The organism is Allomuricauda sp. CP2A, assembly GCF_001683915.1.
Taxonomy (GTDB): Bacteria; Bacteroidota; Bacteroidia; order Flavobacteriales; family Flavobacteriaceae; genus Flagellimonas.
Map to the genome: position 1 here is coordinate 1 of NZ_LXTT01000139.1, position 57,083 is coordinate 57,083.

60 protein-coding genes (1 of these 60 running past the window's edge) are annotated in these 57,083 nt (G+C 43.2%); 26 read left to right on the plus strand and 34 right to left on the minus strand.

The genetic code is table 11. The features are described from left to right. From A7D14_RS16215 to A7D14_RS16225, 3 genes are all read left to right on the plus strand, one after another. The coding region (locus A7D14_RS16215; RefSeq protein WP_141673429.1) for an ATP-binding protein at window positions 1-273 on the plus strand (273 nt) is incomplete at its 5' end. A 5-nt stretch (window positions 274-278) separates the two neighbouring features. After that, window positions 279-875 (plus strand): response regulator, encoded by a 597-nt coding sequence (locus A7D14_RS16220; protein WP_067037007.1) that lies wholly within the window; start codon window positions 279-281, stop codon window positions 873-875. Continuing rightward, window positions 875-1,480, plus strand: coding sequence for a hypothetical protein (locus A7D14_RS16225; protein WP_067037009.1), 606 nt, complete (start codon window positions 875-877; stop codon window positions 1,478-1,480). The genes A7D14_RS16220 and A7D14_RS16225 overlap by 1 nt, the downstream gene beginning before the upstream one ends. Window positions 1,481-1,665: 185 nt before the next feature. On the opposite strand, the gene A7D14_RS16230 is transcribed toward A7D14_RS16225, so the two are convergent. Together A7D14_RS16230 and A7D14_RS16235 are read right to left on the minus strand one after the other, a co-directional pair. Further along, window positions 1,666-2,463 carry a universal stress protein gene (locus A7D14_RS16230; protein WP_067037011.1) on the minus strand — a complete coding sequence of 266 codons (798 nt, stop codon included), beginning with the start codon at window positions 2,461-2,463 and terminating at the stop codon, window positions 1,666-1,668. Window positions 2,464-2,602: 139 nt separating this feature from the next. Then, on the minus strand, window positions 2,603-3,973 hold the full coding sequence (locus A7D14_RS16235; RefSeq protein WP_067037160.1) for an aldehyde dehydrogenase: 1,371 nt from the start codon (window positions 3,971-3,973) through the stop codon (window positions 2,603-2,605). A gap of 53 nt (window positions 3,974-4,026) precedes the next feature. Between A7D14_RS16235 and A7D14_RS16240 the strand changes: the two genes are divergently transcribed. Continuing rightward, on the plus strand, window positions 4,027-4,218 hold the full coding sequence (locus A7D14_RS16240; protein WP_067037013.1) for a hypothetical protein: 192 nt from the start codon (window positions 4,027-4,029) through the stop codon (window positions 4,216-4,218). A gap of 75 nt (window positions 4,219-4,293) precedes the next feature. Here A7D14_RS16240 and A7D14_RS16245 read toward each other — a convergent pair whose 3' ends face one another. Continuing rightward, window positions 4,294-5,088 (minus strand): hypothetical protein, encoded by a 795-nt coding sequence (locus A7D14_RS16245; protein WP_067037015.1) that lies wholly within the window; start codon window positions 5,086-5,088, stop codon window positions 4,294-4,296. A gap of 330 nt (window positions 5,089-5,418) precedes the next feature. Between A7D14_RS16245 and A7D14_RS16250 the strand changes: the two genes are divergently transcribed. Continuing rightward, a complete protein-coding gene (locus A7D14_RS16250) occupies window positions 5,419-5,895 on the plus strand; it encodes a hypothetical protein (RefSeq protein WP_141673430.1) in 477 nt (158 codons plus the stop codon). Between the two features lie 9 nt (window positions 5,896-5,904). Here A7D14_RS16250 and A7D14_RS16255 read toward each other — a convergent pair whose 3' ends face one another. From A7D14_RS16255 to A7D14_RS16265, 3 genes are all read right to left on the minus strand, one after another. Further along, complete coding sequence (locus A7D14_RS16255; protein WP_067037019.1) at window positions 5,905-6,555, minus strand: class I SAM-dependent methyltransferase; 651 nt, start codon at window positions 6,553-6,555, stop codon at window positions 5,905-5,907. A gap of 5 nt (window positions 6,556-6,560) precedes the next feature. Continuing rightward, entirely contained in the window at window positions 6,561-9,815 is a 3,255-nt protein-coding gene (locus tag A7D14_RS16260) for a WD40/YVTN/BNR-like repeat-containing protein (protein ID WP_067037162.1), read from the minus strand. Between the two features lie 102 nt (window positions 9,816-9,917). Continuing rightward, on the minus strand, window positions 9,918-10,328 hold the full coding sequence (locus A7D14_RS16265) for a DUF3052 domain-containing protein (RefSeq protein WP_067037021.1): 411 nt from the start codon (window positions 10,326-10,328) through the stop codon (window positions 9,918-9,920). Between the two features lie 112 nt (window positions 10,329-10,440). On the opposite strand from A7D14_RS16265, the gene A7D14_RS16270 reads away from it, so the two are divergent. Together A7D14_RS16270 and A7D14_RS20125 are read left to right on the plus strand one after the other, a co-directional pair. Next, complete coding sequence (locus tag A7D14_RS16270) at window positions 10,441-11,076, plus strand: GntR family transcriptional regulator (protein ID WP_067037023.1); 636 nt, start codon at window positions 10,441-10,443, stop codon at window positions 11,074-11,076. A gap of 51 nt (window positions 11,077-11,127) precedes the next feature. Then, window positions 11,128-11,283, plus strand: coding sequence for a hypothetical protein (locus tag A7D14_RS20125; RefSeq protein WP_176712438.1), 156 nt, complete (start codon window positions 11,128-11,130; stop codon window positions 11,281-11,283). Here A7D14_RS20125 and A7D14_RS16275 read toward each other — a convergent pair. The 11 genes from A7D14_RS16275 to A7D14_RS16325 are packed head-to-tail and all read right to left on the minus strand — an operon-like array spanning window position 11,280 to window position 21,634. Beyond that, window positions 11,280-12,362 (minus strand): amidohydrolase family protein, encoded by a 1,083-nt coding sequence (locus tag A7D14_RS16275; RefSeq protein ID WP_067037164.1) that lies wholly within the window; start codon window positions 12,360-12,362, stop codon window positions 11,280-11,282. The two genes, A7D14_RS20125 and A7D14_RS16275, sit on opposite strands and share 4 nt — an antisense overlap. A gap of 7 nt (window positions 12,363-12,369) precedes the next feature. After that, entirely contained in the window at window positions 12,370-12,960 is a 591-nt protein-coding gene (locus tag A7D14_RS16280) for an NTP transferase domain-containing protein (RefSeq protein ID WP_067037025.1), read from the minus strand. A gap of 3 nt (window positions 12,961-12,963) precedes the next feature. Next, entirely contained in the window at window positions 12,964-13,962 is a 999-nt protein-coding gene (locus tag A7D14_RS16285) for an XdhC family protein (protein ID WP_067037027.1), read from the minus strand. Next, window positions 13,959-15,161 (minus strand): molybdopterin molybdotransferase MoeA, encoded by a 1,203-nt coding sequence (locus A7D14_RS16290; RefSeq protein ID WP_067037029.1) that lies wholly within the window; start codon window positions 15,159-15,161, stop codon window positions 13,959-13,961. Before A7D14_RS16290 ends, A7D14_RS16285 begins: the two co-directional genes overlap by 4 nt. Further along, window positions 15,158-15,940: a sulfite exporter TauE/SafE family protein gene (locus A7D14_RS16295; protein ID WP_067037031.1), complete on the minus strand. Its 783-nt coding sequence runs from the start codon at window positions 15,938-15,940 to the stop codon at window positions 15,158-15,160. Before A7D14_RS16295 ends, A7D14_RS16290 begins: the two co-directional genes overlap by 4 nt. Next, entirely contained in the window at window positions 15,931-16,995 is a 1,065-nt protein-coding gene (locus tag A7D14_RS16300; protein WP_067037033.1) for a HesA/MoeB/ThiF family protein, read from the minus strand. Before A7D14_RS16300 ends, A7D14_RS16295 begins: the two co-directional genes overlap by 10 nt. A gap of 3 nt (window positions 16,996-16,998) precedes the next feature. After that, complete coding sequence (locus tag A7D14_RS16305; RefSeq protein WP_067037035.1) at window positions 16,999-17,592, minus strand: NTP transferase domain-containing protein; 594 nt, start codon at window positions 17,590-17,592, stop codon at window positions 16,999-17,001. Window positions 17,593-17,614: 22 nt separating this feature from the next. Further along, window positions 17,615-18,601, minus strand: coding sequence for a GTP 3',8-cyclase MoaA (moaA, locus tag A7D14_RS16310; protein WP_083158137.1), 987 nt, complete (start codon window positions 18,599-18,601; stop codon window positions 17,615-17,617). 47 nt (window positions 18,602-18,648) lie between these two features. Continuing rightward, a complete protein-coding gene (locus tag A7D14_RS16315) occupies window positions 18,649-18,903 on the minus strand; it encodes a MoaD/ThiS family protein (RefSeq protein ID WP_067037039.1) in 255 nt (84 codons plus the stop codon). A gap of 4 nt (window positions 18,904-18,907) precedes the next feature. Continuing rightward, the gene (locus A7D14_RS16320; RefSeq protein ID WP_067037041.1) at window positions 18,908-21,145 is read right to left on the minus strand and encodes a xanthine dehydrogenase family protein molybdopterin-binding subunit; all 2,238 of its coding nucleotides are present in this window, start codon (window positions 21,143-21,145) and stop codon (window positions 18,908-18,910) included. 27 nt (window positions 21,146-21,172) lie between these two features. Further along, window positions 21,173-21,634 carry a (2Fe-2S)-binding protein gene (locus A7D14_RS16325; protein WP_067037043.1) on the minus strand — a complete coding sequence of 154 codons (462 nt, stop codon included), beginning with the start codon at window positions 21,632-21,634 and terminating at the stop codon, window positions 21,173-21,175. A 182-nt stretch (window positions 21,635-21,816) separates the two neighbouring features. On the opposite strand from A7D14_RS16325, the gene A7D14_RS16330 reads away from it, so the two are divergent. Next, entirely contained in the window at window positions 21,817-22,905 is a 1,089-nt protein-coding gene (locus A7D14_RS16330; RefSeq protein ID WP_067037045.1) for a vWA domain-containing protein, read from the plus strand. A gap of 72 nt (window positions 22,906-22,977) precedes the next feature. Continuing rightward, window positions 22,978-23,925, plus strand: a complete 948-nt coding sequence (locus A7D14_RS16335; RefSeq protein WP_067037048.1) for a DUF1080 domain-containing protein — start codon at window positions 22,978-22,980, stop codon at window positions 23,923-23,925. A 180-nt stretch (window positions 23,926-24,105) separates the two neighbouring features. On the opposite strand, the gene A7D14_RS16340 is transcribed toward A7D14_RS16335, so the two are convergent. Beyond that, on the minus strand, window positions 24,106-24,714 hold the full coding sequence (locus A7D14_RS16340; RefSeq protein WP_067037050.1) for a DUF1080 domain-containing protein: 609 nt from the start codon (window positions 24,712-24,714) through the stop codon (window positions 24,106-24,108). Between the two features lie 153 nt (window positions 24,715-24,867). Between A7D14_RS16340 and A7D14_RS20130 the strand changes: the two genes are divergently transcribed. Then, entirely contained in the window at window positions 24,868-25,035 is a 168-nt protein-coding gene (locus A7D14_RS20130) for a hypothetical protein (RefSeq protein ID WP_176712440.1), read from the plus strand. On the opposite strand, the gene A7D14_RS16345 is transcribed toward A7D14_RS20130, so the two are convergent. Beyond that, on the minus strand, window positions 25,032-26,477 hold the full coding sequence (locus A7D14_RS16345; protein WP_067037052.1) for a M14 family zinc carboxypeptidase: 1,446 nt from the start codon (window positions 26,475-26,477) through the stop codon (window positions 25,032-25,034). The two genes, A7D14_RS20130 and A7D14_RS16345, sit on opposite strands and share 4 nt — an antisense overlap. Before the next feature lie 4 nt (window positions 26,478-26,481). Further along, window positions 26,482-27,099 (minus strand): peptidoglycan recognition family protein, encoded by a 618-nt coding sequence (locus tag A7D14_RS16350; protein ID WP_255307478.1) that lies wholly within the window; start codon window positions 27,097-27,099, stop codon window positions 26,482-26,484. Window positions 27,100-27,237: 138 nt separating this feature from the next. Between A7D14_RS16350 and A7D14_RS16355 the strand changes: the two genes are divergently transcribed. Beyond that, window positions 27,238-28,176, plus strand: a complete 939-nt coding sequence (locus tag A7D14_RS16355) for a PmoA family protein (RefSeq protein WP_067037054.1) — start codon at window positions 27,238-27,240, stop codon at window positions 28,174-28,176. Between the two features lies 1 nt (window position 28,177). Here the strand turns inward: A7D14_RS16355 and A7D14_RS16360 are convergent, their stop codons facing one another. Together A7D14_RS16360 and A7D14_RS16365 are read right to left on the minus strand one after the other, a co-directional pair. Continuing rightward, on the minus strand, window positions 28,178-28,582 hold the full coding sequence (locus A7D14_RS16360) for a 3D domain-containing protein (RefSeq protein WP_067037056.1): 405 nt from the start codon (window positions 28,580-28,582) through the stop codon (window positions 28,178-28,180). Window positions 28,583-28,628: 46 nt separating this feature from the next. Next, a complete protein-coding gene (locus A7D14_RS16365; protein WP_067037057.1) occupies window positions 28,629-29,501 on the minus strand; it encodes a pirin family protein in 873 nt (290 codons plus the stop codon). A 44-nt stretch (window positions 29,502-29,545) separates the two neighbouring features. Between A7D14_RS16365 and A7D14_RS16370 the strand changes: the two genes are divergently transcribed. Beyond that, complete coding sequence (locus A7D14_RS16370; protein WP_067037059.1) at window positions 29,546-30,883, plus strand: serine hydrolase domain-containing protein; 1,338 nt, start codon at window positions 29,546-29,548, stop codon at window positions 30,881-30,883. A 407-nt stretch (window positions 30,884-31,290) separates the two neighbouring features. On the opposite strand, the gene A7D14_RS16375 is transcribed toward A7D14_RS16370, so the two are convergent. Then, window positions 31,291-32,133, minus strand: coding sequence for a 1,4-dihydroxy-2-naphthoyl-CoA synthase (locus tag A7D14_RS16375; RefSeq protein ID WP_067037169.1), 843 nt, complete (start codon window positions 32,131-32,133; stop codon window positions 31,291-31,293). Window positions 32,134-32,454: 321 nt separating this feature from the next. On the opposite strand from A7D14_RS16375, the gene A7D14_RS16380 reads away from it, so the two are divergent. From A7D14_RS16380 to A7D14_RS16405, 6 genes are all read left to right on the plus strand, one after another. Beyond that, complete coding sequence (locus A7D14_RS16380) at window positions 32,455-33,162, plus strand: helix-turn-helix domain-containing protein (protein ID WP_255307479.1); 708 nt, start codon at window positions 32,455-32,457, stop codon at window positions 33,160-33,162. A 91-nt stretch (window positions 33,163-33,253) separates the two neighbouring features. Continuing rightward, window positions 33,254-33,808, plus strand: a complete 555-nt coding sequence (locus A7D14_RS16385) for a cupin domain-containing protein (protein ID WP_067037063.1) — start codon at window positions 33,254-33,256, stop codon at window positions 33,806-33,808. A 168-nt stretch (window positions 33,809-33,976) separates the two neighbouring features. After that, entirely contained in the window at window positions 33,977-36,844 is a 2,868-nt protein-coding gene (locus A7D14_RS16390; protein WP_067037065.1) for a glycosyl hydrolase 115 family protein, read from the plus strand. Window positions 36,845-36,873: 29 nt separating this feature from the next. Further along, window positions 36,874-37,473 carry a hypothetical protein gene (locus A7D14_RS16395; RefSeq protein ID WP_067037067.1) on the plus strand — a complete coding sequence of 200 codons (600 nt, stop codon included), beginning with the start codon at window positions 36,874-36,876 and terminating at the stop codon, window positions 37,471-37,473. A 72-nt stretch (window positions 37,474-37,545) separates the two neighbouring features. Continuing rightward, window positions 37,546-38,097 (plus strand): antibiotic biosynthesis monooxygenase, encoded by a 552-nt coding sequence (locus tag A7D14_RS16400; protein ID WP_067037069.1) that lies wholly within the window; start codon window positions 37,546-37,548, stop codon window positions 38,095-38,097. A gap of 174 nt (window positions 38,098-38,271) precedes the next feature. Continuing rightward, on the plus strand, window positions 38,272-39,798 hold the full coding sequence (locus A7D14_RS16405) for a carbon-nitrogen hydrolase family protein (RefSeq protein WP_067037071.1): 1,527 nt from the start codon (window positions 38,272-38,274) through the stop codon (window positions 39,796-39,798). A gap of 2 nt (window positions 39,799-39,800) precedes the next feature. Here A7D14_RS16405 and A7D14_RS16410 read toward each other — a convergent pair whose 3' ends face one another. Continuing rightward, a complete protein-coding gene (locus A7D14_RS16410; protein ID WP_067037073.1) occupies window positions 39,801-41,036 on the minus strand; it encodes a glycosyltransferase in 1,236 nt (411 codons plus the stop codon). Between the two features lie 123 nt (window positions 41,037-41,159). Beyond that, the gene (locus A7D14_RS16415) at window positions 41,160-42,671 is read right to left on the minus strand and encodes a DEAD/DEAH box helicase (RefSeq protein ID WP_067037075.1); all 1,512 of its coding nucleotides are present in this window, start codon (window positions 42,669-42,671) and stop codon (window positions 41,160-41,162) included. Between the two features lie 243 nt (window positions 42,672-42,914). Here A7D14_RS16415 and A7D14_RS16420 point away from each other — a divergent pair, with 243 nt between their 5' ends. After that, entirely contained in the window at window positions 42,915-43,778 is an 864-nt protein-coding gene (locus A7D14_RS16420; protein ID WP_036384789.1) for an RNA polymerase sigma factor RpoD/SigA, read from the plus strand. Window positions 43,779-44,399: 621 nt separating this feature from the next. Here the strand turns inward: A7D14_RS16420 and A7D14_RS16430 are convergent. Both A7D14_RS16430 and A7D14_RS16435 read right to left on the minus strand, forming a co-directional pair. Beyond that, window positions 44,400-44,759, minus strand: a complete 360-nt coding sequence (locus tag A7D14_RS16430; protein WP_067037079.1) for a hypothetical protein — start codon at window positions 44,757-44,759, stop codon at window positions 44,400-44,402. A gap of 16 nt (window positions 44,760-44,775) precedes the next feature. Beyond that, window positions 44,776-45,555: a hypothetical protein gene (locus A7D14_RS16435; protein ID WP_067037084.1), complete on the minus strand. Its 780-nt coding sequence runs from the start codon at window positions 45,553-45,555 to the stop codon at window positions 44,776-44,778. 126 nt (window positions 45,556-45,681) lie between these two features. Here A7D14_RS16435 and A7D14_RS16440 point away from each other — a divergent pair, with 126 nt between their 5' ends. Then, window positions 45,682-46,965: a dipeptidase gene (locus A7D14_RS16440; protein ID WP_067037086.1), complete on the plus strand. Its 1,284-nt coding sequence runs from the start codon at window positions 45,682-45,684 to the stop codon at window positions 46,963-46,965. Here A7D14_RS16440 and A7D14_RS16445 read toward each other — a convergent pair. Then, window positions 46,962-47,378 (minus strand): acyl-CoA thioesterase, encoded by a 417-nt coding sequence (locus A7D14_RS16445; protein ID WP_067037088.1) that lies wholly within the window; start codon window positions 47,376-47,378, stop codon window positions 46,962-46,964. The genes A7D14_RS16440 and A7D14_RS16445 overlap by 4 nt on opposite strands. A 157-nt stretch (window positions 47,379-47,535) precedes the next feature. Beyond that, a complete protein-coding gene (locus A7D14_RS16450; RefSeq protein ID WP_067037090.1) occupies window positions 47,536-48,435 on the minus strand; it encodes a DUF72 domain-containing protein in 900 nt (299 codons plus the stop codon). Window positions 48,436-48,559: 124 nt separating this feature from the next. On the opposite strand from A7D14_RS16450, the gene A7D14_RS16455 reads away from it, so the two are divergent. Together A7D14_RS16455 and A7D14_RS16460 are read left to right on the plus strand one after the other, a co-directional pair. After that, window positions 48,560-49,375: a hypothetical protein gene (locus tag A7D14_RS16455; RefSeq protein WP_067037091.1), complete on the plus strand. Its 816-nt coding sequence runs from the start codon at window positions 48,560-48,562 to the stop codon at window positions 49,373-49,375. A gap of 165 nt (window positions 49,376-49,540) precedes the next feature. Next, on the plus strand, window positions 49,541-49,807 hold the full coding sequence (locus tag A7D14_RS16460; RefSeq protein ID WP_067037092.1) for a hypothetical protein: 267 nt from the start codon (window positions 49,541-49,543) through the stop codon (window positions 49,805-49,807). Window positions 49,808-49,820: 13 nt separating this feature from the next. Here the strand turns inward: A7D14_RS16460 and A7D14_RS16465 are convergent, their stop codons facing one another. After that, window positions 49,821-50,585, minus strand: a complete 765-nt coding sequence (locus A7D14_RS16465) for a DUF1080 domain-containing protein (protein WP_067037093.1) — start codon at window positions 50,583-50,585, stop codon at window positions 49,821-49,823. Between the two features lie 362 nt (window positions 50,586-50,947). Between A7D14_RS16465 and A7D14_RS16470 the strand changes: the two genes are divergently transcribed. Next, the gene (locus A7D14_RS16470; RefSeq protein ID WP_067037094.1) at window positions 50,948-51,364 is read left to right on the plus strand and encodes a glyoxalase; all 417 of its coding nucleotides are present in this window, start codon (window positions 50,948-50,950) and stop codon (window positions 51,362-51,364) included. Here the strand turns inward: A7D14_RS16470 and A7D14_RS16475 are convergent. Then, window positions 51,353-52,030, minus strand: coding sequence for a DUF2461 domain-containing protein (locus A7D14_RS16475; RefSeq protein WP_067037098.1), 678 nt, complete (start codon window positions 52,028-52,030; stop codon window positions 51,353-51,355). The two genes, A7D14_RS16470 and A7D14_RS16475, sit on opposite strands and share 12 nt — an antisense overlap. Window positions 52,031-52,127: 97 nt before the next feature. Between A7D14_RS16475 and epsC the strand changes: the two genes are divergently transcribed. Both epsC and cysM read left to right on the plus strand, forming a co-directional pair. Continuing rightward, entirely contained in the window at window positions 52,128-52,916 is a 789-nt protein-coding gene (epsC, locus tag A7D14_RS16480) for a serine O-acetyltransferase EpsC (RefSeq protein WP_067037099.1), read from the plus strand. After that, window positions 52,909-53,793: a cysteine synthase CysM gene (gene cysM / locus A7D14_RS16485; RefSeq protein WP_067037100.1), complete on the plus strand. Its 885-nt coding sequence runs from the start codon at window positions 52,909-52,911 to the stop codon at window positions 53,791-53,793. Before epsC ends, cysM begins: the two co-directional genes overlap by 8 nt. A gap of 2 nt (window positions 53,794-53,795) precedes the next feature. On the opposite strand, the gene A7D14_RS16490 is transcribed toward cysM, so the two are convergent. Then, window positions 53,796-54,593, minus strand: a complete 798-nt coding sequence (locus A7D14_RS16490; protein WP_067037101.1) for an alpha/beta hydrolase — start codon at window positions 54,591-54,593, stop codon at window positions 53,796-53,798. Next, window positions 54,580-55,455 (minus strand): alpha/beta hydrolase, encoded by an 876-nt coding sequence (locus A7D14_RS16495; protein ID WP_067037102.1) that lies wholly within the window; start codon window positions 55,453-55,455, stop codon window positions 54,580-54,582. The genes A7D14_RS16490 and A7D14_RS16495 overlap by 14 nt, the downstream gene beginning before the upstream one ends. Before the next feature lie 239 nt (window positions 55,456-55,694). Between A7D14_RS16495 and A7D14_RS16500 the strand changes: the two genes are divergently transcribed. Next, the gene (locus tag A7D14_RS16500) at window positions 55,695-56,177 is read left to right on the plus strand and encodes a hypothetical protein (RefSeq protein WP_067037104.1); all 483 of its coding nucleotides are present in this window, start codon (window positions 55,695-55,697) and stop codon (window positions 56,175-56,177) included. Between the two features lie 12 nt (window positions 56,178-56,189). On the opposite strand, the gene A7D14_RS16505 is transcribed toward A7D14_RS16500, so the two are convergent. Further along, a protein-coding gene (locus A7D14_RS16505) for a magnesium chelatase (RefSeq protein WP_067037106.1) crosses the window boundary here: on the minus strand, window positions 56,190-57,083 show its 3' portion. Its footprint extends 576 nt past the window's final position; only the last 894 of its 1,470 coding nucleotides appear in the window; its start codon lies off the right edge, out of view; the stop codon is at window positions 56,190-56,192.

A 57,083-nucleotide genomic window follows, 5' to 3' on the forward strand; every position in this document is an offset into this window, starting at 1 on the left:
AAAAAAAATAAACTTATTAAGTGTAGTACTATAACTACTAAGGATGATGTAACAATTCTTTTTTCTGATAATGGCATAGGAATTAAAGAAGAAGATAAGTTTAGGATTTTTGACATTTTCTTTACAAAGACAGCAGAAGATGGCGGAGCTGGGATGGGACTTTACATGGTTAAGACTAGAATAGAGGCCATGCAAGGAGAAATTGAAGTAGTTGAAAATGAACTTAAACCTACTGGAGCAACTTTTAAGATAAAATTGCCCTTTAAAAAATAAAATCAATGGAAGTGACAATTGTTGTAATTGATGATAACAAAGATATAGAAGAGCATGCATTGCTTTTTAGCCTTGAGGACAAATATGGTAAAGTTGAGTTTTTTGATAAGCCTTCGGAAGGTTTGAATTTCATTAAAACAAACTTGGACATAAATCAAATTGTTCTACTTGATATTGAATTTTCAGGGAGTGATCGAGAAGATGGTCACAAATTACTAGAAGAAATTAACAAAACATCAGCCTTGATTCCTGTTATATTATGGAGTGGAATTAATCAAACTGAAGAGGAATTTGGTGATTTCATAAATAACCACGCCTATGGTTTTTTAAGTAAAGATTCTACCTTAGAAGAATCCATAGAAATGGTTGATAAAGCATATTTAAAACTCGAAACAAGCTTAGATAATACAATAGAAGACTGGATTATAGAAAATGAAGAAGATAAGGATAAACCAATTTATATCAGTACAGATGGAAAATCATACTCTTTAAATGATATTTTGAGAGAAATTAGGGCGCAAACAGAAATTGGGAAAGAGTTTGCGGTGAAACTTAATGCTCTTACGATTGATTTATTATTAAGAGGGAAAAAGGAGTTGTAATGGCTGATATTCTTATTGTTTGTGATGAGGAAGATTTATCTATGGGTAAATTTTTCTTAGCGTGCAAGGAAAGATTAAATGCCTTTTTAAAATCAAAAAGCATAAAATTTTCAGAGCTAGGCAGTCAACAATTAAATGATTTGTCAATATCTATGCACATAAGCCCCCTACCAAAATTTATATTTGGTGCTTACTCACATGGCTCTAGCAATTCGCTATTAAAATCAGCTACAACAGAATATGTTTCTATAGCACAAAATGGAAAAGATTTTGAAGGAGGTTTTGTGTACACCTTTTCCTGTAGTTCTGGAAAAGAACTAGGAAAAGATCTGATATCTTGTAATTGTCAATGTTTCATTGGTTATTCAGAGGTAATATACATTTGGACAAATTTTTTCGATCCATTTATTGAATGTGCTAATTTTGGGTTAATTGAATTTTTTAACGGCCAAGATACAAGCAAAGTTTTTGATTCTATGATTGATAAATATAACCGGGAAATTGATAAAATGTATGAAATAGACCCAATGGTTGCGGCAGACTTAGTAGCAAATAGGCGTGCTCTGGTTATGCATGGCAATAATATTAACATATCTGATTTTTAATAACTTGACAGAAGAAATACAGGCCGGTGTACAGAACTGATATTATATCAAATAGCAAATCCGCCTGCTGCAGGCAGGGCTGCCCGCAATTTGTTTATGATTATAATTTGAACTATAATCTACATTATGTAAAACAGAACAACTCAAAACCAAAGAAAGCCATAAAACTCCCCTTTCTATTCTTTCTATGCCATAATAAAAATCGGTACGGTGGCTTTGCGCATTACCTCTTTGGCAGGATTGGTTTGAAACGCCAAGGTTTTACCCTCGTTTTTGGAAACGCACAACAATTGTGTATTGGTCCGTGATACATAGCTCACCAGACCGTCCATGGCATTGGCGCCTTCAGTAAACACATAGGAAACGGTTTTAGGCCAAGGGTTACTATCTTGTTCGCCTAGTGCTATTTTACCTTTAATATTAAAAATTCGCACAGGCTTTTCGCTGTCCCGCTTCAAATCTTTTATGATTTCCAAACCATTTTCGCGCAGTCCACTGCCAAAAACCCCCAAATTAATGTCCTTGAATGTATGGAATTTGTCATCTTTTCCAGTAATCAGCACATTGATATTGGTCTCATTGATCACAAAATCGGTGATACTTTCCCCTAGGAAATTGGGTCTGCGTTTGCCCAGGACCAAAATATCTGGTTTTTGGAGGGCCAAATAGTCCCTTACCCTGTTTTTTACATTGCCATATTCCAATTTATAGGAAAGCTTAATGCCTTCCTCTTCTTCTATGGTACGGATCAAATCCTGCATTTTGGAGCGGGTGTCCCGGTCATCTTTATAAATGGTTCGGATGGCGGACAATTGACTTTCCCGTTTTACGATATCCGTCGCCGGCTTTACGTGAAAGACCTCCACCGACCCATTCAAGGCCTTTGCCAGTTGCACGGCATTGGTCAATACAAGCTCGGAGCTTTTGGATAGATCAAGTAAAACGGAGATGCGGTATTTGCTCGAGGTGTTTTTAGCGTTCATGGTGTCATTGTTTTGGTGTGTATTTTAAATATAGCACCAAATTTGCACAACATTTCCCAGTTTAACTTTTGATTAATAAATAAATGTTTGGTATTCAGTGAGATACCCTTAAAATTACGGATTTCACAAAAAAATGCCGCTAAAAAAGGTGCTTAAAACGCTTTGCCCATGCCGTTGAGAGCTTGTAGGGCGCATACCGCAAAGGGATGTCGAGCCAATTGCCCCGCTTTACAATCGATTTTTTATGCGAAAACAAATCAAAGGAATGTTTGCCGTGGTACCCCCCTATTCCCGATGGGCCCACACCGCCAAAAGGCAGACGTTTGTTGCTGATATGGATCACGGTGTCGTTGATGGTTCCCCCACCAAAAGAGTATTGCGACATCAGCTTTTTTTGGAATTTTTTATCGGTGGAAAACAGATAAAACGCCAAGGATTTTCCATAGTTTGAAATATAACGGTGCAGGTCACCCTCGGTTTCATACGCAATGATGGGCAGAATCGGCCCAAAGATTTCCCCTTCCATCAATTTGCTGTTCATATCGGGTTCATCCACCAAGGTGGGCGCCACATATTTTTCGGAATCCACACAGCTTCCCCCAAAAAGAAGGGTTTGACCCTCAAGTTTTTCTTTAAGTTCCCGATAGTGTTTTTCGGTGGTGATTCGGGCAAAATCCAGGGATTTCTGAATGTCCGACCCATAAAATTCGGTGATATGGTGTTTGAGCTCCTCCACAAACCGCTCTTTGACTGTTTTATGGACCAAAATATAATCCGGGGCGATGCAGGTTTGTCCCGCATTGATGAATTTGCCCCATGCAATACGTTTGGCCGCTAACTTGACGGATGCCGTTTCGTCCACTACGCAAGGGTTTTTGCCCCCAAGTTCCAAGGTCACTGGGGTCAAGTGTTCCGCAGCACTTTTGTACACGATTTTACCCACACGGGTGCTTCCGGTAAAGAAAATGTACTCCCATTTTTCGGCCAAAAGCGCTTGTGAAGTCTCCACGCCCCCTTCCACCACTGCCACGTATTCAGCAGGAAATACATTCTGAATGATCTGGGCAATGATCCGTGAAGTGTTGGGGCTCAATTCCGAGGGTTTCAAAACAGCCGTATTCCCGGCGGCCAACGCACCCACCAACGGGGCCAAAGTCAACATAAAAGGATAATTCCACGGCGAAATGATCAATACTTTGCCAAAGGGTTCGGGCTGGATCCAGTCCTTTGACGGGAAATTGGTCCACGAAGCTTCAACGGGAATGGGCCTGCTCCACCGCTCCACATTTTGTATGGCATGGCCCAGCTCGGCAAGCACCAATTGGGTCTCCGTGGCCAGGGCCTCAAACTTCGGTTTCTTAAAATCGGCATACAGTGCATTGCAAATGGCATCTTCCTGCACTTCGATTTCTTGTTTCAACCGTTTTAAGAGTTGTTTTCTAAGAGCGACATTCTTGGTCTTTTGGGTCGCAAAAAAATCGTTTTGGGCATTTACAATATCCTGTACCATGGTCAAGTTCGAAAGATTTCCATAAATATAGTCAAACCCCAATAAAGAATTTCTTGAAGCCGACTATCCGCAAGGCAAGCATAGGGGTATTTCCCCAGTTTCATTTTGACCTAAAGATCAAAAACCGAAATTCTTTATTTTCATCACCCGAAACTGCCCATGGCAATTTCGACCTCTCCAAAGGAGAGGTGAAGCGAACTGACAAAATAAACCAAGGGCAAAGCCCCGAGGAATTCTATGATTAAGGTTGTGTTGGAATTGGGGAAACAAAAAAAGCACCGACCTGCGCCGATGCTTTCTCTTATGTTGTTCTTGGAAACTTATAGTGTTATCTCTTCCGAAGCCCCGTTGGGATAAACCAAAGTGGCGGTGTTGTCACACTCACCAGCTCCAAAATCCACCACAATGTCGAGACCGTTTTTGGTGACGATCATGCTTCCCGAGGTTATATTTTCACAACTAAGGCTACCTTCAAGGGTGTCCACTATTTCTACCGCGTAGGTGTTGCCGTCAGCCTGAATGGTCCAATCGCCGGCAAGGCTAAAGGTGCTGCTCTGCAGGTCTTCGCCAAAAGTAAAGCCAAAGGTTTTTGTACCTGATTCAGAAATGATGCTTTCATCCTCAAACTCAACGTTCATATCGCTGGTAACGGTAAATGAAAAGGAGTTGGTGTCCATATTTCCATTCATAACAAAGCTTCGGGTTCCATTTATTTTGATGGTACCCACATAAAAATCCACATACGTGGCGGTAAAAGAAGCCGATTCCTCCCCTACTTCGTAGGTCACGGTCACAGTACCGTTCACGTTGTCCGTTCCGTTCAATACACAGTTATTGAATGTGGCCACAAATCCGGTTTCTGAATATTCCGCAACATAACAATCATTGGTTTTGGCAGAGACGGCAGATTTGCCAGCACTGTTATCCGCAAAAAGTTCGGCGAGGGCATTATCGGCAACACTGGAGATGTCATCGGTCTCCATAATGGTCTGCAACTCGGTCTGGGTCAATTCTTGTTCAGCGTTTGGTTTGCCATCTTCGCTACAAGATTGGGCAAAAAGCAAAAAAGCACCCGATATGGCAATCGTGTAAATTTTTTTCGTAAGTCCGTTCATTTTACTTTAGTTAAGGGTTACGGTTCACTAACGATATGGCATATCTTTTAGTGTTTTTTGAAATCATTTATCGATAAAATGCAACCCTTTTAAAATAATACATCCTGATTTGTGTTATTTTAAGGGTATAAAACTTGAACTTGAATATCCGTAATCAATCATATAAATAAAGAGTTGTCAGGTCGAGCGCAGTCGAGACCTTATTTTTAAGACGTTGAATCCAATAACTTCTCGACTTTAGTTTATCCTGAGCGTAGTCGAAGGTCTCGAAGTGACAGGGCAATATGATTGATTTCGGACAATCTGTAACTTGAACTAAACAATTGAACTATGAAAAAAATTAGAGCCTTTTTCCCCTGTTTATTTTTAATTTTCTTGATGATGTCCTGCAGCAGCGATGATGGTGATGGAGCTGTTGCGGCTGAAGTACAGGTAATCGGGATATGGGATTTGTCCGAGGTAAATGTGAGTTCGGCCCAGGATATTGATATGGATGGTACTTCTTCCACCAATCTGATGAATGAATTGGACTGTGCTTCAGGCACCATATTGATCGATGGGGACAATACCTGGACTTTTGAGCAGACCGACATATCTGTTACAGCCATTACCGGGGGTCAATATTTTGCCCAATGCACCGATAATACAACAATGGGCACAGGTGCTTGGATTGTCAGTGGAAACCAAATCACATTTCAAGGCAGCAACACCTTGGGGACGCTTAGTTTTAGTGGTGACCGTCTTACCTATGCCGTTGGGGATGATTTACCCGGCATCCAGAGTTATGTGTACGTTCGCCGTGAGTAGTATCATCCGCTAGTCTGATTTTTTGGCAAGGATTACCCACATCTGCTTATCGGTTTCCCGTTCCCAATCGCCATGGTCTTCTATTTCAGAAACTAGGGTGAAGCCCGCTTGTTTCAACTCTTCGCGGACATACTCTGGGCCCAAGGAATGTGATGCAGTTTGTTGATTTCTTGATTTACCGCGCACCCAATCCTTTAGTTTTTCCATGAGGATGAGCTGTCCTCCCGGTTTCAAGGCCTTTTTTACATGCTGAAGGATTTCCTCATGGGCATCCATCTCGTGATAAGTGTCAAAAATGAAAACGGCATCCAATGTGCCTTCCGGTAATTTTGGATTATCGGTATCCCCCAGAATAGTGATGATGTTCCCAAGGCTTCTGTCATGGGCATTGGTACGCAGCTTTTGCAATCGGTCTTCCCGAATGTCCACGGCATAGACCCTGCCGGTCTCTGATACCTTTCTGGCCAAATGCATGCTCAAATAGCCTTCATGGCAACCAATATCAGCCACCTTGTCCCCTTCGCCCACTGCTGTCATCGCAAGTAGGGAATCGGTTTTCATCCATTTGTCCCGTTCCCCCCAATCCGACGCTGTGTACTGCGCCTGAAGCCCAAACACAGAACTTATAAAGATCAACAGGAAGGAACGGAAAAATGGCATAAACTTTAGTTTTTGATGAGTCCTTGACTTTCAATCCAAGGTGCTCCTGCGGCCTTCAATTCAGATTCCAAAGCAGGTAATGTGCTATTGACCAAAACGGACAATTCGTTTTTAATTTCCTGCAACTGGTTGTCTGCCCTATCCACGGCTGCTTTTTGGTTTCCAGTAGGTCCATAGGTGTTTCCTAGGGCCACCGTTCCAATAAATACGCCATCTTCAGGTAGTGGAGGGTTCCGCTTCCCTATTTCATTTTTGGCCGGATTTCCGCGCATTTTTACATCCAAGGCCAATAATTGGGATTTTGCCTCAAAAATTTTGTTGGAAAGCGCAGTGCTCGGCCGTTCGGCTTGTTCCATGGCCCGTTTCATGGCATCCACCTTCTGTAAACTTTTCTGCAATACAGTGGTAGTGGCCGTAAGGTCTTGTTGGAATTTCTGGAACCTATCACGGAACGCATCAATTTCAGCAACTGGTTTTGAAGGAAGTGCGCCTTCGCCCAAGGGTTTCACCTCAAAGCTTTGGGCAGTGGAAAGTTGCACTAACTCTCCATCCACGCTTTGGTACAATTCCACGGAATAGGTTCCTGGTGTGGCTTTGTATGGTGAAGGTAAAAACTCTTCATCCCCTCCTGCACTAGTTGGGCTTTCCAGAGGGATACCACTTCGGTTCGCATAGGACAAGTCCCAAGCTACGCGGTTGAAGCCCTTTTTGTTGGTTCCTTCCACTGTATTGACCACTTCTCCATCAGCATTCTTTACCATAAGCACTAAAGCCGGTTTTTCCTGAAGGGTTTCATCCTCAAGTTTGTCCCATCCCGGAAACGGAATGTTGGCCTTTTGTTTGGTGAGTTCTTTTTCTTTCTCGGTCCGTACTTCTTTTAAGGATTTTAGTTTTTCAGGTAAATAATAGGTGAATGTGGCCCCATAAGGTGGATTTTTGGCCGCATATTCTGAATGCCCTTGTCCATATACGGCTTCTTTTTCCATATACCAATAGGCCGGTTGTACTTTAAATAAGGTAGGCTCTTTTGTGGAAGCATCAAAATCCCGAAGTGGGGAAATATCATCCAAAATATAAATACCACGCCCGAAGGTGCCTCCAACCAAATCATCTTCCCTTCTTTGGATGGTGACATCCCTAAAAGAAATGGTGGGGACTCCCCCATCCAGTTTTGTCCAGGTGCTCCCCCCATTGTTGGTGAAATAAATGCCAAATTCCGTAGCGGCAAATAGCATTTCCTTCTTTTTGTGGTCTTGCACAATCCGCCAGGTGATCAATCGCTTGGGCAAATTCCCATTGATAAAGGTCCAAGTGCTGCCTTTGTCCGTGCTCTTGAGCAGATAAGGTTTAAAGTCTCCTTCCTTGTGGTTGTCCAGAACCAAATAAACGGTATTGGCATCATGCAGATCGGCCCTAACATCGTTGACAAAGGCCCTGCTGGGAACACCTTTTATGTTGCCCAACATGATTTTTCGCCAAGTGTTGCCGCCATCATCCGTAACCTGAAGGATTCCATCGTCCGTACCTGCGTAGATGAGCCCCTCTTGTACCGGGGATTCCGCCAATGAGGTGATGGTGTTGTAGTTGGACATGGCATCGACATCCCAAGGATTGTCCCAACTTTGTTGCCCTCCCATGATGGGAAGGGTCAAACGTTCTTCATTTCGGGTAAGGTCTGTTGAAATTGGGGTCCACTCATCTCCCCTGTTTTCTGATTTCCACACACGGTACGAGGCAAAATAAAGGCGTTCGGGCTTATGGGGACTCACTAAAATGGGGGCATCCCAATTGAAACGTTCGTGGGGTTCCCCTGCCCTTGGCTGTGGTTGTACAAAAACGGTTTCTCCAGTGGTCTGGTCTATTCGCCATAACCACCCTTGTTGAAACTCACCGTAGGTGATATCTGGATTTCCCGGTTCTGTTGCGGATTGGTGACCGTCTGCGCCCAAGGTGATCCACCAATCGGAATTCAGTATTCCAGCTTGGTTTTTGGTTTGGGATGGCCCTCCGTGGGAGCCATTGTCTTGGGTGCCACCATAAATATTGTAAAAGGGTGTGGAATCGTCAACGGCAATTTTATAGTATTGGGTCACGGGAAGATTGTCAAAGTAGCGCCATGTTTTGGTGTGGTCGTAGGATTCATACAGGCCACCATCCGTTCCGAAAAGCACATAATCCGGGTCAGACTTTTTAAAGGCCATGGCATGACTGTCCACATGCTTTTTCTCTTCATTCATTTGTGTAAATGTTTTTCCATAGTCATTGGAAATCAACACAATGTAACTCATTAAATAAAGTCTTCCTTCATGATGAGGGGAAGCGTACAATTCTTGATAGTAATGTGGCCCGGTTCCTCCTGAAACCGCATCGGATTGCTTGGTCCAAGAAGCACCACCATTTTCGGTCATGTACAGCCCTCCTTTTTTTCGGTCCAATTCAATGGCCGCATAAACCGTTTCGTGGTCAAAAGGAGAAATGGCCAAACCGATTTTCCCCAAATTCGAGGTCGGGATTCCGTTGGTCAATTCGGTCCATGTATCGCCACCATCGCTACTTTTGTGAATTCCAGACCCGGGCCCTCCCCCCATATAGGCAGCAACTGTTCTATGGCGGTCCCATGTGGCAGCGTACAACACATCTGGATTGGTAGGATCCATCACAATATCCGTAACCCCGGTCCATTCACTGTTGCCGAGGGTTCTGTTCCAGGTATTTCCGCCATCCGTGGTTTTATAAAAGCCTCGCTCCCCACCTTTGGCCCAAAGCGGCCCTTGAGCGGCCACCCAAACAATATTGGAATTTTCGGGATGGACAATGATTTTGGAAATATGTTCAGAGGTCTTTAGCCCTGTGTTTTTCCAGGTTTTGCCCTCATCGTGACTCACATAAACCCCGTCGCCGAAACCAACGTGTCTACCTCCCACATTTTCACCGGTTCCGACCCAAATGGTACTGGGGTTGTTGGGGTCTATGGTAACACATCCAATGGAATAGCTGGATTGGTCATCAAAAATGGGGTCCCAAGTGACCCCAGCGTTGATGGTTTTCCAAACGCCACCCGAACCAACGGCAACATACCAAATACTTTCGTTGTTTGGATGAATAGCAATATCAGCGATACGCCCAGAGGTCAGCGCAGGCCCGATACTTCTGAATTCCAATCCCGCATATGGGGAAGGATCAGGTTTTTGGGCAGTTGTTGATAAAGAAAAAAGAGTGAATAGAAAAAGTGCAGAACAGAATTTGTAACAATGTCCCATATATAACAGTTTTAGTTGAATTAGCATTGTAATATAACCAAAACCGTAGGTTTATTCCTAAAAGAAATGTGAAAAAACAATCGAATATGGAAAAAATGAAAGTTACTTTCTGTCCCTTAATCGATATACAAATTTGAGTCCGCTCCAATCCTCGTCGATGGCAGCAACTTTGGTGTCAACCAATCCAAGCGAGAGCAAATGGTCGCGAACGGGCTCACGTTTTAAATCAGTTTGTATTTTGGACGTACCCTTGGGCCAGCTTACCCAAAGAATTCCATCCATTTTTAGTATTTCTTTGTATGGAGAGGCAACACTGACCAGTTCTTCCAAATCTGTGCAGAAAATGTGGATGAAATCCTGCTTGTCCTCTCCCAGTCCATTGCGAACATCCAAATTGCCGGGCAAATCCGTGAACAAATCCCAATAGTATTTTGGCGCATTGTAGAGCGTAATGGAAAATCCTTCTTTGATTCCCAGTTTTTTGGCCAAAGGTGTTGCTGAGTAGCCTGCCATGAAAGTTTAGTTTATGTCTTTTTACTTCATTTCACCAAAAATTGATTCTAAATATAGGATAATAAGCGCAATGGTTTCCCGTTAAATCGTATACGATTTGTAATTTAGTGCCATGAGCCAAATTACCATCCTAAGGGATAAAGTGAAGGACCATTTGTTGGGCCAGATAGAAAAAGGGGAGCTTACCATTGGAAAAACCATCAATCTTGCGTCCTTATCGCGAACTATTGGCATTAGTGTCACCCCTATCCGTGAGGCGTTGAGCCAGTTGGAGCAGGCCCGGGTAATCAATGCGGTCCCCAATCGAGGTTTTGTAGTCACACACTTAACCAAAAAAGAAGCCGGAAACCTTTACGAGACCGTAGCACAGCTGGAAGTAATTGCACTGGAGAGTTCCCTGTTCCATCCGGAGGATGTTGAGCATTTGTGGCGCCAAGCGAAGCAATTGGATGATGAAAAAAGCCTGAATGGCCGCTTTGAATTCCATCGACTTCTTGTAAAAAACTGTACCAATACGGTTTTGTTACAAACCTTGGAAAGCCTTAAAGTTCGACTACGCTTTTATGAACAAGGTTTTGCTAAGGACACTACTTTTTTTGAATCGGCCAACCGACAAAATAAGTCAATTACACAAGCTATTGAGCAGGACAACATTCCTACCGCCGCTTTGATCTTGAAAATGAACTGGATGACGGTTTTGGAGTATGTTCAGCGAAAAATGGATGAGAAAGGAACAGCAACCCCCTGAAAATCAAAATAAATCGAACTGGATTTCGTTTTTGAATAAAACTATTTTCCCATGCAATTTTTAAATAAGGAAATTGAAGCATTGATCAAAAGGAAAAAATCTCCTTCATTGGTCAAAAAACAGATATCCTGTGGCATTTTTCAGGATTTGGATACTGTGGAACTGGACCCAAAAAGGCCTGTTACCAAAAATAGGGCGCAGCCTTAATCCGCAAACAAGGATTTGTCCAAGCCTGGAATCAGATTGAGCGCATTTTTGTAGTACACTTTCTTTAAAACCTCATCGGGGAGGTCCAGCCCGTACATGGCCCAGAACGCATGGTATTTTTTGTAGTATGGGAAATACTCATCCGCGGTTTCCAGTACCCTGAAATAGGTAGGAAATTCCTCGGGTTGCCAACTATCCTTTCCAAAGAGAATGCGATCTTGGTATTTAATGAAAAATTCCCGTGCCCGTCTCGGTTGTCGTCCCAATTCAGCAATAATGGCCCCTATGCCCACATTCATGTTGGGAATTTCATCCATCAACTCCCCTAGCCTATCCAAATTGTTGGCGTACCATCCCATGTGCGCATTGATGAACTTGGTTTTGGGATGCTTTTTGAACATACGATGCTGTTCATCAATGATTTGTTGCCAAGGCACTGGGTCTGTGGCCGAACGTAGTCTTCTGGGGTGTGTCTTCAGCTCCAACCATCGTTCGTTATCCCCATCCATGGGGTCCCAAAACGACTTTGGATCGGCAGAATGGATGAGTACAGGGATCCCAAGCTCGGCACATTTGGCCCAAATGGGGTCCAGTCTGGGGTCATCCACAGGAATTCGGTTTCCATTGACATCATTGTTTCGCAAGCCTAAACTTTTATAGACTTTTAATCCTTTAGCCCCATTTTTCACATCCTTTTCCAATTGCGCAGCGGCTTGTTCACCCCAATTTGGACTTCCCACCCCACTGTAGTCCACATTGGCAAAAATGGCAAACCGATTGGGATAATGCTCGTTCACATTCTTCAATTTAGCCTTGAGGTCCTCCCCAGAACCGCCGCTCAAATTCACCATGATGCCTTCATTGAGTTTGTCCATGTCCTTGATCAGTTCAGACAAATCTTGACTATCCATTCGAAACTGGTGACTGTGCACGTCAATAAAAGTAAACTTGGCCCTTTCCACAGGGTGTTCTGGCACCACTAAGGTTGAAGTGGGGTTGTATTCCTCAAATCCCATTTCTTGGGCATGGGTGAATGCAAAGCAGGAGATGACTGCTAAAGTAAAAGTATAGATTTTCATGTATAAATTATTTAATATCAGTTGATTGGATGTAATCATTTTTAGTGTCAATATCGATTTCCTTCCCTTCGGGAAATACAATGATGGTATCTGCTTTATATTTTTCAATGATGTGTTTGGCTCCAAAATCTTTATCCAATTTGGAAAGTTCCAGGAATAAGGAAGGATGAAAAATTGCTGGCACGCCTAATTTATCCCCATAAGCAGTTGCCACTATTTTGCATTCGTTATTTTGAAATTCCGTTTTTACTTCATCTAAATAGGAAGCATCCAACAAAGGTTGGTCTGCCAGCATGATGAGCAATCCAGATGGATTGCTGTTGGTGCCCAAAATATCTTCGACCCCCACAGAAATGGAACTGCCCATTCCTTTTTCCCAATTGGGATTGTCTATGATTTTCACATTGTTGGGGATGATTTTCTTGATTTCGTCAGCATGGGCCCCTAAAACCACAAATACGGATTCGGTGATTTGCCTGGCCTGACGGATGGCATGGCCCAATAGCGTTGTGTCCTTCCAGGGCAATAGTTGCTTGGGCCCGCCCTCCATTCTTGTGGAGGCACCGGCAGCCAATATAAGAACAGTAATGGAAGTCATTGGCTAACTGTGGATTTTCCCCATTTTATCTTTGAGCAATTGGGGAGCTTTGTTATTGACCACCGACAGAATTTCGGATAAAATGGAAAGGGCAATTTCCTGGGGTGTTTCGGCACCTATGTCGATACCGGCAGGACCGTGGATTTTTTCCAAAAAATCTTCGGAAATGTCCGGAAACCGTTCCAACAGTTCGTCAAAAAGTTGTTCCCGTCTCTTGAAAGGCCCCAACAGTCCAATATAAGCGCCTTGCTCTTCTTTCAACGCCATGACAAACTGAAGGTCCTTCACAAAACTGTGGGTCATGATAACCACAGCAGTTTGATCGTCCAGGGTGTGTTGAAACATTTCAGGCTCCACTTGGATGAATTTATGGATGCCCGGAAAATCCTTTTTGGTCTTTTCTTCCCTGGGATTGGCCACTACACTTACCTCCCATCCGGTGAGGGAAGCATATTTGCACAGCTGGACGGCATCATGTTCTGCCCCTATAATCAGTAGTTGAAAACAAGGAAGCAATTCCTGCTCAAAAACAGAGAAATCGCTATTGGGTTCAGTATTTTGAGCGATTGGAACCTCATTTTCACCAAATTGAAATACCGAATGGTATCCAGCATCGTCACTTTGCTCTTTTTGGAAATAGGACCGAATATGAAACGATTTTCTACTTTCGATGGTCTTCCAAAATTCGGCCAAAAAGGAATGGTCCGGGCTGAAGGGTTCCAACAAAATGTAGAGAATGCCCTCGCACCCCAAGCGGTATCGACCATCGTATACCATGACCCGTGATACGCCCGTGGTAAAAACGGATTGAGCCTGTCGTAACACCTCTTTTTCCACACAGCCGCCGCTAACCGCTCCGATCATGTCACCATTTTCAAAAATCAACATACGGACACCGGGCCTACGATAGGAAGAGCCGTCCAAAGCGACAACCGTAGCCAATATGGCGTTTTCCTGTCTTGCTTCGTAATGTTGGATAATGGTTTTTAGCTCATGTGTCATAGTACACCGTTGTTTCTGGTTGGGATAAGGGGTACAACCTTGTCTTTTGGTATTTCTTCCTTTGGAAGTACCTTTATAAAGCCATCGTATTTGGTCAAAGCCAACAAATCCCCAGAACCTGTTGAGGAGATGGTGCTGGCAGCCCATTTTCCCGCTATCATTTTTATTTTAACCCCAACGAACAGCGTCAAATCTGTATGGTTTACGTAGGGCTCGTTTAAAAATACACCAAATTGCAATGTGTTCGTTCCTAAAGTTTTGTTAAGCCATGGCTTGAAGTACAAGTGGTAGTTGACAAAGGTGGAGACCGGATTTCCCGGAAAGGAAAACACGGTGGTGTTAAACGCTTTATGTTGTCCGAACCAAAATGGTTTCCCGGGGCGTTGCAATACCCTGTGAAAAACTTTTTCAACCCCCAGGCTATCAAAAGCCTCTGGCAGAAAATCATATTTTCCTTTGGAAACACCACCGCTCAGCAAGAGCACATCGTAATTTTTCAGGAGGTTTTCCAATGTCTGCTTAATAGTGGATGGATCATCCAAAAGGTGGTGGATATCCCCTTTAATTTTCTCATTTTCCAAAAGGGAAATCAAGGAATACGAATTGGATTTTCGAATTTGGAACGGCAATGGGCTTTTGTCTACATCCACAAGCTCATTCCCTGTGGATATTACCGCAACTTTTGGAAGCTTTTTTACTGTAACCTTGGCCTTTCCCACGGTGGACAGCACCCCAATTTCGGCTGCAGTGATTTTTACACCGGGTTGAAGTAAAACTTCACCTTTTTCAACATCACTGGCCTGATAGTGAATATTCTGTCCTTTTTTGAGAGGTTCATTAATGATAAAAGCCTCTTCATTCTTTGTGGTATGCTCGTACATGACCACGGTGTCGGCGTTGTGGGGCACAATGGCCCCGGTCATCACTTCAATACAGGAATCTGCATCTTCCAAAACCAATTGTGGGCTTCCCGCTTGCGCAATACCTGCGATCTTAAAACCTCGATTTTGGGCATTGAGGGCATCAAACCGAATCGCAATACCATCTTTGGTGGATCTATCAAAAGGAGGAAAATCTCGGTCTGCTCTAATGGTTTCCGCTAAAATTCTTCCATGGGAATCAACCAATTCAATCGATTCATCCCCATAGTCTTGGGAATGATCCAGAACTTTTTGTAAAGCTTCATCAAATGCAATCATGAAAAGAGGGCTATTTCAAATCCGTTTTTCAACAATACGCGAATGCCTACAAACAATACCAAAATACCGGTCAGCATCCGAATGCGTTTTGCGGACAATTTACCAATACTGAGCCGAACGCCTAACTGGCCGCCCAACAATACGGCAAAAAGGAGACCCAATATTTCGGGCCAAAATAGTTCAAAGGAATTGCTGGTGAACAATCCACCAATTCCCGAAACGGAGTTGACCAAAATAAAAAAACTGGCCAGGGATGCAATCACAATGGGTTTGTCCCATTTCATGTGATTGAGCACTGGGGCCAAAAAGATTCCTCCACCAATACCCACAAGCCCAGACAAAAATCCAATTCCAGCACCTAACAAATAGGACATATACGGAGGGTATTTTTTTACATTGAAGTTTGAATTAAGCGCCATGGTCTGATAAATGAGCGCAATGGCGGAAACAATCAGTGCCAGTGCCAATAGGATAAAGAAAACCTGTTCCTTTAGTCTGAACGAAGCTCCAATGAATGCCATGGGAATACTGGTGATGACAAAGGGCAAGAATTTTTTAAGCGGTAAATGCCCATTTTTGTAGTAGAGGTAACAACTTCCCGTAACCACGGTCAGGTTGCAAAGCAATGCGGTAGTCCTAATGGCAAAAAAGCTGGTCAGGACCAAGGTTAAAATGGCCAAATAACTGGACCCGCCGCCAAAGCCCACAGCGGAATAGAGCGTAGCAACCACGAAAAATGCCAAGGTCAACAAGATAAAATCCGTTGCATCTAGGGACATAGCGTCGCAATTTTGTTCATTCCACCTAAAATATTGAAGAACTGTTTGTTTGGATATTGGTTTTGAAACTGTTTTACGGCCAATTCACTTCGTTTTCCCGATTGGCAGACCACATACACCGTTTCTGCTGTATCTACATGCACTGAAGCATGTTCCAAACTATCCAAAGGAATATTAATGGCTTCTTTCAGATTCCGATCCATAAACTCCTCTTCGGTCCTGACATCAATCAAAGTGATTCTTGTTTTGGATCCCAGTAGCGATTGGAAATCTTCAGCAGTTATCGCGGGAACCACATCACAATCCAAAGGTTCATAAAAATCCTGGAGTTTCTTCAACTCCAAATTCTTTGGATTTAGTTTGAAACCAATTTTAGTGGACTGTTGGCTCAATCCATCAAACAACAACAGTTTTCCTGAGAGCACCTCCCCTATTTCGGTCAATACTTTTATAGCCTCCAACGCTTGAAACGTCCCGATAATACCCGGAATAACCCCCAGCACCCCATTCTCATTACAATTGGGTACTTCTTCGGCACTGGGCATATTGGGGTACAGGCAGCGATAGGTTGGCCCACCTTGATAATTGAAAACACTCACATGTCCTTCAAAACCGTGTAAGGCTCCATACACAAATGGTTTTTTCAGCAAAACACAGGCATCGTTAATGAGATATCGCGTTGGGAAATTATCGGTGGCATCAACCACTAAATCGTAATCCTTGATGGTTTCCAACGCATTGTCCTTGGTCAAAAAAGTGTCGTAAAGGTTAAAGTGGGTCTGCGAATTCTGAGCGCTCATCTTTTCATGGACCACTTCCAGTTTCTGTCGTCCTAAATCATGTTCGGTGTAGAGTACCTGTCGTTGCAGATTGTGAAGTTCAATGATATCTTGATCCATCAACCCCAAAGTTCCTACGCCCATGGCATTCAGATATTGGAGCACGGGAAGCCCCAATCCGCCCAAACCCACGACCAAGACCTTACTTTGGGACAATTTCTTTTGCCCTTCGGGTCCAAAATCCTTCAATTGGGTCTGTCTGGTATACCTGCTCATGGGTCACTCTATTTTGGATTTGGCATACTTGTAATCCTCAATATTATTGGCGTTGTAGAGCACTTCGTCTTGCTCGGGAAAGACCAATTTTGTATCAGAATTGATCAAAAACTTGCGGGGACATGAACTTTCCGCAGTTTCCAGATATTGCATTGCCCCATTCAACCCCTCGGGCTCCCAAATAGTGATCAATGGTTCTGGAAGTCCTGTTTTTTTTGTGGCAAAGGAGGTGGCCCATTGGCTTGGATTCCTGTTTTCCACCAACTGTTGTAACGTTTTTAAATCTATCAGGGGAAGGTCGCAGGCCAGTACCAACCAGGCTATATTGGGGTGGGTTTTGTGGGCACTCAATATGCCATTGAACGGTCCGCGGTATTCATTTTTATCAATAATGGACTTGAATCCATCGGGAATGGTGGGTTCTTGCTCCTCCCGAATACTGAGGAAGACATCATCGCAAAGCTGCCTCAATAACCCATATAAATATTCCTGTTGCGGAACATCATGGTAGGTCAAAAGACCTTTGTCCGAACCCATTCGGGTGCTTTTTCCTCCGGCAAGGACCAATCCATATAATTGAGGTGTTGTGCTGGACATACTATATTGTTTTATCCGAAAATTAGCCTCCTATTGAGGTCATGGAACTGTCAAATACGGTTTGGGAATGCTTCTCTTGTGCCTCAAAACCTGTTTTCGCTCTGTCGCCAATGGCAGTAAGGATTGTTTCCTTTACTTTTTCGGTGTTGGGTTCATCACGAACCAAATCCCGTAAATTGGCCTTGGGTTTGCCATATAGACAGGTGATGACATCCCCCGTTGCGGTAATCCGTAAGCGGTTGCAACTGCCACAAAAAGTCCGGCTAAAAGAAGGAATGATCCCAAAGGTGCCCTTATGCCCTTCAATCTTATAGTTGATGGAGGTTGATTCCTTGGGAGATTCCAGTTTCTCGTAATTGGGATAGGTCTCGGCGATATGCTCCAAAATGGCTTTGTAGTTCCATTTAATGGTATTGAAATTCTTGGAGCCGCCATTGAACGGCATTTCTTCCAGAAAACGAACGGAAACCTTATGATGTTTCATTACATCCAGAATAGGAATGATGTCCTCCTCGTTTTGTCCCTCCAAAACTATAAAGTTGATACGTACATTGAACCCTTCGGTGATCAACCGGATGAGATTGTTGTGTACAGTATCAAATTGTTTTCTTCGGGTGATCCGCTCAAAGGTTTCCCTATTGATGGAATCCAAACTCACATTGATGTTGGTGATGCCCAACTCCTTGAGTTCATCAATATGGGGGCCGATCAAGGTGGCATTTGTGGTGACGGATACATCATTGAGACCCTCCAATTTTGAAAGATGGCGCATCAATTTCATCAAATTTTTCCGTACAAATGGCTCTCCGCCGGTAATCCGTATTTTATCAATCCCTTGGGAAACCAATATTTCACTGACCTTTTTGAGTTCCGATATGGATAACAACCTGTCATTTTTCACAAAATTGATGCCCTCCGAAGGCATGCAATAATTGCAACGCAGATTGCACCGGTCGGTTACGGCCAGTCTTAAATAATTGATTTTTCTTCCGTGATTGTCTATCAGCATAAATCCTTTACTTCTTTTATAGGGGTAAGTTACCGATTTTGCATGGATTATCCCCCACTTACCGGAGGGATAAGTGCAATTTCGTCATAGGAATTGATAACCTGGTCATCTTCGGCATAGCTGTTGTTGACGGCCACGGCCAAAGAGGACAGTTTGTTCAGTTCTGGATACGTATTGCCCAGAAATGTTTTCAATTCCTTTACTGTTTTTGGTATTTTTTTTCCTGTAATGCTAGCTGTGGGAACGGACAAAGTGGGCGCACCCACGATGTCCTTTGTAATTCCAAACAAGAGTATTGTCATATAATCAACCTATAATTTCTTTTTCTGGTACTTTTAAAAGTTCTGGTGTTTTGGTGAATGGTTGTTTATATAGTCTATTGCCCGTAGCGGCTTTCATGGCATTGGCCACAGCACCTCCCGCTGGTGGCAATGTCGGTTCTCCCAATCCAGTTGGTGAAAGTCCATTATCTATGAAATAGGTTTCCACTAGGGGAGCTTCTTTCATTCGGATGAGTCGATAGCCATCAAAGTTAGTGGCGGTGGGTTTTCCATCCTTAAAAGTAAAATCGCCATACATGGAATGCCCAACACCATCCAACACACCACCTTCAACCAAATTTTTGGCCGCCAGTGGGTTCACAACGATGCCACAATCCACTACGCAAGTGATTTTCTTTACAACGGGCTCTCCGTTTTCAATTTCCACATCGGCTACCTCTGCTACGTGGCTGTTGTGGCAATAATAATTCACAAAGCCTTGATACACATTGTCTGGTTTGGTTCCCCAACCCGATTTTTCAACCGCTGTGCGAATCACCTCTTTCATCCGTTCAGGCGAATATTGGATGCGTTCGTCCTCTTCTGGTTTTACTTTATCCAAAAGGTCCAATCGCAATTGAATTTTGTCCACTTCCATCACTTCGGCCAACTCGTCAAAGAAACTTTGCTCGGCAAAGGCCAAGAAATTGGTATAGGGTGCCCGCCAGGCCCCTGTAGTTATATTACTGTTATAGGCCACGCTATCCACCTGATAATTTTCTATGGCTCCGGCCGGGAAGAAGTGGGGAATCAACCCATACATATTGGAATTGACCGCAGCTTCCTTTAAATGGTATGCCGAAACCTTACCATCTTTGATTCCTGCTTTTATGCGGTATTTGATGGACATCCTGTAGATTCCATCTTCCATGTCGTCTTCTCGGGAATAGACCAGTTTCACGGGCTTTTTGGCCTTATCGGAAATTTCAGCGGCTTCTATGGCAAAGTTTCCAAACAATCTTCTTCCAAAACCACCTCCAATCCGGGTCATTTCCAAATGAATTTCTTCTGGAGCACGGCCCAAAAGTTCGGACACAAATCCAGCAGTTCTTTCAGGAGTTTGAATGGGCCCTACCAAATGTATCTTTTCATCGGTTATGTCCGCAAAAAAGTTCATGGGTTCCATACAGCTGTGCGGCAAAAAGGGCGACTCGTAAGTACGTTCTAAAATTTGGTCCGCTTCAGCAAAGGCCTTTGTAATATTTCCGTCCGATCTACGAGTTTCAAACTTGTTCCCATCCAGGAGGTCTGTCAAAATTTTGTCGTGTTCTTCGGTATTTTCCGCTTTGGTGGCTTGCTCCCATTCGGCTTTTATCGCTTTCTTGGCTTTCATGGCTTCCCATGTAGAATTGGCAAGGACCACCACCTTATCACTATCACTGATGATATTTAATACCCCAGGGTCTTTTTCTGCAAGACCGCGTACTTTTTCCCCTATGGTGAAAATATCCACCACACCGGACATGGCCCGTGCTTCGGAATCATCATAGGAAACCAGTTTTTGACCAAAGGCAGGTGGACGCAAAACGGAAGCGTATACCATGCCATCAGCTTTGTAGTCCATTCCATATAAAGGCTTTCCGGTGATGATTTCATCGATGTCCACATTAGGGGTGGGTTTGCCCATGATTTTATACGCACTGGGCTTTTTGAGGGTCACATCTTCCGGAACTTCCAATTGGGCCGCTTCTTTTACTACATCCCCATAGCCCAAAGTCTCTCCTGCTGCATTGGTGATGACACCTTCGCTCACCGTACATTCTGATGGGTCCACACCCCAGCGTGCCGCTGCGGCGCTCACCAACATCTGCTTGGCAGCCGCCCCGGTTTGGCGTAAAGCGTCCCATCCAAATCGGATGGACTGGCTACCACCAGCAACTTGCCGGGTGTAATTGTTGGTATCTAAAATACCTTGTTCCACATGAACATTTTTCCATGCCACGTCCAGCTCTTCGGCTATGATCATGGGCATGGAGGTCTTTACATTCTGACCCACTTCTGGGTTTGGAGAAAAAATGGTGACCGCACCGTTGTCGGCGATTTTGATGAAGGCATTAAAATCGTTGTAATCCAAACTGGCCAAATCAATGGCGGGTTCTTTGATTACTTTGGGTTTGCACGCCTGGAAAAGGTTAAAGCCAATCAGCAGACCTCCTCCAGCAAGGGAAGTGTTGCGCAGAAATGACCTTCTATTTAGTGTATTATTGATATTGTTCGTTGACATTTTTCTGTTTTTTGGGATGAAAGCTGATTATTCCATGTTGTCCGCAGCAATCTTTACTGCTTTTCGAATTCTGGTATAGGTCGCACATCGACAGATATTGCCGTGCATGGCATTTTCAATATCCTCTTCTGTTGGGTTGGGATTGCTTGCCAGGAATGCGGAGGCGGTCATGATCTGACCGGCTTGGCAGTAGCCGCATTGGGGCACATCCATTTCTTTCCAAGCCTCTTGAACAGGGTGATCTCCATTTTCGGAAAGTCCTTCAATGGTGGTGATGGATTTTCCTTCCACTTGCGAAAGGGTAAGCGAGCAGCTTCTCATGGCCGTGCCATCAACATGGATGGTACAGGCACCACATTGCCCTATCCCACATCCATACTTGGTGCCTACTAGATCTAAATGATCTCTGAGCACCCATAAAACAGGGGTGTCCTCGGCAACGTCAACGGTTTTTGACGCGCCATTGACTGTGATTTGATACGTTGGCATAGTTTCTTGAATTGATTATTGTTGTCAATGTTTGCTGTTGAAGTTACCAAAAAATGGATGGAATGTTCTTTTTTTAACAGCCGCTCCTTTTTTTTAACTTTTCTTTAAATCTATTGTGGTTTGGTAAGATAATTTTCAAGCAAATTCAACGTTCTGCATGGTGAACCTTAACTTTTATGAAAATGAAAAACGTTTTTCGCTATTGCTCTCTTTTTGCCCTTGCCCTTTTAATTTTTTCCTGTGGAAATGCTGATGATGATGTCAATTTTGACATTAATGATGGAGAATTGGGACAAGGACAGAACCCCGATGATTGTCTTGGCTTTGAAGAAAATGATTTGTTGTTGTCCATACAGGATCAGTTTACTGCATTGCCTGCCAAAGTCTCTATTCTTTTTAAGGTATCCGACCTTCAAGGAAACCCGGTCTCTGGATTGAGCGCAGATCAATTCACCATATATGAGCAAGGCCGGAACGATGATTGTTTCAATGAAATATCCCCTTCGGAATCACAAGCCCGAATTTCACCAAATACGCAGGTGTTCAACAATAATACGGTACTGGTGTTGGATTTAAGCAACAGTGTGCTTCAAGGTAGTTTGGAGGAATTGAAATCAGCTTCTACCAGTTTTGTCAACAATGTGATCCCCACCCCGGAAACAGATTCCTTTAAAATGGCCATTTATTGGTTTGATGGGGAAGATGAGTTGCATCTATTGAACCCGCTGACTTCTTCCGCAACGGAACTCACCACTGCCATTGACGGCATAACCTCGGATATCAGCAGTGATCCTTCCACGGATTTATATGGTGCGGTAATCAAGTCCACGGATATTGCCGAAGATTTATTGAGGGAGAGCCAACAAGAATCTGTAATTGGAGCGGCATCCATTGTATTGTTCACCGATGGAACGGACCAAGCTTCCCGCTATAGTGAGGAAAATGCATTGCGGGCCGTTGAAAACGCAAGTAGAAATATCTCCTACTACACCATTGGTTTGGGTGCGGAGATTGATGCGGACATTCTTATGGAAATTGGGAAAACGGCGAGTGTGTTTGCCGGAAACAAGGAAGAATTGGAAACTACCTTCAACCAAATTTCGCAACGGGTGTCGGAGCAGGCCAATAGCTTTTATCTTTTTGAATACTGTACCCCAAAACGGGATGGTAGTGGGGAAAACAACCTTGTGATCCAATTGACCAATGGGAGCCTTCAAGGTGCGGTACAGACCAAGTTCAATGCCAACGGCTTCACAGGTGGATGTGAATAATGGATTTTTATAGGGTGATGCAGGGGACATTTACAAGATTGTGTATCTTGGATGTCAACTAAACATCAAACTATGATTTCTAAAGCAAAACTGCTACATCTTTTTATTTTTGTATGCATTACGGGAACGAGTATTAAATCGTATTCCCAACACATTAGCCCGTTGGAAGGACGATGGGACCTGGACATGGCGTTTAATGGCCAAACCGTTCCTTCTTGGCTGGAAATACTGCATTCGGGAACCGCAACATTGATTGGTCGATTTGTATTTGCCTTTGGCAGTGCTCGCCCTATTGCCGAAGTGGAAACCTACGGTGACAACAAGTTTACCTTCCGTATTCCCAACCAATGGGAGCCCAAGGGAAGCGATATGATCTTTCATGGAGAATTGGCCGATGACAAACTCAAGGGTACGATGATCTACACCGATGGCTCCATTACCGAATGGACCGGGGTGAAAGCTCCTGAATTGACCTATATCGAGAATCCAAACTGGGATACACCAATCGATGTTTTTAACGGAAAGGACTTGACTGGATGGCATGTGGATGGCGAAAAGAACCAATGGGTGGTGAAAGATGGCATATTGACCAGTCCTGAATCGGGCTCCAACCTCATCACCAATGAAAAATTCCAGGATTTTAAGCTGCATACGGAGTTCAGATACCCCAAAGGAAGTAACAGTGGCATCTACCTACGAGGCCGTTACGAAGTACAGATCGTGGACAGCGAAGGTCTGGAGCCCTTGGATATTTATTTGGGCGGCATCTACGGTTTTCTGGAACCCAATGAAAATGCGGCCAAGCCCGCTGGGGAGTGGCAAACGTATGATATTACCCTAATTGGCCGACGCGTAACTGTGGTCCTCAATGGCAAAACCGTTATAAGCGACGCTACTATCCCGGGTATTACCGGGGGTGCATTGGACAGTAAAGAAGGAGAGCCCGGTCCTTTCATGATTCAGGGAGATCACGGCCCCATAGAGTACAAAAGCTTTGTAGTGACTCCTTTGAAGAAATAAAGATTCAAATAAAAATCATAAAAAGAGGGTGTCTAAAAAGTCAATTTTCGTCAACCTGAACTTGTTTCAGGTTCCCATAATGATTTGTTTATCAGTATGGTGAGATTCTGAAATACCTTGCCTGGCGGCAGGCAGGAATTCAGAATGACGTGTTTCAATACTTTTTAGACAGCTTCTTTTTTATCTAGTGCCCAAGGGCGTAACCTTAATATTTCGCCATTTTACCCGAATGCCACCGCCATCATGAATCTGAAGCGCGATGGCCCCTTTTCCCTCTCCAATTTTTTCATCTTCCAAATGCACCATTTCGGTTCCATTGAGCCAAGAGGTCACGCTTGAACCTACTGCCCGGATTTTTAGGGTGTTCCACTCCCCCATTTTTAGGGCTTTATCTTTTTCTGGGTCGGGCTTGATCAACCAACCGCGGCCATAGGATTCATAAATTCCACCGGTGTCTTTTCCGGGAGGGGCAACCTCTACTTGCCAACCATTGACTTTTGTGCCTTCAAATGTGGAGCGGATAAAAACACCGCTGTTGCCATCAGCTTCTTGTTTGAATTCCAAAGTCAGTTCAAAATCGTCGTAAAAATCTTCTGTGGATAAATAGCCGTATTCCGCTTTGGGGCCACTTTCGCAGATAAGTTCGCCATTTTCAACAAACCATTTCTCTTCACCATGGTTGACCCATCCGTCCAGATTTTTACCGTTGAACAAATCGATGGTGTTTTCCTGTGCCGACATCCATTGTATGGCCAACAGGGATAATGCAGTTAAAATCAGTTTTTTCATAATTGTGTGAATCTGGGCAAGAAAATACTGGAAATCTTTGTGAAAACCCTCAAAATGTAGGGTTTTTAGACCGATAGTTGTTTATAGTATACAGACGACAACTAAAAACATCCTAATGACCCCGAAGATAAGTTGAACTTAAAATGAAATGTGATGGATGTAGTAAAAGAAATTATCGAAAACAGCGCCATAGGCCCATTTTCCAACGGATTTAAAAGCCTGGTACTTTCCCTATTCGCCTCCATTGTTTGCGTATTGCTGATTATGTTGACCATTTTAATCCTCCATGGTTCCAGCATTACCTTCCATTATGGCTATTAACGAAAAATCAAAGCATTGCCGAATTTTTGTTCGTCAAGCGGTTTGGAAAGATCCAATAAAAATCCATTGATGACCGCATGGGTTATTTTGCCTTCTTTCTCCAAAAAAAAGGTGGGATTGACCCCGGGCTGTAGATTAAAAGAATTTAGTTTAAAGTTAGGTCCCGTCTTATGCAAGGGTTGATCTACCGAAAATCCGTTGTCCGGAAGCATTGTCTTTACATAAGCAATACCCTGCTGCAAGAGATTTTTTGGTTCCTGTCCATTGCCCATCGCGGACACTTTTGGGGGCACTATGGTATACCCAGAAGCATCAAAGGTTTCATACCCGTAAAATGTGGAAAGGTCTCCCTGGTCATCAACAACACTTTTGTAATAAAAATCAATATGACCCTTTAAGTCCACTTCATTTCTAAAAATGCCCAAATCCAAAATATAATCATTCCCCAAAAGTTCATAGGTTACATTTTCAATTTTCAGGTCGAACAACTTCCTATCGTTATGGGGAATTTTCTCGTAATCCTCCACAGGAATGTTCTTGTAACTGCCCGTGGCGATGGTATACAGTGCCGAAATAATGGAAACATAATTGAGCTTTCGAATTTCTTGTTTCTCCACATCGTTGGCATAACCACCGGATTCAATTAAAATAAGACTGGTGCCCCATTTGGCAATATTGTCGCCAAAAGCACGGGGCTCAAAATCATCACTGTATCGTCCCACCTGCCCTGGCGCATAGTTTTGAATGATCTTGTTCATGTACACAATCACCTTCATGGCATTGGCCCGCACCTCATTAATGTCTTTTTCATAATTAAAGGCCGTGGCCAAATAGGAAATGGTGGCGGGTTTGTCCGTCAATTCCGCATTGTAATAGGTGCTTTGATCATGGAGATTGAAGCCGAAATCCGCATCCAAACTGTCACGGATACGTTTCAGGGCCCGCCCTTCGGGCGATTGCAATCGCAAAGCGTCCCGGTTGATGTCAATGCCCAAAGCATTTCTACGTTGGAACACTTCTGCCCCATCTGGATTTACCATCGGTAAAAAGTGCAACTTCAGCTTGGATAGGATTTCTTCTTTCTCCTCCTTAAAGTCAGGGGCATCCAAAAAATGGAGGATGTCAAAAATGGCTTGGGTGGCCGTAGGTTCGTTGCCATGCATCTGCGACCATAAAAAAACATTGATATCTCCCGTTCCTATACTGATAAGGTGTAAATCCCGACCTTGAATGGACTCCCCTACTTTCTGTACCTCAAACTTTGGATTGGCCTTGAATTGTTGGATCAAAGGCTGCAACTGACTATGCTTTATACGCCGTTCCCCCAAGGACGGTTCCTTGTACTTTTCATAGGTTTCGTAAAGTTTGGAGGTTATCGGGTCCTGACCCTGTACTGAAAGTGTCAGCAATGCAATAAAAATGGGAAGCAGTCTTTTGAGCATGGTTCTATTGTGTTGGAACGGGTTTAAAGTTAAATTTTTTCGTCGCTTTTCGCACCTTTTTCATGAAATCCATGCCCGGGTCGGTCTTTTTGGTCCGATAGCCATCATCCACTTCCAACCATAGTGGGTGACCTTCAAATTGGGTATATTCCTGATGGCCAATTAGGTAATCAATGTCATATTTTGAAGCGAGATACTGTACCAGATAGATGTTCGACCTCAATTGTTTTCTGGTCAACGGAAGTCCCTCCGTACCACCCACATTCTCAATGCCAATGGCGCAATGGTTCAGGCCAATGGTGTGTCGCGCCATGGTGGTTTCGGGCATCAATCTGTAAATGGTGCCGTTGCGATCCACCAAAAAATGGGAGGAAACGTTCAGTCCACTCACATTTTCCAAATCAGGTCGCCAATTGGGCAAGGTAGACCTATTGAAAGCAGCAAAAGACCTTTTCAGCGTTGGAATGGCCGTCCAATGCAACACGATCATTTTGGGAACAATCGTGGTGGTGTCCTGCTCCAGACCATAGCGCTGGGCCATATATTCCTTGGTGAGTTCGATGCGCTGTTCATCAAAGATGATGGGAATGTCCACAATCTCTTTTTGAATAGTGCACGACATGAAAAGAACACTTATAAAACCAAAAAGCCTAATTTTTTTCAAAAAAGATTGAAATGGAACCATACCCAAATGTAGCCCAAAATTCAAAATTGGGTCAACGATTATTTAATATCTTTAGAAACACCAACAACCTTAACCATGAAATATTCCCTTGTTTATCTTTCTGTACTGTTCATACTGATAGCTTCCTGTGACAAAAGCCCCTACGCATCCAGAAAAGAAGCTGAAAGGTTGGTGTTGTCCATTTCCGATACCGATGTTCTCTCCTATCAATTTGAAACCATGCCCCCACCGGAAGGCGTTGATTCCGCTTTCCATCGCAGTGGATTTATCCATCCCTTAAAAACTTTGGGGGGACATACCTTGACGGCCATTCACCCTGAAGATCATTACCACCATTTTGGGGTGTGGAACCCATGGACACGGGTTGTTTTTGAGGGTGACACCATCGATTTTTGGAATTTGGGCGATAAGAAAGGTACGGTACGGTTCAAAGAATTCAAGGAAATCGGGGACAATACGTTCCGTACACACCATGAGCATGTTGTGTTGAAGCAAGAACCGGAGAAAATAGCACTCAATGAAGTTCAGACCGTGACCGTAACCGAATTGGATGACAAAACCTACGCTTTGGATGTTGACATTGAATACCAGACCACGGATAGTGATTTTAAACTTATTGAATATCGGTATGGTGGGTTTTCCATCCGGGCTACCAAAGAATGGACCGATGCCACTAGCGAAATTTTGACCTCAGAAGGCATTACCCGGGAGAATGTGGATGGCTCTTTGGCCAAATGGTGTTTGGTTCAGGGTAAATTGGGTGATGGTCATGGTGGCTTTTTGCTGATGTCCAATCCAAACAACTACAACCACCCCGAACCTTTACGAATTTGGCCCAAGGAAATGCACGACGGCTATATTTTTGTGAACGTTTGCCCTATCAAGACCATGGATTGGCTCATGAAGGCTGGAAATAGCTACAACTTACAATACCGATTAGTGGTTTTTGATGGCGAAATGGATGCAGAACGAGCGGAAAGTTTGTGGAATTCCTATAAAAATCAAAAGGGATAATTTATTCCTCAATGGGGATGGCGTAGCAGATCATGAGTTTCTTTCGCCCCCACTCCCGTGCCTTTTTCACATCTTTTCCCATATAAATATCGATTCGGTTTCGCCACCGATAGTGCATTTTGTCCTTTACGTAAAAAGTGTCGGGAAAGGTGTCGATTTTCACCATGGTATTGTGCTTCAATCCCATTTTGATCAGGTCGCGTGATACCGCAATGCTCTTCATGCCGGGTTTTAGGGTATCGCCCCAAGCCGCCACTGTGGGATTGACACTATCCGTCTGCCAAAACACCGAATTGTAGGCCGAAGCCGTAACCTCACGCCCTATCCACTCATGGGTGGGTTTTTGGATAGGCTCGTTACTGGTGCAAGCCGCCACCACAATAAAACAGAAGAGTAATTTTTTCAATAGGCATTGGGAATGGTTGCATCCTAAAGATACATATTTCCACAATTTACTCGGGCAAGGGAACATAGGTGTTATCGTTTTCCATCATGGGAAAAGTTTTGTTCCGCCATGCTTCTTTGGCCGCTTCAATTTTTTCTTTACTGGATGATACAAAATTCCAATAAATATGGCGTTCCTCTGGAAAAGGCTCTCCACCAAACAACAATAAATGAGTGTTTGGGCGCAAAATAATGTTGCAGGTGTCCTCAACCTTGGACACGAGAATGTTCCCTTTTTCAACCACCTCTCCACAAGCTTCAATACTGCCTTCCACAATGCAGATCCCGATTTCACCCTTAAGCTTCCCGTTCACATTAAGGGAATAGCTTTCGGTGTTTTTCACTTCAACCATAAACAAATTGGAATGCACAGGCACTGGGGACTCTTTTCCGTACCCTTCCCCTGCCACCAAGGTGAATTCTACACCATTATCCAGCCATTTGGGCAAATCCTTACCATCAATGTGATGAAATTGGGGTTCCATATCCTCCAACTCTTTCGGCAAGGCCACCCAAATTTGATAGCCATGGGCCGTAAAAATAGTCCCCTCCCGCATATCTTTTGGAGTACGTTCGGTGTGTGTGACCCCTTTTCCGGCGGTCATCCAGTTTACCGAACCCGGTTTTATGCGTTGTTGTGTACCCAAACTGTCCTCATGAATAATTTCCCCCTCCAGCATAAAGGTTAAGGTGGAAAGCCCCAAATGCGGATGCTGGTTTACATCCATATATCTATCAGGGCCTAGTTCTGTGGGCCCCATATGATCGATGAAAATAAAGGGGCCTATCATCCGTTTCTTCCGAAAAGGGATAAGTCGTCCCACCAAAAAATCCCCGATATCCCTGCTGCGTTCCTCAATGATCAATCCAATGTTAGACATATATTTTATATTTAGATGCAGAAAGTTACAACAAATCCAAAACCATGAAACTACTTAAACGCATTTTGCTGCTGCTTCTGATTGTTATAGGAGTGGTGGTCTATCTCAATTACCCCAAGCTGAACATTATCTCTGGCTATGCTGCCAAAAATATGGCATCCGGAGTATTTGTTGCCGAACGTTCTGAAGCATCCATGAACCTGAACGACAATAATGTGCCTATGATAAAATTGGCTACCACGGAAGTGAACGAAGCTTCAAATTCAGCTTCTTCAACAGTGTATGGGCTCATGGAACGTACAGCGGTGTATCGTGATGGATTGGGAACCGTACTGATCAACGATGATTATGACCCAAGCAAACTCACCATTCGGCCTAACCGAAACCGATCAATGGACACCATTCCTTATCCATATGGTCAAGCTGCCCCTTTGGATTCTATTTTTGAAGAAGTGGATATGGATCAAATCAACAAAGCATTGGCGGTGGCCTTTGCCAATCCCGAAGTGCAGAAAACTCGAACTTTTTTGATTTTGTACAAAGGACATTTGTTGGCCGAAAAGTATGTTGATGGCTTTACCAAGGGCACCCCAATTTTAGGATGGTCCATGACCAAAAGTGTTTTGGCAACCTGTTTCGGAATTTTGGAACATCAAGGAAAACTGGAGATGGACTGGCCGGCTCCCATTGCAGAATGGAAGGATGATGAGCGCAAGGATATTACCTTGAACCATTTGCTTCGCATGCAGAGCGGGTTGGAATGGGATGAGGATTATAGCGGTATTTCTGATGTGACCAAGATGTTGTTCTTGGATAGTGACATGACCCAAATACAAAAGGAGAAAAAAGCCATTGCCCAACCTACCGAAATTTGGAACTATTCCTCAGGCACTACCAATTTGCTTTCCGGGATTCTTCGACAGCAGTTTCGGAGCCATCAGGAATATTTGGATTTCCCCTATTCGGCATTGATTGACAAAATCGGGATGTATTCCATGGTCTTGGAAGCCGATATTGCCGGAAATTATGTGGGCTCGTCCTATGCGTGGGCCAGTACAAGGGACTGGGCCCGATTTGGTCAATTGTATTTGGATAGAGGCACATGGAACGGGGAACAGATTTTTGATGCTGAATGGGTGGATTATATTGCCACTCCTACCCTACATTCTGATGGGGAATATGGCGCACACTTTTGGTTGAACGCTGAAGGCAAATATCCCGATGTACCCAAAGACCTGTTTTCTTGCAATGGATATCAGGGGCAGCATGTGTTTGTGATTCCTTCAAAGGATTTGGTGGTGGTACGCACTGGTCTGGCAGAAGAACCGGAATTTGATGCCAATGGTGTCTTAAAAGCGGTAGTTGATGCCATTAAGGGATGATCACTTCCAAAACCATGTCCCCTGTACTGTATGATGTTGGGTAGGAAGTCAGTATTGCACGCAAAAACAGGGCTAGAATATTGATTTTCATGGCGTTGGTATTTCCGATTAAGTCTTTAAAAAAACGGATGACTTACAAAAACAATCCTCATCGCCACAACAATGGGGAGTTTCACAACAATAATTTCATTTGCGGGCACTCTGGTGGTACTTTTACAATGTAATTAAAAACGAAAGTAAATTTTTTCATTTTCATATAGTGTTCTCGTAAAAGAGTCTTGACCCAAGTGGCAAGGCTCTTTTTGGTTTAGCACCTTTTGTGATTAAGCTAAACTGACACAAATTTCACGAATAGCACCAATTACCCTCCACTATTGATAATTGCTCATTGAAAATTGTCCATTGTGCTACGGAATCCATTTGTCCTTCCCAAAGTCAGGTTTGCGTTTTTCCAAGAAAGCATTTCTTCCTTCTTTGGCCTCATCGGTCATGTAGGCCAAACGCGTGGCCTCTCCGGCAAAAACCTGTTGCCCCACCATGCCATCATCAGTAAGGTTCATGGCAAACTTGAGCATTTTAATTGAGGTGGGCGACTTGGCCAGTATTTCCTGTGCCCATTGATAGGCCGTATCTTCCAACTCATCATGGGGAATCACGGCATTCACCATACCCATTTCAAAGGCTTCCTGGGCGGAGTAGTTTCGGCCCAAAAAGAAAATCTCACGGGCTTTTTTCTGTCCTACCATCTTGGCGAGATACGCAGAACCGTAGCCACCGTCAAAACTGGTAACATCGGCGTCGGTTTGTTTAAAAATAGCGTGTTCTTTGCTGGCCAATGTCATATCACAGACCACGTGAAGGCTGTGCCCTCCCCCAACGGCCCAACCGGGCACTACGGCAATGACCACTTTGGGCATAAAACGGATAAGGCGTTGCACTTCCAGAATGTTGAGGCGGTGGTAGCCATCATCCCCAACATACCCCTTATGACCCCTAGCCTTTTGGTCACCACCACTGCAAAAGGCCCATTTGCCATCTTTGCTGGACGGTCCTTCCCCAGAAAGCAACACCACACCTATGGAGGTGTCCTCTTGTGCATCATAAAAGGCTTTGTAAAGCTCGCTGGTGGTTTTGGGTCGGAACGCATTGCGCACATCTGGTCGGTTAAAGGCGATGCGGGCGACGCCGTCACATTTTTTATAGGTAATGTCCTCAAATTCCATGGCGGTCTGCCAGTTGGGTGATTTCATGGTAAACATATTTGTTGAACCACAAAATAACGGAAAATCCCAATCATTGCCATTTTAAGGGAAGTGGGAAATCTCCTTTTGGGTTTTTTAGGACTTTTATGTTGGGAATTATAGCGTAATCTCTTTTATTGCTACTGGATTTTTACCAAAATTTCACTGATCTTCGGGAACGGTAGATATAATTTATTAAAACGAATCATATCTTTAAGCCTTAGCGGTACTATTGTAATGACCAGGGAGATAAAAATATCACGACTTACAAGCAGAACTATCACAAGCCAAAAAGGTGATTTTTATTCAGTTCTTTGGATAAAGGATGCTGTGCAAAGCATTACAATAGACAATACTTTATACGAAGACATTGTAAGTGCTGTTTATTTCCTGAAACCGAATTTTAAATGGGAAATAATACGAAAAGACACTTCAATTTCTTCAGGGTATGTGCTTTATCTTCCTAAAAATATTTTGGAAGACCCCTTATTTAAAAATCTACATATCAATGAAGTAAGGGTTTTTAATTCGGAACAAATTCCCAAAGTAAATTTGGCACCCGGAATTGAAATACGCATACAGGCCATTCTTGAAATGCTTGACGAATTGATCAGCACCAATCTCAAACATAAAGAAAACGCCATACTTTCATTAATCAGTACTTTCTTTGTCTATATAGATGGAAAATGCAACATAAAATCATCAATTGACCAAAATAGTGCAAAATCTGTGCTTGTATATAAATTCAAGAAAGCAATAAACGAACACTTTTCCGAATTTCACGAAGTGGGCGAATATGCCCGGAAACTCAATGTTTCTGATAAATACCTGCACGAATGTGTGAAAGAAGTATTAGGCACGAGCGCCAAACACCTCATTGACGAACAATTGACAATGAGCGCACGTAGAGAATTAAAGTTCACCGACAAATCAGTAAAAGAAATAGCCTACGGTATCGGCTTCAGTTCCCCAGAATATTTTAGCTACTACTTCAAAAAGCAAACAGGAAAGACCCCATCACAGGTAAGAAAAGAATGACCATCCCTAAATTCTACTGAAATACCGTGTTTTTCTAAGTGTCCACAACTATTGGGCCCGGTAACTTTGTTTGCAAACAAAAACCAGTAGTATGAACAGAAAAAAGTTTATTCAAGCAGCAGGAGTTGGACTTGGACTTGGAGTTTCCATTATGCCAGGTGTGGTCTTTGGAAATACCAAATCTGAAAACAATAAAAACAATATTGACCTTTATCCAAAGATTATTAAGGACAGCGAAGGAGAAGTACTAAACGTCATAGGCGACATTCAAACCCACAAATTAGTAGGGAGCGACACCAACGACCAGATAACGGAATGGGTGGATAATGTAGAGCCCGGTGTTGGCATTCCGCCTCACATCCACACCAATGAAGACGAAATTTTCAGGGTTATCAAAGGGCAAGTAGAGATAATGGTTAACGGAGAAACTGTTGTTTTGGAGGCAGGGGATACTGCATTTGCACCGAGAAACCTACCGCATTCTTGGAAAGTAGTTGGGACAGAAAAAGCAAAAATGATAACAAGTGCTTTCCCCGCTGGAATCGAAAAAATGTTTGAGGAATTAGCTGAATTACCTCCCGGCCCGCCAGATTTCGAAAAAGTATCCAAGATTTGTGGAAATCACGGTATCTCATTCGTGAAATAAACACTACCAACAACATTGGAGGGGTATAATAGCCTACATTGAGTTTAGTTTTCAGCCGTAATTTTGCATTTTTTCTACTTACTTTGATTGATTTACGCAATCGATTGCGTATATTCGGGCAACAAACTACGCCTGTTTTTTAATTAGGCCCATATCAGTCACATAAAAATGAGAAAACTAATTCTAGGGCTTCTGCTATTGCCCCTTTTATCCCATGCCCAATTGCAGGTAAGCAGTACCAGGGACAACAACCAGCAACTTCCAATTGTAAGTGAAACTTCCACAGCAACGATTTTGTATGACGCTTCGGATGAGGAATTAATCCATAAAACGGCATCATTTCTAGCCGACGATATTGAAAAAGTGACCGGGAAAAAACCAAAAGCGGTTACTTCAAAGGCATCTCTTGCTGAGAACCTGGTCATTATAGGCTCTATTGGGAATAGCACATTCATTGATGAATTGATAGCCTCAAAAAAATTGGATGTCGAACCGATTCAGGGGCAATGGGAACGTTTTATAATGCAGACCGTTAAAAATCCCTATCCCGGTGTTTCCCAAGCCTTGGTCATTGCCGGTAGTGACAAACGCGGCACCGCTTATGGTGTTTTTTCGCTTTCCAAAGAAATTGGGGTATCCCCTTGGCATTATTGGGCCGATGTTCCCGCCAAACAAAGAGAGGCCATTTATGTGGAAAGGGGCAAGTACGTTTCCAATGCACCTTCGGTGAAATACCGAGGTATTTTCCTCAATGATGAAGCTCCGGCTCTCCGCGGATGGGCCGAAGAAACATTTGGAGGTTTCAACCATCAATTTTATGAAAAGGTGTTTGAACTGCTATTGCGAAACAAAGCCAACTATTTATGGCCAGCCATGTGGCAGCCCACGGCCTTTGCGGATGATGACCCAGAAAATGCCCGCCTTGCGGATGAATACGGCATTGTAATGTCTACCAGTCACCATGAACCCATGATGCGTGCCCATGACGAATGGAGTCGCTATGGAGAAGGGGCATGGAATTATGAGACCAACAAAGAAAAGTTACAGGAGTTTTGGCGTAAGGGTATTGAACGAATGGGCGATCATGAAAGTGTGGTGACCCTGGGTATGCGGGGCGATGGCGATGAGGCCATGTCCGAAGAGACTGCGGTTGACCTTCTTAAAACCATCATTGCCGACCAGCGCAAGATCATTGCCGATGTAACCAAAAAACCCGCTGAGGAAACCCCTCAGGTTTGGGCCATTTACAAAGAGGTCCAGGATTATTATGACAAAGGCCTACGGGTAGATGATGATATTTTGGTATTGTATTGCGATGATAACTGGGGCAATGTCCGCATTCTTCCCAAAAAGGAGGACTTGAATCACTCCGGTGGGTATGGAATGTACTATCATTTTGATTTTGTGGGCGGTCCCGTGTCCTACCGATGGCTCAATGTTACCCAACTTGAACGAGTTTGGGAGCAGATGAATTTGTCCTACGAATGGGGCGTGAAGGATTTATGGATTGTAAACGTGGGCGACTTGAAGCCCATGGAGCTTCCCATTAGTTTTTTCTTGGATTTTGCTTGGAATACCGATGCTATTCGAGCCAAAGACCTGCCCAACTATTATGTGAGTTGGGCCGCACAGCAATTTGGGGATGAACACGCCGAGGAAATCGCAGAAATTTTGTCCCTCTACACCAAGTACAATGCCCGACGTACCCCCGAAATGCTAAAACCTGATACGTACAGCCTCAACAATTATCGGGAAGCGGATAGAATCGTGGATGAATACAAAAAGTTGGTGGAGAAAAGTAAAGCCATTTACAACAAACTGCCAGAGCGATATAAATCAGCCTTTTATCAATTGGTGCTCTCCCCAGTGGAATTGTGCAGCAATTTGAATGAAATGTATGTGGCCGCCGGAAAGAACGCCCAATATGCACAACAGGGAAGAGCCTCGGCCAATACGTATGGGAATCAAGTAAAGGAGCTGTTTTTCAAGGACGAAGCCCTTACCAAGGAATTTCATGAGGAGCTTGAGGACGGGAAATGGAACCACTTCATGGCCCAGACCCACATTGGCTATACCAGTTGGAACAATCCTCAATACAATAAGATGCCAGCCGTTTCCTATCTTCAGAACAACCCCAATGCCTCAATGGGATATGTGGTTGAACACGGCATAGGGACCCGTTGGAATACTACGGGATTGTTCAGTCAGAGTTTTTCCACTTTTGACCCCATCAACGACCAAAGCTATTATTTGGAAATCTTCAATCAAGGGGAAGAAGATTTGGGTTACACCCTCACCCCAAAAGATGATTGGGTGCAATTATCCGCTACCTCGGGCACCGTTCAGTTTGAGGAAAAAGTGCTTGTCAGTATCGATTGGGACAAGGCACCCGAAGGAAGAGCGACCAGTGAAATCGTAATTTCTGGAGCGGGCAGGGAGTATTCGGTAAAAGTTCCTATCAGAAATGATGTGCCCAAAGCAGCTGGTTTTGTGGAAAATAATGGGGTGGTTTCCATTAACGCGGCCCATTTTTCGGAAAAAACGGATACCAAAAACATACGTTGGACGGTAGTTCCAAATTTGGGGCGAACCCACTCTTCCATTACCGTGGAACCTGCCAATGCGGAACGTCAATCCCCAAAAAATGGACCTTCAGTGGCTTACGAGTTTACCGTTTTTGATGAAACCGAACTGGCGGTGGAGACCTACCTCTCCCCTACGCTCAATTACAAGAAAAATGAAGGATTGAAATACGCCATCGCCATTGATGATGAAGCACCCCAGATTGTGAATATGCACGAGAGCGAAACCCAACCCGATTGGGAATATCCGGATTGGTGGAACAATTCCGTAACGGATCACATCAAAAAGAAGCGAACCGAACATACATCTGTAAAATCGGGAAAACATACCCTAAAAATCTGGATGGTGGATCCAGGGGTGGTATTTCAAAAATTTGTGATTGATTTGGGAGGGCTGAAATCCAGTTATTTGGGCCCGCCTGAAAGTAAATCGGTAAGCACAGGTACCAAATGAAAAGGCAACTGATCAATTGAATCTTTTTTATGAAAAATTATCTTTTTGTCCTCTATGTTGCATTCCCTCTGGTCTTTTGGGCACAATCCGAAACCAAACAATTTGTCCTTTTTGATGAGGAATTCACCTATACCAAGGCAGATGCGGACAATTCTTCGCCCAGTAAATCACATTATTATGTCACTGGGGACAAGTTGAACCCAGACATCCCCAAAGACTGGACCACTCCAGTGGATTATAGGAACGGTACCGTGCACATTCGTTTGGAAGTATTGGAAAAACCGCCAGGAAAAGAACCCACCAAATGGACCTTGTGCTATATTCCCAACAAAGGTCAGGGAAATGGATATGGCTGTACGTCCACAGACCTGTTTTTGGATGAGGGAATTTATGAAAAAGACGTTTCCATGACAGAATTTTGGGAAAATGAAGCCATAATCTGGGCTGAGGGCATCAAACAAATGGACTTGGTCATCAAAGATGATAGCGGAGGTCAAGGACATGCCCACAAACGAGCCGATCACGAAAAGTTCTTCCCAACCAAAGTCAGGATTACCATGGTTCAGGTGGCCAAGGGTGCAACCTACAATCCTTCATTGCTGCCTGCTTTTTCAGCGGGAGGCCACTAGGAAATCGACCTGCCTGAATTATCTTTACCACAATTTTTTCCGTTCTGGAAATTGTGAACGAAACCATACCGTATGAAAAAACAGGGAGCCTCTGTCGTCATCAACCATCAAATCCTTGAAGGAAAGCAACCGGAATATGAGAATTGGCTCAATGAAATTGGTCCGCTGTGCCGAAACTACGAAGGGCATATCGATTGGCAGATCATCCGTCCTATTCCGAATGTAACCTTTACCTATACCGTCATTCTTCGGTTTGATACCATTGAAAATCTAAAGAACTGGATGCATTCCGAAGACCGGAATAACCTGATTGCCAAAGTACGCCCGCTTTTGGCCAAAGGGGATGACTACCAAATCAATAGTGGGCTGGACTTCTTGTTTGCCCCAAAAGATACGACCTCCAAAGCACCTGTAAAATGGAAACAGTTTTTGGTGACCTGGTCGGCCATTTATCCCTTAGTACTTTTCACCCCCTTGTTGTTGCTACCTTTATTAAATAGCTTCCACATCGCTGGCAATACCTATGTTGATACCCTCTTTGTTACGAGTGTGATTGTTTTTTTGATGGTCTATATCATTATGCCCTACTACACCAAACTGATTAAAAGGTGGTTGTATAGTTAAATTTGAAGGGTTTGGTTATTGAAAGCTGTTGTATCACCTATTTTGTAGTATATTGATTTCAAAAGAAATTTCACCGAACTTGGATTCAAAAGTCGGATTGCGCTTACCATGGCCTCAAGGAACAGTTTTGGAATGCCGAGCTAAAATTTAATGTGCTATAAAAAAATTGAATGAATGAAAATCAGCGAAATTGATACTATAGAATTACAATATCTTCAGTTTAAGGATTATTTGGAGATAAAGGATGTCATGGTCTCGGCTTACTCTACCATGCCGGAAGCTTTTTGGAAAGAGCACCATATTCAGACATTGCTCGATAAATTTCAAGAAGGTCAGGTGGTCATCAAAGTCAATGGTCAGATTGCGGGATGTGCCCTATCAATTATTATCGACTACGACAAATTTGATGATAGTCACACGTATCGGCAAATTACTGCGGACTACACTTTTGATTCCCATGACCCTGAAGGCGATATGTTATATGGCATAGATATTTTCATCAAGCCTGAATTTAGAGGGCTACGACTGGGGAGAAGGTTATACGATTACAGAAAGGAACTTTGCGAAAAAATGAACCTCAAAGGAATAGCTTTTGGGGGAAGGATTCCCAACTACCATAGATATTCGCAAGAAATGAGTCCCAAGGAATACATTGAAAAAGTACGGAGAAAAGAAATTGAGGACCCCGTACTGAATTTTCAAATATCAAATGATTTTCATCCGGCCAGAATATTAAAAGGATATTTGGAAGGTGATGAAGCCTCCAGGGAATTTGCGGTGCTCTTGGAATGGGACAATATTTATTATGAAAAGCCGATAAAAAAGGCAGCTACCAAGAAAAAAGTGGTACGGTTGGGGCTTATTCAATGGCAAATGCGCCCGTATGAAAATATTGACTCCTTACTTCAGCAAGCTGAATATTTTATTGATGCCGTTTCAGGATATCGGTCAGATTTTGCACTTTTTCCAGAATTTTTCAATGCGCCACTAATGGCTAAAAACAACCATTTGGGTGAAGCGGAAGCTATTCGGGAGTTGGCAAAGCATACCGAGGAGATTGTACAAAAATTCTCCAATTTTTCCATCTCGTACAATATCAACATCATTGCAGGGAGCATGCCCGAAATAAAGGACGGAAAGTTGTACAATGTGGGCTATTTATGCAAAAGAAATGGAACCGTGGAGCGGTATGAAAAATTGCATGTTACTCCCGATGAGGCCAAAGTATGGGGGTTACAGGGCGGCAAGGAACTCAAGGTTTTTGATACGGATTGTGGTAAAATAGGGGTCCTTATATGCTATGATTCAGAGTTTCCGGAATTAAGCCGACTTCTTGCCGATGAGGGAATGGACATCCTCTTCGTTCCTTTTTTGACCGATACCCAAAATGGGTATTCCCGAGTTCGGAATTGTGCACAGGCAAGGGCCATTGAAAATGAATGTTATGTGGCTATCGCGGGAAGCGTAGGTAACCTGCCCAATGTCCATAATATGGATATCCAGTTTGCCCAGTCCATGGTCTTTACCCCTTGTGATTTTTCATTTCCTACCAATGGGATCAAAGCTGAAGCAACACCCAATACTGAAATGATACTTATTGCGGACTTGGATATTGATTTATTACGGGAACTGCATCAATTTGGTGCAGTAAGAAATTTAAAAGACCGGAGAAAGGATATTTTTGAGTTGAGAAAACGGTAGGTTCAACGGTTTTTTGCCTCGATCCACTTCGCCATGTATTTGGTGCTGGCTTGGGTATGGTGTTGGAGCATCCGTCCGATAAAGTTTTGGGAGCGGTGGGCTTGCAAATGCTGCTTTTTAGCATCAATTTCTTGTTCCAATCTGGGCTGAAGCACTTCCTTATCATATAAATTGTTGATCAGTCCCACCCCATTTTGTTGGACTTCTTCCCATTTTGTTGGATTTTGATAGAATTCCACGGCAGTATGGGCAAAAGATTCCCAATCATCACAAACAGCACCAGGCCAGGGCAAACCGTTGTGCATGCCTTCTGCACCCATGGAGGTGGTGATACTTGGGGTTCCACAACGCATGGCATCCAATAATTTCCCTTTGATGCCCGCTCCAAATTGTAAGGGAGCCAACAGAAGCCGAGCGTTTTGCAGAACAGTGTCGATGTCCTCAGCCCACCCCTTCACATGAAAACCTTCCTTGATATTGTGCATTTCCGCAATATGTTGTGGTAAGTATGCACCGTACACAAACAGGTTTGCATCGGGAAGCTGTTTCCGAATCAAGGGCCAAATTTCCGTTTTCAATATGCGAATAGAATCCACATTGGGAGCATGTTTTCCATTTCCCACACAGACAAAATCCTTCCGTTCGGCATAGTTGGGCCATTGCGAAATGGTTTCAGTGGTGATTGGGGCCATCATGATCGGCAGATGAAAAAGCAGTGACTTTGATATGCCCAATTCGTTCTGAAGAATCTCCATTTCGTAGGAGGACACCATCAAAGAAACATCGGAACGGAAAATACTGGCCACTTCCCGCAGGGTCATGGGATGGTTTTTCCAATCTTCTACCCTAAAGGGTAGTTCTTTCTTGTGGGCTTCTTCCCTAGCCTTTCGCAAGGCATGAAGGTCTTCTGTGTTCAAAATCCGAAGCGCTTGTGGGGCAAATTCGGCTACCCGCCAACCAAATTGTTCCTCGATCATAAAACGATCAAAGACCACAACATCGGGTTTCAGCGCTGTGATAAAATCATCAAAACTGGAATTGTTCAGGGCAATAGTTACCGATTCCACCCCCAAACACTCCAAATCAAAGCTATAAGCGGTTTTTACGGCTGTGGAACCAAAAGTGATGTGATATCCAAAACCCTGAAAGGCTTTCAGCAATTGCAGCATACGGTGTCCCGCTGCCGTGGTACTGGGTTCAGGCCAAACATAGCCAATGACAAGGAGCTTTTTTTGCATGGTGAATCAATGGTAAACGATAAAAGTACAAAGTTGGGTACACAATGGACAATTGCAAACCCAAGTGTCAAGAGCAAGACTCAAGTTCTATAGCTGAAAATCAAATAGCTCAACAATTCCCGATTACATGCGGGCCGCGAATTTCTTGGAAATGCTGGAGCGCAGTTTCCGCTCATAATCCTCCTCCAACCACTCTTTGTAGTTTTTGGTGTTGTTCATGATACAATAGGAATATTGGCGCACGCGATAGGCAATTTCTTCCTTGAGTTCCTTGGCCAGAATCCGGGCATCAAAAACATCCTCGCTGTTTTCCACACATATTTTGGCATGCTGCTCAATGCTGCGTTCCAAGACTTCCTTGGATTTTTTTCCTTCAGCAAATACTTTTTTGTATTCCGCTTTAATGTCGAAGGTAATATCGTCTGATTTGCTGAACTTGGCCTTGAGTTCATCCGGCATTTCATAGACAAATTCCCGCTCAATGTCCTCATCATTCTTGATGTTCTCCAAATAAAAATCGGGAAAATGGAAGATTTCCTGCCAATCCACCGGAGTGTCCCAAGGCCCGAAACGGGCAATGTTGTTCCCCATATCAATGACATTGAACTCGTCCTTGTCGGGCAATATCCGAGAACCCCGTCCAATCATCTGAAAATACAAGGTGAGGGATCGTGTGGCCCTGTTCAGGATAATGGATTGCACGGTGGGCTCATCAAAGCCGGTGGTGAGGATACTCACGGAAGTAAGAATGGCATCCGGGGTCTCTGCGAACCAGTCCAAGATTTCGCGCCGTTCCGTAGCCGTATTTTTATTGTCCAAATGCCGAATGTTGTACCCAGCCTTTTTAAAGGTTTCGTACACGTAGAGGGACGTATTGATACCGTTATTGAAAATCAAGGTCTTGGTGCCTTTGGCAATTTCCTCATAGGCGGTCAACAGTTTGCCCAACATACTGTGGTTCCCGTAGAACTCATCGGATGATTTTACAGTGTAATCCCCATGAATGCCCAGTTTCAGGGTTTTAAGGCTTACATCATAGTTGTATAGATTGGCCTTGGCCAGAAATCCCTTTTCAATCAGCGATTTAATGGATTCCCCTATGATTAAATGTTTGTAATGGTCCTTCATGGGGAGTTTTATGTTGGAACTCAACGGAGTTGCCGTTACCCCAAGAATGGTGGCTTTGTCAAAATATTTGAACAACTTCCGGAAGGAATTGTAGTGGGCTTCATCAATGATCACCAGACCAATGTTGTTGATGGTCACTTTCTCCTCTTGCAGTCTGTTGTTGAGGGTCTCCACCATGGCAACAAAGCACATGTAATCGTCCTGATCGTAGAGTTCCTTTACTTCGCTGTTGATGACTTTATTGGCCACACCAAACCCATGGAGCATTTGTGAGGTCTGCTTGCTCAACTCAATCCTATGGGTGAGCACCATCACCTTTTTGCCCGTATTTTGGATGTATTTTCGGGTTATTTCAGAAAAAACAACTGTTTTCCCCCCACCCGTAGGAAGTTGGTACAAGATATTGGTACCCTCGGGCAGTTCATCAAGATGCTTGAAGATTTTTCGTAAATCTTCTTGCTGGTAATCGTACAATGTTTTTTTGTTTACTCCTTTTTTTACCTCCAATGGAAATGGCTTATATGTTCCAAACTAACAAACCTTGCAAAATTAGGAGTTTTTTGTAGTTCAGTCTAACCCTGGAAATGCATTTCTATTAAGATACTATCAACAATGGGTAAAATGTGCAAATTTTCATTTTTCACCGTCCTGCTTATAACATTTTGATAACAATAACATTTGAGACTTGGAAAATAGGGTTTTATAATGTATAATGTAAGCTTATAACACGTACAAAACCATAATATAAGAATGAGGCAGTTAAAAATCATCAAGCAGGTCACCAACCGAGAATCCAAATCCCTTGACAAATATCTACAAGACATCAGTAAAATTGATCTGATTACTGCCCAGGAAGAAGTGGAGTTGGCCCAAAGGATCAGAGCGGGTGATCAATTGGCTCTTGAAAAATTGACCAATGCCAACCTGCGATTCGTGGTTTCTGTGGCAAAACAATACCAAAACCAAGGGTTAAAACTCCCCGATTTGATCAACGAGGGCAATGTTGGCCTTGTGAAGGCTGCCAAACGATTTGATGAGACTCGTGGATTTAAGTTTATTTCCTATGCGGTGTGGTGGATCAGGCAGTCCATTCTTCAGGCGTTGGCCGAGCAATCACGTGTGGTTCGACTTCCCTTGAACAAAATTGGTTCCATCAATAAAATCAAAAAGACGTTTTCCTATTTGGAGCAGGCCCATGAGCGTCCGCCTTCAGCCGAAGAGATTGCCAAGGAATTGGACATGACTGTCTCCGAAGTAAAACAATCCCTAAAAAATACGGGTCGGCACGTTTCCATGGATGCACCCCTGAAGGAAGGGGAAACCTCCAATTTATACGATGTGCTCAATGCAGGGGATTCACCAAAACCGGACAAAGGCTTGATGCACCAATCCCTGAACACGGAAATCAACCGGGCCTTGGATACGCTTTCCCCCCGTGAGGCGGATGTGGTCAGATTGTACTACGGAATTGGCGACCAGCCTTCCATGACCTTGGAAGAAATAGGAAGTACGTTTGACCTGACCCGGGAGCGTGTACGGCAAATTCGGGAAAAAGCCATCCGTAAGTTGCGACATACCTCAAAAAGCAAGATTTTAAAATCGTATTTGGGATAAAATAAAGAATTTCTTGAAACAAACCATCCCTGAGGCTAGCCATAGGGGTATTTCGCCAGTTTCATTATGATTTTTAGGTCAAAAACCGAAATTCTTTATTTTTCCTCACCCGAAACTGCCCAAAGCAGTTTCGACCTCTCCAAAGGAGAGGTGAAACGAACTGAAAAAGTAAGCCATGGGTCAAAGCTCCTGATGAATTCCATGATTAAGCCCAAACAAACGGAAAATAAAAAAGGGGATGTTTTTGACATCCCCTTTTTCATGATATTCACTAAAACTATCAAGGTCTACTCAACTGGGTAATATCAAAATCAGTGAGCATTTCGTTCAAACTTTGAATAAAATTCAAGTACGCGTTGTTTTCTTGGTTATGATTTTTCATGGAAAAACGTTTGGGGTGTTATCTATAAATAATCCAATTCGGCCAGTTCGTTTATGCTCAGGATTTCGTTGAGTTCTTGCAAAAAGGCCAAGTATTCTTCTCCGTAGGTATCGTATAGCATGATAATCTTGCGTTTAAATGTTTGGGTCTTTGTTATAACGTGAATCTATTGTAAAGATTATGCTGTTACAATAAATTGTGGTGAAATCCTATTTTCTGGTTGTGAAATCACTACCGGTTTATTTTTCCATTTCCATAATGTCCAAGGCCACTTCAAAATCTAGGTCAGCATCTATTTTATGGGGCCTAATATTGAATTCATCATAGATGAAGCACAGGTTCATGGGCAATCTTCTCCGCTCCCTTTCCGAAGCAACAACCCCCAATTTTTCCTGTAACGCACATTTTATTTCGTAGGCTTTGTTACTGATCTTGGTTTCCTCAGCGTTTTCCAATTCTTCCAAAAAGGGAATCTCTCTTTTGTCGCCTACCTCCAACATTTGATCCAATAATAGCAACTTGCATTCCAAATCGGGCGTATGCTGAAATAGTTGGTAAAAAATGCTTTGTAGGTATTTGGGAAGTTCATTGTTTGCCATGGCAACAGATTTTTTATTACATAGCTCGTAGCAATTCCATTTCAAAATCCACCTGCTCTTCCACTTTGGGATATTCCTTCACAAATTGTTCATATAGAAACGAGTGGTGTTTGTGGTCATTGTCCGTGCGGCATAGGGTGATGATTTCCTGGGTGATTTCCAATAGGCCATCGGTTTTCATCATTCTCAAACAGGATTGTACGTTTTGGCACGACAGATCCAACGCGTTAAAGTTTTCGTTTTGGAGATGGATTTTGGCACTGCCCACAAATTCCAATACATTTTGTTTGAACAGCTTCACCAATTCTTCCAAAAGCTCCATTTGCCCCATACAGTCATCCAAGACAGGTCTTAAATTGATGTTGTTTGAGGAAAAGCTGGATTCCAAGCTTCGCTCAATAGACTTCATTTTGCCAGACTTCCTAATATTTTCAGTGGATTTCTTATTCAAACCTTGGGCAACATGCCTCAATGTTGACACAATTTCTTTTTGCTTTGGGGATAACGGGGTTTTATCCAAGGTATCTATAAGGGAAAGTAAGGTTTGGTGTGTAACATCTCCATCTTTTGATGTTGAGGGCCTTCCTTCTGAACCCTGAATGCCCACTCGCTCATAGATCACTTCCAATTGTTTCATTTCAGGAACTCCAAAAACCTTGTTTTCCAATCCTTGCTTGAACACTTCAAATGATTTTTTGAGTTCTCCCGCTTCAACAGTGCCCAATTCCTCATACGAAAAGTTGCTGAGCCCTATTTCCAATTTTTCCAAATACGTGAGTAGTTCCCTTGTTTCCAAGTTGTTTCCTTTAGTTGGTTAATCCTCTTAAAAATCAGGAATAGACCTAGGGAAACCAATTTATTGTTCTGTAGCATGTGGATTTTGTTGTCAAATTGCTTTATTTGTAGGTGTAAACGACCCACCATGAAACATTTCCATCTTTTGTGCAGCATTGCCTTGCTGATGGGCTGTGCGGAAAAACAACAGAACAAACCTGAAACCTTGGAAGAAAAAGCCCAACGCATCCATGACGCTGTCATTACCATTGACACGCATGACGACATTAACATCAACAACTTTACGGACAGCATCAATTACACCCAAAATCTCAATACCCAGCTAAACCTGCCCAAAATGGAGGAAGGCGGTTTGGATGTGGCCTGGTTGATTGTGTACACCGGACAGGGCGCATTGAATGCCGAAGGCTACGCCAATGCTTCCGAAAATGCGATTTCCAAGTTTGAGGCTATCCACAAACTCTGTGAGGAAATCGCACCCGACCAGATAGAATTGGCATTGACCTCGGATGATGTACGCAGCATTGTGGCATCGGGCAAAAAAGTGGCCATGATCGGGGTGGAAAATGCCTATCCCATGGGTGAGGATCTGTCAAAAATTGAAGAATACCATAAGCGAGGCGCTCGCTACATGTCACTGGCGCATAACGGCCATAGCCAATTTTCGGATTCCAATACCGGAGAAAAGGACAGTATTTGGTTGCACAATGGCCTAAGTGAATTGGGAAAACAAGCCATTGCTGAAATGAACCGGGTGGGCATCATGATCGATATTTCACACCCTTCCAAAGAAGCGATGCTCCAAATGGTGGAACTGTCCAAAGTTCCGATCATTGCTTCGCATTCCTCAGCAAGGGCCCTTTGCGACCACAGCCGAAACCTGGATGATGAACAATTGTTGTTGCTCAAGGAAAATGGAGGCGTGGTACAGACTGTGGCCTTTAGTTCGTATTTGAACACAGAAAAGCATGAGGCACGAGCTGCCTTCATGAAGGACATTTACCAAGCCGCAGCGGATTCGTTGGGCTTGAATTGGTACGAGCGTTCCCAGTTTTCATCCTTGACCAAGGAACAGCAAGAGGAATACATGGAAAATTACCCCAAAGTGACCCAATTGGGCGATGAAATGGCAGCGACCAAACCTGATGCCCCACCTGCCGTCAATGTTTCTGATTTTGTGGATCATATTGATTATATGGTGAAGCTCATTGGGATAGACCATGTGGGTATCAGCTCCGATTTTGATGGCGGAGGCGGTATTGAAGGCTGGTCCGATGCTTCGGAAACCTTCAACGTGACCTTGGAACTGGTAAAACGGGGCTATACCGAGGAGGAAATCGCAAAATTGTGGGGTGGAAACCTGTTGCGGGTTCTGGATGAGGTGCAGGCCTATGCCGCCTCTCACGACTAAGATTTCGCTTCTTCTTCCTTTTCTTTTTTGGCCAATCGGTCTTTGACGAACTCTATCTTGGTTTTCCCATGAGGTTTGGGATTGCCCTTATCGTCCAAGTTCACCATGATGATGTTGTCCACGGTAACAATGCTCTCGTGGGTCATCTTGTTCCGCACCTCACAGTTCAAGGATATGGAAGTGGTTCCGAATTTGATGACATCAATCCCAATTTCAATCACGTCGCCTTCAACGGCAGTGCTCATAAAATTGATCTCGGACATATATTTGGTGACCACTTTTTTATTTTCCAGCTGTATGATGCTGTATAGTGCTGCTTCTTCGTCAATCCAGGCGAGGACCTTGCCTCCAAAAAGAGTTCCATTGGCGTTCAAATCCCCTGGCTTTACCCATTTTCTTGTATGAAATCGCATTTTTGAAACGTTAACTATTCAGTACAAAGTTAGCCTAATCGTATGAAGTTTGGTTGAAATAATGTTTTGTTTTCTGTTATTTACGGATTTGAAATATTTCCCTATTTGGCAGTAAAGAGGTCACAATTTTCAGTCCTTGGATTTCCCAATCCATAAATTATTTGAATAAATCCCCAACAGAAGTCAATGTTGATTTTGGAATAATGAGATCAGAACCTAATTGAGGGTTCAATTTTTGGATGAAATATGCGGAAAGCAAGGGCGATTCCACCTCCAGGTTTTGGTGCACAAAAAAATGGATGTTTTCCAACCCCAATTTTTTCCAGGCTACCAAGCGTTCCACCCAATCCTCCAAACGGGCATAATCCGATTCGTGGTTGGCACCAACATATCTAATAAATGCTTCATTGTTGGTGAGTCGCATGTGCATAAGATCACGCCTACCTGCCGTATCCACCAAGACATTGGCCATTTTGTTCTCTTCCAGTAAGTGGTAAAGTTCTTGGGCCACGGTTTCATCAGTGAACCAATCCGTATGCCGAAACTCCATGGCCAACGGAAACTCCTTGGGCCAATATTCCACAAAGCGCACTACCCTTTCCCAGTTTTTGGGACCAAAATTGTTGTGCATCTGTAAAAAAATGGTGCCAAGTTTCTCCTTTAACAACGATGTGACCTCCAAATAACGGTCCGCTACTTCGTAGACCTTGTCGTTAAGGCGGCGTAAATGGCTGACTTCATTGGTCATCTTGGGAAAGAACTTAAAGTTTTCGGGAGTCTTATCGTACCATTTCTCATAGGTTTCCGCAGGAAAAATTCTATAAAAGGTAGCATTCAACTCAATACAATTAAATTGAGACGAATAATAGGTCAACTCGTCTTTTGTGCCGCGAGGGTAAAAGTTTTTGAGGTCCTGTCGGTTCCATTTGGCGCAGCCCACAAACACCTTGGTTTTTCCTTCTTGTCTGGTTTTGGACAAAACCACCGGCGTATCGGGATGGTCGGGTGGTATGGTAAAATCTATAAGTTCTGGGTGGTCTACTTTGCCGAATTTCATGAACTGGGATTTAGAAGCTTAAAAATATAAAAATGGAATCATTGTAGCTATTTCAGCAATTTCTATCTCAAAATCGCTTGAAAATTTCTACATTCAATGAGGTTACAAAACGAATTTAAGTAGTATGAAACGTCTTCTTCAGGTTGTAAACATCATCGCATTTTTGGCAACGGTTTTTGTCAATTACCTTTCGAATACAGGAATAATTAACCATACAACCATTGGTGAAGTTTCCAAGGGTCTGAATTCGCTTTTTACTCCAGCAAGCTATGCTTTTTCCATTTGGGGACTGATTTATATGTTGTTACTGGGCTTTATTATATATCAAGGAAGAAGTCTGCTCACCCATGTGCGCGATGATGGTTTTATAACTAAGGTGGGATGGAACTTTGTTTTCTCCTGCGCGGCAAATATCGCTTGGGTGTTTTGTTGGTTGTATGGGTATACGGGCTTATCCTGCTTGTTCATTTTTGTAATGCTCATTTCACTTTTAAAAATTGTAGTGGACAATGACATGGAATTATGGGATGCGCCAATCAGTGTCATTGCATTTTTGTGGTGGCCCTTTGTGTTCTATTCCGGTTGGGTAACTGTGGCAAGTATAGCAAACGTAGCTGCATATTTGGTAAAGATGGGGTGGAATGGTTTTGGAATTTCTGAACCGGCATGGACCCTGATCATGATCGTTATTGCGCTGATTATAAACCTACTCGTTACCTGGAAACGAAATATGCGTGAATTTGCTCTTGTGGGTGCTTGGTCCTTGGTGGCGATTGCCTATGCCAATTATGGGCAACATCAAAGTATTGTCTATGCCGCTGGTGCAGCAGCACTAATTTTAGTAGTAAGTTCCGGTATTCATGGTTTTTTGAATAGAGATACCAACCCATTGATCAAATTCATGGAGTTTAGAAGCGGAAAAGGTTCTAGGCAAAATTAACAACCTGACCGATAGAGCATAGTAATCTTTGATCGGACAATGAAAAGTTAATTTTATGAACGGCAATAAACATAATCCCCAATTTTTTTAAGGTTTTCCTGCAACAAGGTTTTGCGGCGATTGATTAACTTACCAACACTTCCCCCTTAACAAAACACATATCGTATGGCCATATATTTAATATTGGTGGGAGTACTCTTTTTGATTCTTGTGTATAGCAATGTAAAAGCTGGGCTTGACACAGACTGGTTAATATGGACGTTGGCCACCATTGCTGTGCTCGTTGGAGTTCTGTATCTGTCCAATTACATAGATTGCAAAATGAACAAAAGTGGTTACTGTGGAACGGTGCCGACCTCCATCTGGATGTACGCCGCCCCTGTTGCCCTCTGCTTGATGCAGTTTATTTACTTAAAAAGAGGCAGAATTTAATTAAAGGGCTTTTTTAAAGCTTCCGAATCTTTATATCCCTAAACCAGACTTCAAAATACCAATCCTGCAAGGCTATTTTGCCTTGGGTGGCTTTGCCAAACTCTGGATAATTCTTAAAATGGGTCGAAGCAACTTTTTCGTGCCATTCGGGTGTTGTAAAGTCTTGCGTTGCGGTTAGGACGCCGTTCAGGTAAAATTCCACTTTTCCATCCACCTGTTTAATGCGGGTTTGGTTCCACTGCCCCGCTTGGGTAATCGCCTCATTCTGCTGTGGGGAGAGCGCATACAGACATCCCGATTTTTTCACCGCTAAATCATGATCCATGTGGTTGGGATCCAAAATTTGATACTCTGGCCCAGTTTGGTACGCAGTGGCCACTTCAGGTTTCTCCTGAACATTGATAAAAACACCACTGTTCCCCCGGTTGGAGATTTTCCACTCCAAAACCAGCTCGTAGTTTTCAAAGGACTTTTCAGTGACCAAATCCTCATTATGTTCGGTTTCAATGTTTGGGTTGCGATGGAGCGCACCGTCCTTCACCTCCCATACCGATGGCGCATTTGGAGCGTTGTACACATGCCAGCCGTTCAGTGTCTTGCCATCAAACAACAATTCCCAGCCCTGTTCCTTTTCGATATCATATAAGGTATTATGGCTCTCATTTTCCTCCGCTATTTGTTTGGTGTGCCATTCGGAGGATTTTTCTTCTTTATCCTGGGTTTTGCAGGAAACAATGAAAAGGACAAGGCAGAATAGGCCAGAAATTTTTAGGTGCATGGGTTTGTTGAATTAATGGCCTTAAAAATACTCAAATAAAATTTTGTGAATATCAGTAATCAATCATATTGCCCCGTCACTTCGAGGCCTTCGACTACGCTCAGGATAAACTAAAGTCGAGAAGTTATTGGATTCAACGTCTTAAAAATAAGGTCTCGACTGCGCCTGTCTGCCGACAAAGGCAGGCTCGACCTGACAACTTTTTGTTTATATGATTGATTGTGGACAATCAGATAAAATTTTTGAACCAGCGAATTGAATGTCAGGGTTTCTGGGGACATGTTTATAACATCGTTAAAAACTATTGACGCCAACAAAATTGTGCGGTTTCTGATTATGTAATTTTAGTAAAACTTACAACCATGGATTCACGATCCAAAAGTCTTTTGGAAATCCGTCCGGACATTCCACAGTCACACTTTAATAGCGAAATGGGTTTTGATGAACGTTTTCAGAACCAAACCCTGCGTCCCGTAATTAAATTGCAGAACTTTTTGCTGGTAGAGGCGTTTAAAAATTACATCAACAAACACAAGGGTGTTTTTTACGACCTTCCGCTGGAAAAACGCATGGCGTACATTGAACGGGCCATACAAAAGGACATCAAATTCAGAAATTCCTTGAAGGGCATGGTCATCGGTCAATTTACCGTTGAAGAATATCAGGACTACATCAAAAATTCTTCTGCCCTGAACAAAAGAATGATGAATATGGTCATTGAGCGGCTAAAGGACCAGGTACAGATTTTGGACAAAGAGGAAATCCTTCTACAGAATTGATTCCCCGTTCAGGTTGGTGGTCAAAATATCGCTCATAAGATCAAAATATGGTCGTATGGAACGATACGATTCGTCCACTTCCCGGGAAAAAGAATCCGACAGTACTTCCTTATCTGAAAAGTTTCGGATAAATATAAACTGCTTTTTCCGGATCAAATCAATATCAGGATGTTCCCGGTCAAAGCCTTTTGGGGCTGTTTTTACGGCATCACCGGCCAAATCGCCCCATATTTTTTTGAAGGATTTCTCACCAATGACCTCACGGAACTCCGAAGCATCCGTTTCCAATTCCTTCCGAATTCGAAAAAGGTCTTCCTTGTTCGGATCCCAAAATCCAGTGGCCAAAAAGGAACCGCCAGGCGTTAAATGAATGTAATACCCACCCCGTAAATGGGCGCCCAATCTTGAAAATGAAGCGGAAAGATGGGTTTTGTAAGGTGTTTTGTCCTTTGAAAACCGTACATCCCGGTAAATGCGGAACATTTTCATTTTCTCGATTTCATCATGGTGGTTCAGTCCCTCCTTAATGGTTTCAAAAAAGGATTTTACGGCTTTTTCATGTGTCTTGAAAGTGGGTTTATGCTGTTCGAACCAATCTTTGTTGTTATTTTTGGACAGTTCTTTTAAGAAATCAAATGCATCTTTTGAGATAGTGGAATTGCTCACAGTCTTAATTGATAATATGTTATTTTTTATCTAAAGTTAGCCTTTTATCTGGGTGCATGGTAAGGATTTGTCTAATTTTAAGACAATAAAGTATAGTATGGACAAGGAAAAAATAATTTCTGAGTTGAACAGGCATAAAAAACTGCCCTATCTTGACTTTAGATTAAAACAGGAAACCGAAGATTTCACCGATACCCTTTTTTACACCCTTTTTGATGCCAACACGCCAGTTGCCGTAAATCTGGAAATGTTGGAGAAAAAGTTCAATACCCTACTGGACATGGCTTGTTGGGAATTGGAAAGACCCAGCAGTGAATTTTGGGACAGCTATGTGACCAAATTGCCAGAAATTCTGGAAAAGCTCAATCTGGATGCGGAGGCCATTCTCAATTGCGACCCAGCCTCACTGTCCATCCAAGAGATTTATATGGCGTATCCCGGATTTTATGCCATTGCCATATATCGATTGGCACACGAACTTTATGTGCAAGGCGTACCGTTGATTCCACGACTGATGACCGAATATGCGCACAGACAGACCGGGGTTGATATAAATCCAGGAGCCACAATTGGCAAATCATTTTTTATAGATCACGCTACCGGAGTGGTGATTGGTGAGACTGCGGTGATCCATGATAATGTAAAAATCTATCAAGGGGTTACTTTGGGAGCACTTTATGTGGCCAAAAATCTACAAAAGACCAAAAGGCATCCCACCATAAAGTCCAATGTTACCATTTATGCCAATGCCACTATTTTAGGGGGCGAGACCGTGATTGGGGAAAATTCGGTTATTGGGGGAAATGCTTGGCTTACTTCCTCCGTTCCGGCAAACTCAACGGTTTATCACTCCCCAGAAATCAAAATAAAGACAACGAATGCCTAAAAGCATACTAGACCTCATTGGAAACACCCCCATGGTGGAATCCAAAGTTTTAAATACCAATCCCAACGTAAAACTATTCTTTAAACTTGAAGGACAGAATCCCGGCGGAAGTGTCAAGGACCGACCTGCGTACAATATGATCAAAAGTGGTCTGGAGCGGGGCGATTTTACGAAGGAATCCAAATTGATTGAGGCCACCAGCGGCAATACAGGCATTGCTTTGGCGATGATTGCAGGTGTTTTTGGATTGGATATTGAGCTTGTTATGCCCGAAAATTCCACTAAGGAACGTGTACAGACCATGCGGGCCTATGGCGCCAAAGTAACCTTGACCCCTTCGGATGTAGGGATTGAAGGTGCTCGGGATTATGCCGAGGCCAAAGTAAGGGATGAGGGCTATATCATGTTGAACCAATTTTCCAATAACGACAATTGGAAGGCCCATTACAAAACCACCGGGCCCGAAATTTGGAATGACACCCAAGGAAAAATCACCCACTTTGTCTCCAGTATGGGCACCACGGGAACCATAATGGGAACATCCACCTATTTGAAGGAACAAAATCCATCTGTTGAGATTGTTGGGGTGCAACCTACGGATGAGTCCCGTATTCCAGGAATCAGAAAGTGGCCTGAAGCGTACCTTCCCAAAATTTTTGATCCTGCCAAAGTTGATCGTATTATGGAAGTCAGTGAGGCAGATGCCGTTACTATGGCCAAAAAACTGGCCAAGGAAGAGGGCATTTTTGCAGGTATGAGCAGTGGCGGAGCAGCTACTGTGGCATTACGATTGGCTAACACTTTGGAAAGCGGTATCATCGTATCCATCGTGTGTGACCGGGGTGACCGCTACTTGTCTTCGGATTTGTTTGATTAGGATTATTGCAACTCCATTTTTATCGCATTCCAATACGCCTCAAATTCGCTGAGGTTGTTGTGGTTCCCTTCAGGAATGGTATACATTCTTTTATCGCTCTGCGGAATGACATCAAACAATTTTTTTCCAGAGTCATACGAAACCACAGCATCATCGGTGCCGTGAAAAATACGGATGGGACATTGCACCTCCCGAATAAATTTATGTGAAGGCATTTCATATCGAAGCAGTTGCTTTAACGGCAAAAAAGGAAATCGTCCTTGTGCAGCATCCAAAAGACTGTAAAAAGGGGTTTCCAATAACAGCTTTTGGGATTGATTTTTTGATGCCAATTGTGTTGCGATGCTTGCTCCAAGTGATCTTCCGTAAATAATAATATCATCGGCAGTGTATTTATCTTCAACATAGTTGTAGAAAAGTTGGGCATCTTGGTACAGAGCTTCCTCACTGATTTCACCAGTACTCTTTCCATACTTCCGGTAATCCATCACCAAAACATCATAATCCATATCCACAAATGGGAGTACAATCTCCCCCCATCGGGACAAATCCCCGGCATTCCCATGAAAATACAGAATCACACCTTTGGGTTCCGCTGCATAAAAATGAAGCGCATTTAAGCGGGCACCGTCTTTAGCTTCGAGGAAAATTTCATCAAAATCAGCTTGGAATGAATACGTATGGCCTTGGGGCAGCTTTGTGGGCAAAAAAATCAATTTTTCCTGAAATAAATACGCCATGAGTGTAAGTAGAATCAAAGCAATTCCCGCAAAAATACCAAAACACTTAAGCTTTTGCATTGGCGGGTTTTGATGAATGTCTAACATTGATACTGGACCCTTCCAGATTTACCTTGGTAGGCTTGCTGGTAATAATTTCCTCCAACATTTTGTGGTATGATTCAAAATTATTCAGGTCTTTGTGCCCACCTCCTATTACGGTATAAAGTTTTGTCAATTCCGGTTTGATTTTGGACAATTTCACACTGGTTTTATAGGGAATGAGTCGGTCATCGGTTCCATGGATGATGTGTATGGGGCAATTCACATACTTCAACCATTTGTAGGTAGGCATGGGAAATTTGATCAGCAACGAAAGCGGCATAAATGGGATAAATTTTTTGGCGACTTTGCTCAGGCTGTAATAGGGCGCGTCCAGAATAAGCATTCGGGGGTTGTTCATGGAAGCCAGTTTGGCGGCAAAGCCCGAACCCATGGAACGCCCATAAAGAATGATGTATTTTTCGGCCACTTGCTCCTTTATTTTGTTGTACACCACCTGCATATCCCGTTTGATGGCTTTTTGGGTCCTGCGGCCTGTGCTTTTTCCAAAGCCGCGGTAATCCACCATGATCACATCATAGCCATGGCGGGTAAAATCCACCGCAAACTTGCCCCACCCTTTTATGCTCTTTGAATTTCCCTTCAAATAAAAGACCACACCCTTGGGTTCCTTGGATTTGAACCGAAGTCCATTGATCATAGCTCCATCCCGGGTCTCAATATTGTATTCCTCTATCTCTTGGTTATCGTAATAAAATTGAAAATCCTTGGGCAGCTTTTCAGGTTTGAACAGGAAATAATCTTGTAGGTAATACAACAAAACGCTCAACAAAATGTATACGCCGAGAACGATCCATACCATGTAAAGCCAGTTTTGCATAGGAAAGGAATTTATCCAAAATACAAAAAATACAGATACCCCACCTTCATGATCTTATGAATCAACAAGTTGGGTTTACTTGTGTGGAAAACCATTTCAGATATCACTGAAAACTGCGTTTTCACATCAGATTTTTCTGATTATCCAACATTGTTTGCGGGTCATCGAATTCTTTAAAATAAGTTTTTGAAAAAAACCGTTCTTTACCCTAATTAGAGTCCCAAAATCTATAGTTGAATATGAATACGCTGTCTAAAATAATCACTTGGAAAAGAAATATCCTGGCCAGTTTAGCAGTGCTGTTGATCTTAATTGTTCTGAACTTTTACGGTGTCTACACCAATCAGTTCTATTTTGTAAAGCCTGATAATTACATATTTCCCGTACTTAGTTCAGTGCACTTTCTTTATCTGTACGTTATGTGGTTTAAAATCTCGGAAGATGAGCTTCCAGATCCCAAAATGCGGAACATTGAGTACGTCCTATATGCCGTTATGATTGTGTATTTTTTCAAGATCTATGATAGTGCCATTGTTCTCAATTCCATTGAAACCTATGGCGAATACATAATTCCGGAAACCTTTAAACCAATGGCCACAATAACACTGATACTTTATAGCATATTACCCATATTGACACTGTACACGTTTTGGCTCAGAAAACAGTACGTTGGGGTGTACAATTTTGATAACTACAACGATAATTTGAATATCTGGCAATAGATTTTGGCTGAATTAGAGCCCTCGGATATAGCTTCCATACAAATCTTTAAACTGGAATCCCTTTACAAAACGGTGTTTGCTCAATTTTTTATGGGCAACCAATCCCCAGAGCAATAGTTCTTTCATAAAATAGGAATCTTCCTTGGAAACAGAGGGTTGATATTCCTTGATGAGATTATTGAGTGGTCCTACCGAATCCAGTTTGGTTCTGTAGTCTTCATCTGAATCATCGTCCAAAAGGTCAAATCCTTCCCCTTCAAAGAACCAACTTACCAATCCATCATATTCGGTCTCAGCATCTTTGCGCTGCAGTTTGTCAATTTTCGGAAAATAATTGGGAAAAAGGGATTTTATGGCATCATCAATAAGGGTCTCGGCCACAAATCCGGCGCCCTCCTGTTCACCTTCATAAACCAGTTCAATTTTTCCGGTGATGGAAGGAATCACTCCCATAAAATCACTTAGCCTGATTGAGGTTTTTGTATCCCCTGAATGAACGGCCCTTCGCTCCGCCGTACTCAATAGATTTTCAAAAGCCGTGATGCTCATCCGCGCACTCACCCCGCTTTTGGCATCCACATATTCGCTGTCACGGGCCTCAAAACTGATTTGTTCCAAGAGATCCATGGCGATTTCTGGCACATGGATGGTATCGGACTGCCTTTGGTCCAGTTGCGCCTCTTGTTTGGTGATTTTTTTGGCAATTTCGATGCTTTCCGGATAGTGTGTCAAAATTTGGGAACCGATCCTGTCTTTCAACGGCGTAACAATGCTACCCCGATTGGTATAATCTTCGGGATTTGCAGTAAATACAAACTGAAGATCCAACGAAAGCCGCAACTTAAATCCCCGAATTTGAATATCGCCCTCTTGCAAAATATTGAACAAGGCTACTTGAATCCGCGC

Excerpts from the sequence above, each read along its gene's own strand:
- A7D14_RS16220 (WP_067037007.1), top strand. The coding sequence starts at position 279 with ATGGAAGTGACAATTGTTGTAATTGATGATAACAAAGATATAGAAGAG.
- A7D14_RS16225 (WP_067037009.1), top strand. The coding sequence starts at position 875 with ATGGCTGATATTCTTATTGTTTGTGATGAGGAAGATTTATCTATGGGT.
- A7D14_RS16230 (WP_067037011.1), bottom strand. The coding sequence starts at position 2,463 with ATGAACGCTAAAAACACCTCGAGCAAATACCGCATCTCCGTTTTACTT.
- A7D14_RS16235 (WP_067037160.1), bottom strand. The coding sequence starts at position 3,973 with ATGGTACAGGATATTGTAAATGCCCAAAACGATTTTTTTGCGACCCAA.
- A7D14_RS16245 (WP_067037015.1), bottom strand. The coding sequence starts at position 5,088 with ATGAACGGACTTACGAAAAAAATTTACACGATTGCCATATCGGGTGCT.
- A7D14_RS16250 (WP_141673430.1), top strand. The coding sequence starts at position 5,419 with ATGAAAAAAATTAGAGCCTTTTTCCCCTGTTTATTTTTAATTTTCTTG.
- A7D14_RS16255 (WP_067037019.1), bottom strand. The coding sequence starts at position 6,555 with ATGCCATTTTTCCGTTCCTTCCTGTTGATCTTTATAAGTTCTGTGTTT.
- A7D14_RS16260 (WP_067037162.1), bottom strand. The coding sequence starts at position 9,815 with ATGGGACATTGTTACAAATTCTGTTCTGCACTTTTTCTATTCACTCTT.
- A7D14_RS16265 (WP_067037021.1), bottom strand. The coding sequence starts at position 10,328 with ATGGCAGGCTACTCAGCAACACCTTTGGCCAAAAAACTGGGAATCAAA.
- A7D14_RS16270 (WP_067037023.1), top strand. The coding sequence starts at position 10,441 with ATGAGCCAAATTACCATCCTAAGGGATAAAGTGAAGGACCATTTGTTG.
- A7D14_RS20125 (WP_176712438.1), top strand. The coding sequence starts at position 11,128 with ATGCAATTTTTAAATAAGGAAATTGAAGCATTGATCAAAAGGAAAAAA.
- A7D14_RS16275 (WP_067037164.1), bottom strand. The coding sequence starts at position 12,362 with ATGAAAATCTATACTTTTACTTTAGCAGTCATCTCCTGCTTTGCATTC.
- A7D14_RS16280 (WP_067037025.1), bottom strand. The coding sequence starts at position 12,960 with ATGACTTCCATTACTGTTCTTATATTGGCTGCCGGTGCCTCCACAAGA.
- A7D14_RS16285 (WP_067037027.1), bottom strand. The coding sequence starts at position 13,962 with ATGACACATGAGCTAAAAACCATTATCCAACATTACGAAGCAAGACAG.
- A7D14_RS16290 (WP_067037029.1), bottom strand. The coding sequence starts at position 15,161 with ATGATTGCATTTGATGAAGCTTTACAAAAAGTTCTGGATCATTCCCAA.
- A7D14_RS16295 (WP_067037031.1), bottom strand. The coding sequence starts at position 15,940 with ATGTCCCTAGATGCAACGGATTTTATCTTGTTGACCTTGGCATTTTTC.
- A7D14_RS16300 (WP_067037033.1), bottom strand. The coding sequence starts at position 16,995 with ATGAGCAGGTATACCAGACAGACCCAATTGAAGGATTTTGGACCCGAA.
- A7D14_RS16305 (WP_067037035.1), bottom strand. The coding sequence starts at position 17,592 with ATGTCCAGCACAACACCTCAATTATATGGATTGGTCCTTGCCGGAGGA.
- moaA (WP_083158137.1), bottom strand. The coding sequence starts at position 18,601 with ATGCTGATAGACAATCACGGAAGAAAAATCAATTATTTAAGACTGGCC.
- A7D14_RS16315 (WP_067037039.1), bottom strand. The coding sequence starts at position 18,903 with ATGACAATACTCTTGTTTGGAATTACAAAGGACATCGTGGGTGCGCCC.
- A7D14_RS16320 (WP_067037041.1), bottom strand. The coding sequence starts at position 21,145 with ATGTCAACGAACAATATCAATAATACACTAAATAGAAGGTCATTTCTG.
- A7D14_RS16325 (WP_067037043.1), bottom strand. The coding sequence starts at position 21,634 with ATGCCAACGTATCAAATCACAGTCAATGGCGCGTCAAAAACCGTTGAC.
- A7D14_RS16330 (WP_067037045.1), top strand. The coding sequence starts at position 21,817 with ATGAAAAACGTTTTTCGCTATTGCTCTCTTTTTGCCCTTGCCCTTTTA.
- A7D14_RS16335 (WP_067037048.1), top strand. The coding sequence starts at position 22,978 with ATGATTTCTAAAGCAAAACTGCTACATCTTTTTATTTTTGTATGCATT.
- A7D14_RS16340 (WP_067037050.1), bottom strand. The coding sequence starts at position 24,714 with ATGAAAAAACTGATTTTAACTGCATTATCCCTGTTGGCCATACAATGG.
- A7D14_RS20130 (WP_176712440.1), top strand. The coding sequence starts at position 24,868 with ATGGATGTAGTAAAAGAAATTATCGAAAACAGCGCCATAGGCCCATTT.
- A7D14_RS16345 (WP_067037052.1), bottom strand. The coding sequence starts at position 26,477 with ATGCTCAAAAGACTGCTTCCCATTTTTATTGCATTGCTGACACTTTCA.
- A7D14_RS16350 (WP_255307478.1), bottom strand. The coding sequence starts at position 27,099 with ATGTCGTGCACTATTCAAAAAGAGATTGTGGACATTCCCATCATCTTT.
- A7D14_RS16355 (WP_067037054.1), top strand. The coding sequence starts at position 27,238 with ATGAAATATTCCCTTGTTTATCTTTCTGTACTGTTCATACTGATAGCT.
- A7D14_RS16365 (WP_067037057.1), bottom strand. The coding sequence starts at position 29,501 with ATGTCTAACATTGGATTGATCATTGAGGAACGCAGCAGGGATATCGGG.
- A7D14_RS16370 (WP_067037059.1), top strand. The coding sequence starts at position 29,546 with ATGAAACTACTTAAACGCATTTTGCTGCTGCTTCTGATTGTTATAGGA.
- A7D14_RS16375 (WP_067037169.1), bottom strand. The coding sequence starts at position 32,133 with ATGAAATCACCCAACTGGCAGACCGCCATGGAATTTGAGGACATTACC.
- A7D14_RS16385 (WP_067037063.1), top strand. The coding sequence starts at position 33,254 with ATGAACAGAAAAAAGTTTATTCAAGCAGCAGGAGTTGGACTTGGACTT.
- A7D14_RS16390 (WP_067037065.1), top strand. The coding sequence starts at position 33,977 with ATGAGAAAACTAATTCTAGGGCTTCTGCTATTGCCCCTTTTATCCCAT.
- A7D14_RS16395 (WP_067037067.1), top strand. The coding sequence starts at position 36,874 with ATGAAAAATTATCTTTTTGTCCTCTATGTTGCATTCCCTCTGGTCTTT.
- A7D14_RS16400 (WP_067037069.1), top strand. The coding sequence starts at position 37,546 with ATGAAAAAACAGGGAGCCTCTGTCGTCATCAACCATCAAATCCTTGAA.
- A7D14_RS16405 (WP_067037071.1), top strand. The coding sequence starts at position 38,272 with ATGAAAATCAGCGAAATTGATACTATAGAATTACAATATCTTCAGTTT.
- A7D14_RS16410 (WP_067037073.1), bottom strand. The coding sequence starts at position 41,036 with ATGCAAAAAAAGCTCCTTGTCATTGGCTATGTTTGGCCTGAACCCAGT.
- A7D14_RS16420 (WP_036384789.1), top strand. The coding sequence starts at position 42,915 with ATGAGGCAGTTAAAAATCATCAAGCAGGTCACCAACCGAGAATCCAAA.
- A7D14_RS16430 (WP_067037079.1), bottom strand. The coding sequence starts at position 44,759 with ATGGCAAACAATGAACTTCCCAAATACCTACAAAGCATTTTTTACCAA.
- A7D14_RS16440 (WP_067037086.1), top strand. The coding sequence starts at position 45,682 with ATGAAACATTTCCATCTTTTGTGCAGCATTGCCTTGCTGATGGGCTGT.
- A7D14_RS16445 (WP_067037088.1), bottom strand. The coding sequence starts at position 47,378 with ATGCGATTTCATACAAGAAAATGGGTAAAGCCAGGGGATTTGAACGCC.
- A7D14_RS16450 (WP_067037090.1), bottom strand. The coding sequence starts at position 48,435 with ATGAAATTCGGCAAAGTAGACCACCCAGAACTTATAGATTTTACCATA.
- A7D14_RS16455 (WP_067037091.1), top strand. The coding sequence starts at position 48,560 with ATGAAACGTCTTCTTCAGGTTGTAAACATCATCGCATTTTTGGCAACG.
- A7D14_RS16460 (WP_067037092.1), top strand. The coding sequence starts at position 49,541 with ATGGCCATATATTTAATATTGGTGGGAGTACTCTTTTTGATTCTTGTG.
- A7D14_RS16465 (WP_067037093.1), bottom strand. The coding sequence starts at position 50,585 with ATGCACCTAAAAATTTCTGGCCTATTCTGCCTTGTCCTTTTCATTGTT.
- A7D14_RS16470 (WP_067037094.1), top strand. The coding sequence starts at position 50,948 with ATGGATTCACGATCCAAAAGTCTTTTGGAAATCCGTCCGGACATTCCA.
- epsC (WP_067037099.1), top strand. The coding sequence starts at position 52,128 with ATGGACAAGGAAAAAATAATTTCTGAGTTGAACAGGCATAAAAAACTG.
- cysM (WP_067037100.1), top strand. The coding sequence starts at position 52,909 with ATGCCTAAAAGCATACTAGACCTCATTGGAAACACCCCCATGGTGGAA.
- A7D14_RS16490 (WP_067037101.1), bottom strand. The coding sequence starts at position 54,593 with ATGCAAAAGCTTAAGTGTTTTGGTATTTTTGCGGGAATTGCTTTGATT.
- A7D14_RS16495 (WP_067037102.1), bottom strand. The coding sequence starts at position 55,455 with ATGCAAAACTGGCTTTACATGGTATGGATCGTTCTCGGCGTATACATT.
- A7D14_RS16500 (WP_067037104.1), top strand. The coding sequence starts at position 55,695 with ATGAATACGCTGTCTAAAATAATCACTTGGAAAAGAAATATCCTGGCC.